At 55.7% G+C, this 57,671-nt stretch carries 53 protein-coding genes and 1 tRNA gene (1 of these 54 running past the window's edge); 31 read left to right on the forward strand and 23 right to left on the reverse strand.

Going from position 1 to position 57,671, the window contains the following annotated elements; translation table 11 throughout:
* Nucleotides 1-168 precede the first annotated feature (168 nt).
* The 9 genes from HQL76_04805 (at nucleotide 169) to HQL76_04845 (ending at nucleotide 7,339) form a co-directional block, all read left to right on the forward strand.
* The gene (locus HQL76_04805) at nucleotides 169-1,032 is read left to right on the forward strand and encodes a YkgJ family cysteine cluster protein (GenBank protein MBF0108474.1); all 864 of its coding nucleotides are present in this window, start codon (nucleotides 169-171) and stop codon (nucleotides 1,030-1,032) included.
* Nucleotides 1,033-1,156: 124 nt separating this feature from the next.
* The gene (locus HQL76_04810) at nucleotides 1,157-1,591 is read left to right on the forward strand and encodes an NUDIX domain-containing protein (GenBank protein MBF0108475.1); all 435 of its coding nucleotides are present in this window, start codon (nucleotides 1,157-1,159) and stop codon (nucleotides 1,589-1,591) included.
* 583 nt (nucleotides 1,592-2,174) lie between these two features.
* Nucleotides 2,175-2,756, forward strand: a complete 582-nt coding sequence (locus tag HQL76_04815) for a DUF302 domain-containing protein (GenBank protein MBF0108476.1) — start codon at nucleotides 2,175-2,177, stop codon at nucleotides 2,754-2,756.
* A gap of 96 nt (nucleotides 2,757-2,852) precedes the next feature.
* The gene (locus HQL76_04820; protein MBF0108477.1) at nucleotides 2,853-3,485 is read left to right on the forward strand and encodes a cytochrome C; all 633 of its coding nucleotides are present in this window, start codon (nucleotides 2,853-2,855) and stop codon (nucleotides 3,483-3,485) included.
* Between the two features lie 23 nt (nucleotides 3,486-3,508).
* The gene (locus HQL76_04825) at nucleotides 3,509-4,795 is read left to right on the forward strand and encodes an FAD-dependent oxidoreductase (protein ID MBF0108478.1); all 1,287 of its coding nucleotides are present in this window, start codon (nucleotides 3,509-3,511) and stop codon (nucleotides 4,793-4,795) included.
* 290 nt (nucleotides 4,796-5,085) lie between these two features.
* On the forward strand, nucleotides 5,086-5,766 hold the full coding sequence (locus HQL76_04830) for a NapC/NirT family cytochrome c (GenBank protein MBF0108479.1): 681 nt from the start codon (nucleotides 5,086-5,088) through the stop codon (nucleotides 5,764-5,766).
* A gap of 159 nt (nucleotides 5,767-5,925) precedes the next feature.
* Nucleotides 5,926-6,402 carry a thiosulfate oxidation carrier protein SoxY gene (locus tag HQL76_04835; protein MBF0108480.1) on the forward strand — a complete coding sequence of 159 codons (477 nt, stop codon included), beginning with the start codon at nucleotides 5,926-5,928 and terminating at the stop codon, nucleotides 6,400-6,402.
* Nucleotides 6,403-6,458: 56 nt separating this feature from the next.
* Entirely contained in the window at nucleotides 6,459-6,791 is a 333-nt protein-coding gene (gene soxZ / locus HQL76_04840; GenBank protein MBF0108481.1) for a thiosulfate oxidation carrier complex protein SoxZ, read from the forward strand.
* 263 nt (nucleotides 6,792-7,054) lie between these two features.
* Nucleotides 7,055-7,339 (forward strand): integration host factor subunit alpha, encoded by a 285-nt coding sequence (locus HQL76_04845; GenBank protein MBF0108482.1) that lies wholly within the window; start codon nucleotides 7,055-7,057, stop codon nucleotides 7,337-7,339.
* A 219-nt stretch (nucleotides 7,340-7,558) separates the two neighbouring features.
* On the opposite strand, the gene HQL76_04850 is transcribed toward HQL76_04845, so the two are convergent.
* The 3 genes from HQL76_04850 to HQL76_04860 all read right to left on the reverse strand — a co-directional run bounded on the left by HQL76_04850 (nucleotide 7,559) and on the right by HQL76_04860 (nucleotide 11,667).
* Nucleotides 7,559-9,655, reverse strand: coding sequence for a tetratricopeptide repeat protein (locus HQL76_04850; GenBank protein ID MBF0108483.1), 2,097 nt, complete (start codon nucleotides 9,653-9,655; stop codon nucleotides 7,559-7,561).
* The gene (locus tag HQL76_04855) at nucleotides 9,652-11,487 is read right to left on the reverse strand and encodes a tetratricopeptide repeat protein (protein ID MBF0108484.1); all 1,836 of its coding nucleotides are present in this window, start codon (nucleotides 11,485-11,487) and stop codon (nucleotides 9,652-9,654) included. The genes HQL76_04850 and HQL76_04855 overlap by 4 nt, the downstream gene beginning before the upstream one ends.
* A 103-nt stretch (nucleotides 11,488-11,590) precedes the next feature.
* Nucleotides 11,591-11,667: transfer RNA gene (locus HQL76_04860), tRNA-Pro, on the reverse strand.
* A 227-nt stretch (nucleotides 11,668-11,894) separates the two neighbouring features.
* Between HQL76_04860 and HQL76_04865 the strand changes: the two genes are divergently transcribed.
* The gene (locus HQL76_04865; GenBank protein ID MBF0108485.1) at nucleotides 11,895-12,131 is read left to right on the forward strand and encodes a hypothetical protein; all 237 of its coding nucleotides are present in this window, start codon (nucleotides 11,895-11,897) and stop codon (nucleotides 12,129-12,131) included.
* 115 nt (nucleotides 12,132-12,246) lie between these two features.
* Here HQL76_04865 and HQL76_04870 read toward each other — a convergent pair whose 3' ends face one another.
* The 5 genes from HQL76_04870 to HQL76_04890 all read right to left on the reverse strand — a co-directional run bounded on the left by HQL76_04870 (nucleotide 12,247) and on the right by HQL76_04890 (nucleotide 16,395).
* Nucleotides 12,247-12,609 (reverse strand): hypothetical protein, encoded by a 363-nt coding sequence (locus HQL76_04870; protein MBF0108486.1) that lies wholly within the window; start codon nucleotides 12,607-12,609, stop codon nucleotides 12,247-12,249.
* A gap of 115 nt (nucleotides 12,610-12,724) precedes the next feature.
* Nucleotides 12,725-13,195, reverse strand: a complete 471-nt coding sequence (locus tag HQL76_04875) for an NUDIX domain-containing protein (protein ID MBF0108487.1) — start codon at nucleotides 13,193-13,195, stop codon at nucleotides 12,725-12,727.
* A gap of 5 nt (nucleotides 13,196-13,200) precedes the next feature.
* Nucleotides 13,201-14,397: a L,D-transpeptidase family protein gene (locus HQL76_04880; GenBank protein ID MBF0108488.1), complete on the reverse strand. Its 1,197-nt coding sequence runs from the start codon at nucleotides 14,395-14,397 to the stop codon at nucleotides 13,201-13,203.
* Nucleotides 14,398-14,410: 13 nt separating this feature from the next.
* A complete protein-coding gene (locus HQL76_04885; GenBank protein MBF0108489.1) occupies nucleotides 14,411-15,493 on the reverse strand; it encodes a tetratricopeptide repeat protein in 1,083 nt (360 codons plus the stop codon).
* Nucleotides 15,494-15,573: 80 nt separating this feature from the next.
* The gene (locus tag HQL76_04890; protein MBF0108490.1) at nucleotides 15,574-16,395 is read right to left on the reverse strand and encodes a VacJ family lipoprotein; all 822 of its coding nucleotides are present in this window, start codon (nucleotides 16,393-16,395) and stop codon (nucleotides 15,574-15,576) included.
* Nucleotides 16,396-16,872: 477 nt separating this feature from the next.
* Between HQL76_04890 and HQL76_04895 the strand changes: the two genes are divergently transcribed.
* From HQL76_04895 to HQL76_04915, 5 genes are all read left to right on the forward strand, one after another.
* Nucleotides 16,873-17,580, forward strand: coding sequence for an ABC transporter permease (locus HQL76_04895; protein ID MBF0108491.1), 708 nt, complete (start codon nucleotides 16,873-16,875; stop codon nucleotides 17,578-17,580).
* Nucleotides 17,581-17,868: 288 nt separating this feature from the next.
* The gene (locus HQL76_04900) at nucleotides 17,869-18,606 is read left to right on the forward strand and encodes an ATP-binding cassette domain-containing protein (GenBank protein MBF0108492.1); all 738 of its coding nucleotides are present in this window, start codon (nucleotides 17,869-17,871) and stop codon (nucleotides 18,604-18,606) included.
* A 52-nt stretch (nucleotides 18,607-18,658) separates the two neighbouring features.
* Nucleotides 18,659-19,105, forward strand: coding sequence for an outer membrane lipid asymmetry maintenance protein MlaD (gene mlaD / locus HQL76_04905; GenBank protein MBF0108493.1), 447 nt, complete (start codon nucleotides 18,659-18,661; stop codon nucleotides 19,103-19,105).
* 74 nt (nucleotides 19,106-19,179) lie between these two features.
* Nucleotides 19,180-19,821: an ABC transporter substrate-binding protein gene (locus HQL76_04910; GenBank protein MBF0108494.1), complete on the forward strand. Its 642-nt coding sequence runs from the start codon at nucleotides 19,180-19,182 to the stop codon at nucleotides 19,819-19,821.
* A 36-nt stretch (nucleotides 19,822-19,857) separates the two neighbouring features.
* Nucleotides 19,858-20,679 (forward strand): DUF922 domain-containing protein, encoded by an 822-nt coding sequence (locus tag HQL76_04915; GenBank protein ID MBF0108495.1) that lies wholly within the window; start codon nucleotides 19,858-19,860, stop codon nucleotides 20,677-20,679.
* Between the two features lie 3 nt (nucleotides 20,680-20,682).
* On the opposite strand, the gene HQL76_04920 is transcribed toward HQL76_04915, so the two are convergent.
* The 7 genes from HQL76_04920 to flhA all read right to left on the reverse strand — a co-directional run bounded on the left by HQL76_04920 (nucleotide 20,683) and on the right by flhA (nucleotide 27,888).
* Nucleotides 20,683-20,976, reverse strand: a complete 294-nt coding sequence (locus HQL76_04920; GenBank protein ID MBF0108496.1) for an EscU/YscU/HrcU family type III secretion system export apparatus switch protein — start codon at nucleotides 20,974-20,976, stop codon at nucleotides 20,683-20,685.
* Nucleotides 20,977-20,983: 7 nt separating this feature from the next.
* The gene (locus tag HQL76_04925) at nucleotides 20,984-22,126 is read right to left on the reverse strand and encodes a flagellar hook-length control protein FliK (protein ID MBF0108497.1); all 1,143 of its coding nucleotides are present in this window, start codon (nucleotides 22,124-22,126) and stop codon (nucleotides 20,984-20,986) included.
* Between the two features lie 189 nt (nucleotides 22,127-22,315).
* Nucleotides 22,316-22,795, reverse strand: a complete 480-nt coding sequence (locus HQL76_04930) for a hypothetical protein (protein MBF0108498.1) — start codon at nucleotides 22,793-22,795, stop codon at nucleotides 22,316-22,318.
* A gap of 2 nt (nucleotides 22,796-22,797) precedes the next feature.
* Nucleotides 22,798-23,553 carry a FliA/WhiG family RNA polymerase sigma factor gene (locus HQL76_04935; GenBank protein ID MBF0108499.1) on the reverse strand — a complete coding sequence of 252 codons (756 nt, stop codon included), beginning with the start codon at nucleotides 23,551-23,553 and terminating at the stop codon, nucleotides 22,798-22,800.
* Between the two features lie 40 nt (nucleotides 23,554-23,593).
* Nucleotides 23,594-24,520: a MinD/ParA family protein gene (locus HQL76_04940; protein MBF0108500.1), complete on the reverse strand. Its 927-nt coding sequence runs from the start codon at nucleotides 24,518-24,520 to the stop codon at nucleotides 23,594-23,596.
* A 78-nt stretch (nucleotides 24,521-24,598) separates the two neighbouring features.
* Nucleotides 24,599-25,822, reverse strand: a complete 1,224-nt coding sequence (gene flhF, locus HQL76_04945; GenBank protein MBF0108501.1) for a flagellar biosynthesis protein FlhF — start codon at nucleotides 25,820-25,822, stop codon at nucleotides 24,599-24,601.
* A gap of 35 nt (nucleotides 25,823-25,857) precedes the next feature.
* Entirely contained in the window at nucleotides 25,858-27,888 is a 2,031-nt protein-coding gene (gene flhA, locus HQL76_04950) for a flagellar biosynthesis protein FlhA (GenBank protein MBF0108502.1), read from the reverse strand.
* A 492-nt stretch (nucleotides 27,889-28,380) separates the two neighbouring features.
* Between flhA and HQL76_04955 the strand changes: the two genes are divergently transcribed.
* From HQL76_04955 to HQL76_04965, 3 genes are read left to right on the forward strand one after another with little or no spacing between them, the layout of a single operon-like run.
* Entirely contained in the window at nucleotides 28,381-31,932 is a 3,552-nt protein-coding gene (locus HQL76_04955) for a response regulator (GenBank protein MBF0108503.1), read from the forward strand.
* On the forward strand, nucleotides 31,922-33,262 hold the full coding sequence (locus HQL76_04960) for a response regulator (GenBank protein MBF0108504.1): 1,341 nt from the start codon (nucleotides 31,922-31,924) through the stop codon (nucleotides 33,260-33,262). Before HQL76_04955 ends, HQL76_04960 begins: the two co-directional genes overlap by 11 nt.
* 3 nt (nucleotides 33,263-33,265) lie before the next feature.
* A complete protein-coding gene (locus tag HQL76_04965; GenBank protein MBF0108505.1) occupies nucleotides 33,266-34,132 on the forward strand; it encodes a hypothetical protein in 867 nt (288 codons plus the stop codon).
* A 50-nt stretch (nucleotides 34,133-34,182) separates the two neighbouring features.
* Here HQL76_04965 and HQL76_04970 read toward each other — a convergent pair whose 3' ends face one another.
* Nucleotides 34,183-34,998, reverse strand: coding sequence for a chemotaxis protein CheW (locus HQL76_04970; protein MBF0108506.1), 816 nt, complete (start codon nucleotides 34,996-34,998; stop codon nucleotides 34,183-34,185).
* A 198-nt stretch (nucleotides 34,999-35,196) separates the two neighbouring features.
* Between HQL76_04970 and HQL76_04975 the strand changes: the two genes are divergently transcribed.
* The 4 genes from HQL76_04975 to HQL76_04990 all read left to right on the forward strand — a co-directional run bounded on the left by HQL76_04975 (nucleotide 35,197) and on the right by HQL76_04990 (nucleotide 37,708).
* Complete coding sequence (locus HQL76_04975) at nucleotides 35,197-35,592, forward strand: nucleotidyltransferase substrate binding protein (GenBank protein ID MBF0108507.1); 396 nt, start codon at nucleotides 35,197-35,199, stop codon at nucleotides 35,590-35,592.
* Nucleotides 35,582-35,920 (forward strand): nucleotidyltransferase domain-containing protein, encoded by a 339-nt coding sequence (locus tag HQL76_04980; protein MBF0108508.1) that lies wholly within the window; start codon nucleotides 35,582-35,584, stop codon nucleotides 35,918-35,920. The genes HQL76_04975 and HQL76_04980 overlap by 11 nt, the downstream gene beginning before the upstream one ends.
* A 28-nt stretch (nucleotides 35,921-35,948) precedes the next feature.
* Nucleotides 35,949-36,254, forward strand: coding sequence for a hypothetical protein (locus HQL76_04985; GenBank protein MBF0108509.1), 306 nt, complete (start codon nucleotides 35,949-35,951; stop codon nucleotides 36,252-36,254).
* A gap of 221 nt (nucleotides 36,255-36,475) precedes the next feature.
* On the forward strand, nucleotides 36,476-37,708 hold the full coding sequence (locus HQL76_04990) for an FHA domain-containing protein (GenBank protein ID MBF0108510.1): 1,233 nt from the start codon (nucleotides 36,476-36,478) through the stop codon (nucleotides 37,706-37,708).
* A gap of 45 nt (nucleotides 37,709-37,753) precedes the next feature.
* On the opposite strand, the gene HQL76_04995 is transcribed toward HQL76_04990, so the two are convergent.
* Together HQL76_04995 and HQL76_05000 are read right to left on the reverse strand one after the other, a co-directional pair.
* On the reverse strand, nucleotides 37,754-38,788 hold the full coding sequence (locus HQL76_04995; GenBank protein MBF0108511.1) for a S49 family peptidase: 1,035 nt from the start codon (nucleotides 38,786-38,788) through the stop codon (nucleotides 37,754-37,756).
* Nucleotides 38,789-38,834: 46 nt separating this feature from the next.
* A complete protein-coding gene (locus tag HQL76_05000) occupies nucleotides 38,835-39,347 on the reverse strand; it encodes a MerR family transcriptional regulator (protein MBF0108512.1) in 513 nt (170 codons plus the stop codon).
* Between the two features lie 675 nt (nucleotides 39,348-40,022).
* Here HQL76_05000 and HQL76_05005 point away from each other — a divergent pair.
* From HQL76_05005 to HQL76_05025, 5 genes are all read left to right on the forward strand, one after another.
* A complete protein-coding gene (locus HQL76_05005) occupies nucleotides 40,023-42,848 on the forward strand; it encodes a response regulator (GenBank protein MBF0108513.1) in 2,826 nt (941 codons plus the stop codon).
* Nucleotides 42,845-46,084: an ABC transporter substrate-binding protein gene (locus tag HQL76_05010; GenBank protein ID MBF0108514.1), complete on the forward strand. Its 3,240-nt coding sequence runs from the start codon at nucleotides 42,845-42,847 to the stop codon at nucleotides 46,082-46,084. The genes HQL76_05005 and HQL76_05010 overlap by 4 nt, the downstream gene beginning before the upstream one ends.
* A 32-nt stretch (nucleotides 46,085-46,116) precedes the next feature.
* Nucleotides 46,117-46,611 carry a response regulator gene (locus tag HQL76_05015; protein MBF0108515.1) on the forward strand — a complete coding sequence of 165 codons (495 nt, stop codon included), beginning with the start codon at nucleotides 46,117-46,119 and terminating at the stop codon, nucleotides 46,609-46,611.
* 623 nt (nucleotides 46,612-47,234) lie between these two features.
* Complete coding sequence (locus HQL76_05020) at nucleotides 47,235-47,507, forward strand: BrnT family toxin (protein ID MBF0108516.1); 273 nt, start codon at nucleotides 47,235-47,237, stop codon at nucleotides 47,505-47,507.
* Nucleotides 47,470-47,751 carry a BrnA antitoxin family protein gene (locus tag HQL76_05025; GenBank protein ID MBF0108517.1) on the forward strand — a complete coding sequence of 94 codons (282 nt, stop codon included), beginning with the start codon at nucleotides 47,470-47,472 and terminating at the stop codon, nucleotides 47,749-47,751. The genes HQL76_05020 and HQL76_05025 overlap by 38 nt, the downstream gene beginning before the upstream one ends.
* Nucleotides 47,752-47,934: 183 nt before the next feature.
* Here HQL76_05025 and HQL76_05030 read toward each other — a convergent pair whose 3' ends face one another.
* The 4 genes from HQL76_05030 to HQL76_05045 form a co-directional block, all read right to left on the reverse strand.
* Nucleotides 47,935-48,513 (reverse strand): DUF1640 domain-containing protein, encoded by a 579-nt coding sequence (locus HQL76_05030; GenBank protein ID MBF0108518.1) that lies wholly within the window; start codon nucleotides 48,511-48,513, stop codon nucleotides 47,935-47,937.
* Nucleotides 48,514-48,686: 173 nt separating this feature from the next.
* Nucleotides 48,687-51,149: an AsmA family protein gene (locus HQL76_05035; GenBank protein MBF0108519.1), complete on the reverse strand. Its 2,463-nt coding sequence runs from the start codon at nucleotides 51,147-51,149 to the stop codon at nucleotides 48,687-48,689.
* Nucleotides 51,146-52,090, reverse strand: coding sequence for an NAD-dependent epimerase/dehydratase family protein (locus HQL76_05040; GenBank protein ID MBF0108520.1), 945 nt, complete (start codon nucleotides 52,088-52,090; stop codon nucleotides 51,146-51,148). Before HQL76_05040 ends, HQL76_05035 begins: the two co-directional genes overlap by 4 nt.
* Nucleotides 52,091-52,179: 89 nt before the next feature.
* Nucleotides 52,180-52,488: a (2Fe-2S) ferredoxin domain-containing protein gene (locus tag HQL76_05045; protein ID MBF0108521.1), complete on the reverse strand. Its 309-nt coding sequence runs from the start codon at nucleotides 52,486-52,488 to the stop codon at nucleotides 52,180-52,182.
* Nucleotides 52,489-53,005: 517 nt separating this feature from the next.
* On the opposite strand from HQL76_05045, the gene HQL76_05050 reads away from it, so the two are divergent.
* The 4 genes from HQL76_05050 (at nucleotide 53,006) to rph (ending at nucleotide 56,665) form a co-directional block, all read left to right on the forward strand.
* The gene (locus tag HQL76_05050) at nucleotides 53,006-53,341 is read left to right on the forward strand and encodes a TusE/DsrC/DsvC family sulfur relay protein (GenBank protein MBF0108522.1); all 336 of its coding nucleotides are present in this window, start codon (nucleotides 53,006-53,008) and stop codon (nucleotides 53,339-53,341) included.
* Nucleotides 53,342-53,516: 175 nt separating this feature from the next.
* Nucleotides 53,517-54,233 (forward strand): respiratory nitrate reductase subunit gamma, encoded by a 717-nt coding sequence (locus tag HQL76_05055; protein MBF0108523.1) that lies wholly within the window; start codon nucleotides 53,517-53,519, stop codon nucleotides 54,231-54,233.
* Between the two features lie 54 nt (nucleotides 54,234-54,287).
* A complete protein-coding gene (locus tag HQL76_05060) occupies nucleotides 54,288-55,790 on the forward strand; it encodes a (Fe-S)-binding protein (protein MBF0108524.1) in 1,503 nt (500 codons plus the stop codon).
* A gap of 134 nt (nucleotides 55,791-55,924) precedes the next feature.
* Nucleotides 55,925-56,665, forward strand: a complete 741-nt coding sequence (gene rph / locus HQL76_05065; protein ID MBF0108525.1) for a ribonuclease PH — start codon at nucleotides 55,925-55,927, stop codon at nucleotides 56,663-56,665.
* 213 nt (nucleotides 56,666-56,878) lie between these two features.
* On the opposite strand, the gene hemW is transcribed toward rph, so the two are convergent.
* Nucleotides 56,879-57,671: the 3' portion of a radical SAM family heme chaperone HemW gene (gene hemW, locus HQL76_05070; GenBank protein ID MBF0108526.1), read on the reverse strand. The gene runs 431 nt beyond the window's last position; 793 of the gene's 1,224 nt are visible here — the last part of the coding sequence; its start codon lies off the right edge, out of view — the gene reads right to left on this strand; it ends in the stop codon at nucleotides 56,879-56,881.

The following is a 57,671-nucleotide window of genomic DNA, read 5'->3' on the forward strand; positions in this document are numbered from 1 at the left end:
CGGGTCCATTTATTGAAAGAAAAACACGCGCCCTTTCACCCGAAGCAAGATTCCCGCAAAAGACGCTCCGAGGCTTCGCCCCGGACCCCACCAGGGGCTTTGCCCCTGGACCCCACCAGGGGGATAATCCCCCTGGACCCGTATTATTCTTTTTGGAGCCACACTTTCGTGTCCAATGACCAAACCGCCCGCGACAAAGCCCTGGCCCTGGACGAAGAGTTCCGCGACATCCCCCAGGAAGTACGCAACGTCCTGCATCCGGTACGGATGACAGGCGCGGAACACTTTCAATTCCGTTGCCATCCCGGCATCGATTGTTTCAATGCCTGTTGTCGCAATATTGAAATCATCCTGACCCCCTATGATCTGATCCGGATCCGCCGCCGTTTGGGGCTTGATGTGGAAAGTTTTCTCTTTCAATACGCCACCCCGTTCACCCTGACCAAGGGACAGTTGCCAGTACCCTTGATCCGGATGGATCCCAAGACCGGGCAATGCCCCTTCAATGGACCGGAAGGATGCAACATCTACAGCGACCGTCCCGTCGCCTGCCGTTACTACCCCATCGGCATGGCGCTGATGCACAAACAGGAGACAACAAACGAGGATGAGTTTTTCTTTCTCATCAAGGAAGAGTTCTGTCACGGTCATCGTGAATCCAGGGATTGGACCATCCAGGAATGGCGGGCGGATCAGGGATCGGATGGTTATGACATCCAAAACCGGGGATGGATGGAATTCATCCTCAAACGGCGTTCCGCGGGTGATGGCGTTGCCACAGCCTTGCAACTTTCGGAATTCTTCTATATGGCCAGCACCAACCCGGATGCCTTTCGCCGGTTCGTGTTCGATTCCAGTTTTCTCAAACGGTTTGAAGTGGATCCCGAAACGGAACGGTCGATCCGGGAAGACGACCTGGCCCTGACCGATTTTGCCTTTTCCTGGCTCAAGAGTGTTCTTTTCGGCGACGATGCGGTCAAGGTCAAACCCGATGCCATACAAGAACTCAAGAAAAAGAAAAACAAACCGTAAACTGGCTCAACATGGAGTTGCCCTCGAAAGTCATGTACCGTGTCACCGAAACAACAGGAACACAGGAACGAGGAACGTTTGTCCCAGAAGGTTTTGTTTTCTTGATGCCGCCAGAGTTTTTCCCATGCTGATCCGTCCCAGTGGTCTCTTCATCGACGGTCACCGGATATTGACCCTGCGTTATGCCTACCATGGTCACGACCGTTTTAATCTTCCCGGCGGCGGACAGGAGGGAAAGGAAACCGTGATCGATACCCTCCATCGTGAGTTTCTGGAAGAACTCGGAGTCAACATTGGGGTGGGAGACCTGCTGTTTACCTGCGAAACCCTGGTTCAGGAACGCCACCTGCTGCACCTTGTCTTTCAAATCACCCGCATCTCCGGAATCCCCCATTGCATCCCCACCGCCACCAGCGCCCACGATGTAGCTTGGCTTCCCATCCAGGAGCTGTCCCGCGATACCCTTTATCCCGCCATTGGACCTGAGATCAGGTCATCCCTTCTCCCCGAAAAACGTCATCCGGTCCATTTGGGACGACTGGTCCAATCCTGGTTCTGATTCCGCTTCCTGCACATCGAATCCTGCCTCCCTCATGCCAGGAATCGGGTAAAATCCGACTTCAATCCCCTCTTTCCCGGCTTCATTTTTCTTCATAAAAAAATACGATAACAAATCAATAAAATTTTCATTTTGCTTTTTTTTCCGCCATCATTCAATTAACGCAATCCAGAATTGTAAAATCCACGTTAAAGCCGTGCCACGTCCAAACCATCACAAACGGATGCGATTTTCTTAACATTTTGTAATTTCGTGTAAAAAACTGACCCATCCCTGGAAACGCCATGCCTTGGGGAAGGAATGGATTTGAAATGAAGAAAAATACATGAGAAATAATGAGAAGAGATCATCAGCATATGATCGACTTCTTAAATTTATAGTGTCAAATATAGGATTGACTTATCCCCGGTTCATCATCTATTCATCAAACACTATAGGATCCAGATGGGAAATAGTGAGCGGACTTCATTGACTTGAAATGATTTTATGAAAGTGACCGCCAGTACCGTCACCACGGTGGAAAGAAGGAAGACGGGACAGGGGTCGTAACCGAATCGGCGCACCATGCACTCTGGAGGAAACCATGGCGGTAATCAGAAACATTTTTGCGATGTTGGGTTTGGTGACCTTGTTGGGAGGGGCCTACGCCTTTGTCCGCATCGCCCCGATCATGGCCGAATTCGACCCTGGGTACATGGAAATCTATCAGGATTTTGCCACCAAGCTGTTGACCACGAAAGATCCGGGCGAAGCGATGATGTGGACGGTTCCCGTCGAGGATCCGGCGCTGAAGGTGGAAGATGTCAAGGAATCGCTCAAGAGTCTGGCTGTCCAGAATAATTTTCTCTTTGTCGGTGAATCGCTTTTCTACAAGCAGGTGGAAGCGGTCACGGGACAACCGTATCGGCATATCTCCTTCTTGAGTTTTTGCGATGCCAAGGTGGGCAAGATGATGGCTGATTACAGGAACGCCTATACAGGTTTCATGCCGTGCCGCATCTCGGTCGTCGAAGACAAGAATGGCAAACTTTGGCTTTATTCCATGAACCTGGACATGATGATCCATGGCGGAAAAAAGCTGCCGGATGAATTGAGAAACGAGGCTTTGCGGGTTCGCAACGTCATTTGGAAGATGCTGCATGGAGCGGCAAAGGGTGAATTTTAATCAGGCTTTCAGGGTGGGGAGCGGAGGAGGATCTGTTTTCTCTCCGTGGGGATCATCGACAATCGGGTTTCATCAAAGGTGTCATTGGAGGAAATTATGCATCGAAAAAAAGTCCACATGCTGGCACTGGTCAGCGGGATCATGGCGGGAGGTTTTCTGATGGGGACGACCGCTTCGGCTGCCGAAGGGGGCGCGACCGCCGCCATGTTGGCCAATACCTGTGCCGGATGCCATGGCACGGATGGAATCTCCGGGGGCCCATCGATGCCGACCATCGCCGGATTTCCCGCGAATCATCTTAAAACCCTCATGGGTGAGTTCAAGGATGGGACCCGTCCTTCGACGATCATGGGACGTCTGGCCAAGGGTTATTCCACCGAGGAAATCGCCCTGATTGCCGACTTTTTCTCCAAGAAGAAATGGGCAAGCGCACAAAGCCACGCCAATTCCAAACACGCAACCGCCATCGACCCCGCCCTGGCCGCCAAGGGTGAAAAGGTGACCGCCGATGCCAAATGCGACAAGTGTCATGAAGACGCCGGCGCCTTCCAGGACGAAGATACCCCCCGGGTCGCCGGACAATGGCTCGATTACCTGATCATCAAGATGCAGGATTACAAGAATCCGGCGATGAAGGTTCCGCAAGAGAAAAAGATGGAAACGGCCATGGAGAAACTTTCCCTGGAAGATCTGATCGCCGTTTCCCACTTTTACGCCTCCAAGAAGTAACCGGTCGAGAGGAGAGGATTGTCATGTCGATGTTGAATCGTAGAACCTTCGTCAAACTGTCCGGCGCCGCGGCCCTGGTAGGGCTCTCCGGCACGACGGTCTCCCGTACCGGATTTGCCGCCGACAAGGGACGGGTGGTGGTCATCGGTGGCGGCTATGGTGGTTCCATTGTCGCCAAGTATATTCGCATGGCCGACCCCGCCATCGAGGTTACCCTGATCGAACGGAACCCCAACTATTATTCCTGCCCGCTCTCCAACTGGGTCGTCGCCGGTTTCCGCGACATCGAGGTCCAGAAATGGGGCTACGAGGGATTGAAAAACCATGGGGTCAAAGTGGTCCATGAAGAGGCCACCGAAATCGATCCCGCCACCAAGACGGTCACCACCAAGGGGGGAACGAAGTTCAAGTATGATCGCCTGGTCGTCAGCCCTGGAGTCGGTTTCAAGCCGGTCGAGGGCTATGATGCCGAAGCGCTCGAAAAAATGCCCCATGCCTGGAATGCGGGTCCACAGACCGTCCTCCTCAACAAGCAGTTGTCGGCGATGCGCGATGGCGATCCCTTCATCATGATCGCCCCCCCCGACCCGTTCCGCTGCCCCCCCGGACCCTACGAACGGGCCAGCCTCGTTGCCCACTTCCTGATGAAGAACAAACCCAAATCAAAGGTGCTCATCCTTGATCCCAAGGACAAGTTTTCCAAGATGGGTCTGTTCACGGCAGGGTGGACCAAGTTGTACGGCTACGGCACCGACAAGAGCAAGATCGAACTGGTTCCCGGCGGCGAAGGGGGCAAGGTGACCCGGGTCGATGCCAAAACCATGACCGTCTATACCGAAATGTCGGAATTCAAATCGAGTTGCATCAACGTCATTCCGCCACAGAAAGCCAATGCCATCGCCGAAGCGGCCAAATTGACCGATGAATCGGGCTGGTGTCCCATCAACTTCGATACGTTCGAATCGAAACTGCACAAGGACATCCACGTCATCGGTGACGCGAGCGCCGCCACCGGACTGCCCAAGTCGGGCTATGCCGCCAACTCCGAAGCCAAGGTCTGCGCCGCCGCCATCGTCGCCCTCCTCAACGGACAGAAACCGGGCGAACCTTCCTTTGTCAATACCTGCTACAGCATGCTGAGCCCGACCTACGGAATCTCGGTCGCGGCTGTGTACAAATTGCAGGAAGGAAAAATCAAGGAGGTGGGTGGAGGTCTGTCCGCCGCCGATGCGTCCGATGCCGTCCGGCAGCAGGAAGCCCTCTACAATGAAAGCTGGTATCAGAGCATCATGGCCGATACCTTTTCCTGATGCTTCCCCGGTTGCATGGATCGGGAAACATCCGCTGATCGACGGGCGGGGTCGTGTTCATGCCCCGCCCTTTTTTTTCCAAAGTTCCGTCGATTCACCGCAAAACCATCCACAGGTTCACCGATGACCTCCGCGTTTACCTTTTTTTGCCGTCAATCGCCTTCGGTTCCAAAGAGTTTGTCCTTGCCATTGGCCTGGGGCATTGTGTACGCTCACGGCGATTGAGGAAATATTTCAGGATCATTCGATTGAACCAATTCGCGACTTTTTTCCACGAGGATTAACAAACCATGGGATTGATCAAAAATCTTTGGGCACTGCTGAGCCGTCCCCATCAAAAAATTGCCTTGGGTCTCCTTCTGGGCGTCGGTTTCCTGGGAGGAGTCGTTTTTTTCCTGGTTTTTCATTTCACCATGAATGCCACCAACAGCATGGATATCTGCATTTCGTGCCATGAGATGGACGGGGTCTACGAGGAATACAAGGAAAGCAAGCACTACACGAGCCGGTCGGGGGTTCGCGCCACCTGTTCCGACTGCCATGTCCCCAATGGCAAAACCTTTGGCGACTACATCGACAAATTTCTCGCCAAACTGACCATCGGTTCCAAGGATATTTATCATCATCTGATCGGTACCTATCCCACCCGCGAGGCCTTCGAGAAAGATCGCTGGCATCTGGCGCAGAATGTGTTGGCGAACATGAGGGAACGGGATTCCAAGGAATGCCGCCACTGTCACTCGTTTGACGCCATGGACATGGAGGAACAGGAAAAATCGGCGGCGCGCAAGCACAAGAGGGTCATGGAAAGCGCCGACAAGACCTGTGTCGATTGCCATTCCGGCATTGTACACAAGGAACCCAAGGAACCTGAAAAGGAAAAACCAACGGAAAAAACCCCGGACAAACCGGAGGTCAAATCCGAAACCTCTCCGGCACAGGCCGCCGATTCCGGCTCGGGATCCAAATGATGCCGAACGCTGCCGTGGCATGTCTGGAGGTGGTTGTTTCGATCGGTCCTTAAGGTTTGGAGTACTTCTTCAAATCCCAAACTCATTTGGATGATGGACGGACGGATCGCGATCATACCGACGATGCGATTGATTCTTAACTCTTTTGGAGAGCCGAGCATGGAAAACAAGGATATTCTGGCGATGAACCGCAGGGGATTTTTCCGGTCCGTTGGCGCGGCAGGGGTTGCCGCGGCCATGGGCGGGACCTTGGCGGGTCTTCCGAAAAATGCCTCAGCCAATATCGACGCCCTGATCGCGGAACAGGTTGGCCCGGGGACCGTTACCATGGACAAGGTTGTTGTCGATACCCCGGACAAAGCGGAAAACGGCGCCATGGTACGGGTTCCCATTGTCGTCAACCACCCCATGGAAGCCAACAACTACATCGAAAAAGTGTTTGTCTTCGTCGATGACAATCCCAAACCGTTTGTCGCCAGCTACGCCTTCATTCCCGAAAGCGGTCAGGTCAACGTCGAATTTCGGCTGAAAATGGCCAAGACCTCCACCCTTCGCGTCGTTGCCAAAAGCAATACCGGTTCTCTCTACGGCTTTGCCAAAAAGGTCGAGGTCGCCGAGGGGGGCTGCGCCGGTTGACCGGCACATGAATCCATCCTGACCATCGAATTCACTACCGTATTGGAGGACCCATCATGACCATCGGCAGCCCAAAAGTTCGCGTACCCAAGGACCCCGTGAAAAAAGGGGATCTGGTGATCATCAAGACCATGATCCAACATCCCATGGAAAGCGGCTTGCGCAAGGACAAGGATTCAGGCGAAGTCATTCCGGCGCACCACATCGTCAGCGTCAAAGCGGTCTACGGCGGAAAGACCGTCCTGGATGCCGTCTGGACCGGCGCCGTCTCCAAGAACCCCTATTTGGGCTTTCATCTGAAAGCCGACAAGACCGGTCCGGTCGAAGTCATTTGGAAGGATGACAAGGGGCAGGAATTCAAGGCATCCGAAACCATCACCGTCGCCTGATCACAAGCACGGTAAAAAGAGAAGCTCTTGGCGCCATGAATCACATCCATGGTCGCCAAAACCTTCAAACAGATGCCGGGGGAGAACTCTCCCCCGGTCCCGCGCAAAAGTCACACCTCGCAATAACGGTCATGCGCGACCCGCCTCGTGATGGTCGATCGTCTCCCCTTCTCGTCCAATCCATAAAAGTATTGCATAAATGTTTGTCGTTGCTGTAAGATGCGCAATCGTTTCAACGCTTTCAACCTGATCCAGGTCATCACATGTCTCTCACAAAACTCGACTTGGCCAATGCCGTATACCGCAACCTTGGTCTGTCCCGTTCGGACGCCGCCATCATGGTCGATGAAGTCTTCGAATTGATCCGACACCAACTGGAATCAGGTGAGACCGTCAAACTTCCGGGATTTGGCAATTTTCAGGTACGACAAAAAAACGCACGACGGGGCAGAAATCCAAAGTCGGGGGAAGAGGTCGAAATTTCGGCGCGCAAGGTCGTCACTTTCAAACCATCCGCCATTCTTCGCAAGAGGGTCAACAACGCTTGATCCTGTCCAGGACTTGTTTCATGGACGGCATTTTTTTTTGCGCGGAAGATGCGCAAAAAAAAATCCCAAGGATGACATAAGATTGATTTTCCACGCGCCATTTTACCCGAAGCGAATTTCTGCGGTTTTTGCGAAAATTTGCTTCGGGTGAAATGGCGCGTGAAAAAAAAATCAAAACCCTGGGGGCAATCCCCAAGACCCCTTTTTTCTTTCAATAATTCAACAATTGCGCACGGAAGGTACCTCGGCTTCTCCGACAACTTTGGCCAATTGCAACGCCACCCTCTGAACCACCGATCCCCAATCAGCAAAATCGACCTGCCGAAACAAACGCAACGTCGGATACCAGGGACTGTCCTCCCGTTCCTGAAGCCAGCGCCAGTCGGCAACCTTGGGCAGGAGTACCCAGGCCGGTCGCCCCAACGCTCCCGTCAAATGCGCTACCGCCGTATCGACCGTAATGACCAGATCCAGGGATGCGATGACCGCGGCGGTATCGAAAAAATCGGACAAATCGGCACTGAAATCGATCCCATGGACACACCCGGAAAAAACAACCCGTTCCCGCTCGGTCAAACCCAGTTGCAAATTGACAAATCGGCATCCCTCGACCTCGAACAACCGTGACATCGTCTCCACCCCCATGGAACGATTACGGTCGTTGGAATGTCCCGGATTGCCACGCCAGACCAGGCCCACCGTCAATCCGGGCCAGGGCCCCAGACGTTGACGACACGCCGCAACCCGATCCGGATCCGCCACGACATAAGGAACCGTCGCCGGAATGGTGTCGTGGCGGGTCTGAAACAACAGGGGAAGACTGAGAATGGGGAGCCGATGATCACATTCCGGAATCAAATCGGGATCATCGGACAAAAAATCGATTCCAGGGACGGTCGCAAACAGCCGGGTCAGGGGACCGGGACAAAAAACCACGACCGTCGCTCCCAATTCCCGCACCATGAGCGCGTAGCGGATAAACTGGATGCTGTCGCCCATCCCCTGCTCGCAATGAATGAGAATGCGCCGTCCCCTGACCATTGCCAGATCGAGAAGCGGCGCCGCATGGCCGGCGATGCGGTAGGCCTGCATTTTCAAACGCCACTCACACAGTTGCCATCCACGTTCGAAATGACCGATGGCCAATCGTGCCATCCCTTCATTATAGTAGGCATCCGGATAATCGGGAGCCATCTCCTGAACCTTCATGAACAGGTCGATGGCTTGCAACAGGTGGTTCCGCTTGTAGTGCGCCACCCCCAGATTGTTCCAGGCTTCGTAATAATCGGGTTTCAGGGCAAGGGCCTGTTCATAACAGGCAGCCGATTCTTCCATGCGATTTTGATTTTGCCGGGCAACCCCCAGATTGTTCCAGGCCAGGACATGCCCGGGGGCATGTTCGATGGCCCGTTGAAACATCCGGACTGCCTCTTCGGTCTCGCCGCGGTCCAACAGGGCGACTCCCAGGTTGGTCAGGGCTTCATGATGATCGGGATCGAGTTCCAAGGCGCGACGATAGTTCGACATGGATTCGTCGAGTCGCCCCAATTCCTGAAGAACCGCCCCCAGGCTGTGGCAGGCAACGACATGATCGGCATCGATATCCAGGGCGCGACGAAACATCAGGGCCGCGTCTTCCTTCTGCCCGTCGTCCGACATCGCCCGTCCAAGGTTGACCAGGGCATCGACATAATCAGGCTTGATCCGAATCGCCTCGGCAAATCGTTCCATCCCCTCCGCCACCAGCCCCTGATGCACCAGAGCGCGCCCCAGATTATTGAGCGCCTCGGGAAATTGGGGAAGAAGATCAAGCGCCTGGCGATAATGATCGATCGCCTCATCCCGGCGCCCAAGTTCCTGAAGGGCGTTCCCGGCATTATTGAGAATCTGGGGCACGGGTCCAAGCAGGGCCAGCGCCTTCTGGAAATGGTCAAGAGCCTGCCGATAATTTCCCTGATCCTGAAGTGCCGCGCCCAGATTATTGTGCGCATTGGCGTACTCCGGCCTCAGAGCCAACGCCTTGAGATAGCTTGAGACCGCCTCATCGACCCGTCCCAATCCCTTGAGGGCGTTACCCAGGTTATTATGCACCTCCGGGCTTTGTTCCCCCACGTCGATGGCACGACGAATGAGAAAGGCGGCATCGTCCAGGCGGCCTTTGTGCAGGGCGACGACCCCCAACAAATGCAACGCTTCCCGATCGTTTGGATCGCCCCCAAGGAGTTGCAGGCAACCATGTCCCGCCTCATCCAGGCGACCCGCCCGAAAATGATCAAGCGCCTGATCCAGAATACGGGGTGACACGCCAGGACTCATGAACGGGCATCCGCAAAACAGGGTTGTTCGGAAGAAACGGGGGAATGAATCGGACGGGCAATCCATTCATGAAGGCATCCCTTGACCCGCGCCAGTACGCCCGCCCAATCTCCCGGCGTCGCTTGGCGAAACAGACGCATCGTCGGATACCAGGGACTCGTTTCCGTATCCAGAAGCCAACGCCAATCCGCCACTGCCGGCAACAGAAGCCATACCGGCCTGCCCATGGCCCCTGCCAGATGGGCAACGGCGGTATCCACCGCGATGACCACGTCCAAATGGGCAACCGCCAGGGCGGTATCGGCAAAATCATGCAGCCGACCTCCCAGATCGAGAAAATTGTCTCCGGCGACCATAAAAAGTTTCAGTTCGTCGGCGGTCGCGTCCTTCTGAAGTCCAATGAAAGAGCACCCTTCCAGATCAAGAAGCGTCGAAAAGAAACCCGGTGGCATGGAACGGTAACGATCCAGCAGATGCTTCGGATTGCCGCGCCAGACAAGGCCGATACGCAGCCTCTTTCGGAAAGGAAGGAAAAGTTCCCGGAACGCCGCCATTCCAGACGCATCCGCCGCCAGATAGGGGACGAAGGAAAGGGTATGCGGACGGATTCCAAAGAGGCAGGGAAGGCTCAACAAGGGAAGGTGCAGGTCATATTCCGCCATGGCCGGGGTCTCATCCACCACCAGGCAGTCAATCCCCGGCGCTGTGGAAAAAAGACGGGCCAAAGCGCCAGGACAGACCAGCGTCACCCGCATCGCCGCCTGTGCCAAAAACGTGACAAGGCGGATGAATTGAATGTTATCGCCAAACCCCTGCTCACAGTAGACCAGAACGCGCCCCCCCGGAACCAGGGAAAGCGCCCACGCTGGACGAAAAAACAGATGGTTGCGGTACCTGGCCATTCCCAGGCGCGATTCATAACCACGCCATCCCCGCTCGAAGTCGCCCCGGGTCAACCAGATCAACCCTTCATTATACCGGGCGTCGGCAAAATCGGGATTGATCCGGCACGCCAGTTGAAACCATTCCAGGGCCTCGTCGAGACGCCCCAGTTCCTGACACGCCAGGCCCAGATTGTTGGCCGCCGCGAAATAATCGGGTTTGAGGCGCAAAGCGTGGCGAAACTGTTCCATGGCGTCAAGAATCTGGCCTTCCTTGTGCCATGCAACCCCAAGATTGTTCACGGCCAGGGGGTATTCGGGACACTGTTGGAGCGCCAGTCGAAACTGCCGGGCCGCTTCGGCAAACGCGCCCCGCTCCAGCAACGCACTGCCGTAATTATTGTGCCCCTGACACACGTCGGGATGAACCCGAAGGGCATGGCGAAACTTTGCCTCCGCCAGGTCCCATTCCCCAAGGCGTTGCAGAACCATTCCCAGACAGGTCAGGGCATCGGAATGATCGGGAACCACGGCAAGCGCCCGTTCCAGATGGATGCGCGCCTCCGCCGTTCGTCCCAGGGAAAGCAACAAACGCCCCAGCGAGACCAGGGCAGGAATCCAGTCGGAATCGTAATCGAGCGCCCGGAGGAAAAATCGGATGGACTCGTCCGGTTCACCTGCATCGGCCAACCCCTGGGCCAGAATCGTCAGGGACACGACATGATCGGGCCGGATGCGCAGGGCCTCCAGGAGATATTGAAACCCCTCTTCGCTCCGTCCCTGGACCAGCAGGACCTGCCCCCATGCGGCCAGGGTATCGGGAGAACGTGGTTGTCCCGACAGCGCCAGACGAAAACATTCGATCGCCTGATCCATGTGTCCCTGATGGAAACGGGACCACCCCTGTTCGAGGAGTTCGCGTGTCGCGTCAGCGTCGCCGCACGGATTCATGACGCGCCCTTTTCTCTTTCACTATTTTTTCCGAAACCGGAACAAAAAAAGCGGCCTGGAAAAATTTTCCCCTGGCCGCCGTTCTTTTCATCCCCGGATTCGATGGTCGGGGCGAGAAGATTCGAACTTCCGACCCCTAGCACCCCATGCTAGTGCGCTACCAGGCTGCGCCACGCCCCGACATCGGCCCGAAGCGTAACCGAATCGTATCCGTTTGTCCAGAACTACCAGTCGTTTTGACAAGAAATCAGGCAAATCTTTTTATACGGAAACAGGCATGACGATTGCATGTTGAATTGTCGAGCGGCGCCGACAGCATCATGACAAACAACGCCGCCCCATCTTCGGAAAAAGGATCCCGGAACACACACCACGATTCCGGAATCGGACAGGAAGGAAAAAACACCATGGATATCGCCAGTGCCGCCAGCTACCTGATCGATCGCGCCGTTAAAATGGCCGCCGGTCTGCATCAACAACCCCGCGACAATACCGCCAAGCCGGCCAGCATCCGTACCGTGCGTGAAAAGGGATCGGACCGCTTGAACGAACCGACCCCCACATTTCGTTCCTCCTCGGCCTATCGGGTCTCGATTTCCAATGCGGGGCTGCAAAAGATGCAATTGAACAGCACGGCGGTATAAACCAGGTGACCGCTCGGCGACGCGCCATAGGGCAATTTTTTCCCATGGACCTGCGCTGTCCCCTTTTGCCACTGGGATACCGGCCCGAGGGATGGAAATCGCCCGTCATGCCCCATCAGATGAATGATCGGTCCTGGTCACCAGAAGGGGCGGAAGGTGGCGCCTTCGGGGTTGAACTTTCCCGATCCATCTCTTTCCGCACCCGATCCATCCACTGATCCAGGAGCCTTTTCGACTCATCGAGCATGTCGCGCGCCTTTTTTCCGACCTCGGGCGCGTTGTCCTCGTAGGCCCGCTTTCCGGCCCGGTTCAGGGCCTCCATCGCTTCGAGAAACAACGCTTTCGCTTCATCCAATGCCTCCTGTGTCGTCCCACCCTTTGGATCCTTGGGCGGGGCTTCGTCGGCTTGGGCAAGGTGGATCTGGATCGACAGGCAGGCGAACAATATCGTGGAAAAAACCTTCCTGAATAATTTCATAACTTAAAATCCATTCTCAGGTTGGAACAACATTTTTCACGGCCTGAAGGCATTTGATATTCCGAATGAGCCACAGTGTTTCACGACAAACTTTGCCGCGCCCGGATGAAGCCTTCTACACATTCCATCCCAGAAACACAACCTGTTCGCGCATGCAAGGATAGGCCAGGGCCTCTTCCATCACCATCTTCCGGTAGTCCGCTTCGTCAGCCCATTGCAGATCCAGAAATTCCCGGGTCAGACACGCCGGTTCGCCCTGCCAATGATCGCTCGAATAGAGGAAACTGATATGCGGATGTTCCAGATGCAACATGGGTTGCACCTGGATTCGTTCCCAGGAGAGCAGTTGCATGCCCGTCTCCTCCAGAACCTCGCGACACAGGGCCACCTCGGGCTCCTCCCCGTGATCCATATACCCCCCCGGAAAAGACCACTTTCCCCAACGATGATCGCGATAGGCCAGTTTCCCAAGCAGAATCCGCGGTCCATCCCGGTCCACTTTTCGATCGACCAGAATCACATGGGCCGAAACGGTGGCCAAAAGACGTCGTGTTTTCCCGGACGCGGGATCCTGGTTCACGGACATGATCGTCATCCATTGGGTTCGAAAACAATTTTCCAGTCGGTCCCCTTCTCGGGACGCCAATATTGGGTCATCGGCACCCCATGCCGCGCCGAATCCGAGGTTTGCCATTCGCCCCAGATCACCACCATCATCGACTCGTCGCCAGGATACCCCATCAAACCCGGATCCAGCAAATCGACCCGCCCGTCGAGCAAAAGATTCCAGGCCGCTCCATCATCCATCCGCGGCGTCCCCCGATAGCTGGATGAATAGTGCCGCAAGATTCCTTCCCCCTTTTTCTGGATCCAGTCGTCGCGCCAGCGATTGACCCGTTGCAGCATCTGCTCGCGACGCTGCCACCATGCCTTTGGCTCCAACCATTCGATACGCTCGGTCAGGATCACCGGGTTGTCCACAAGCAACGATTTTCCCAGGTCACTGAAGTCAGGATTGGTCAATACCACACAACCATCGCTCGCACGCGGAGGCCGACTGTAGGTATCCGTGGGAGAACCATGCAACCATATGCCACTGCCCGTCCGCTGATGAAGCTGGTCCCAGGCATTGGGGTAATCCAGAGGAAACGCGCCCACACCATAGAACGGCGGCAAAGTGTCGTCTCCCATCCGACCGGTGACATGATAGAATCCGATCGGAGTTTTCTTGTCCCCCTCCAACGTTTTGCCGCTCCCCTCCTTGCCAATGGCGATATAATAGTCCGCCACCTTTTCCGGAATGCTTTGCCAATTGCGGAACAGATACAGTCGGGAACGGGAGAAATCGACAATGACAACGTGAGAATAGCGGGCCGGAATGCGGAGAACTTCCCCAGGTAGGGCGTTCGTGGCGGGACGCCGTTCGCTGTCCCATCGAACCCGGGCCTCCGCGAGAAGATCGGCCAGTTCCTTGTCCCGGTCCACCACCCCGGCGCCGAATCGGTCAACCCCTCCCGCACGGCGCAACAGCAGGTCCCCCAGAACCACATTGGCCAGGCGAAAATCGGGACGCATGGTCAGCAGGCGGCGGATCGTGGACTCCGCCTCGTCAAGACGGTTGCGCCCGATCAGCTCGAGACCTTGAATCAGGAGCCGTTCAAGAGGGTTTCCATCGGTCGTCCGATCATCGGACACCCGACCACTGCGCCTGGAAACATCCATTGCATCCGTCGCGGCCAGCCCAGGAACATTGAAGAAAACCACGACGCAAACCGACAGCGACGCCATCCAATGCCAAAAGCTATCCCCCGGAACTTTCCCGCACGATTTTCCAGCGGCCATTTTCCAAAACCATGGAAAGGGTTTTCCTGACCGTGTCCTTGTAACTGGGGGACCGATAGTCCTGTTTGAACGTCGCCTGCGCACGACCCGGATTGAGAATGGTAACCTTGAGATCGGAAATGTCGATCGAAATCGACCCGCCCGACTGGCCGATGACCTGACTGCGCCGTGCCTCCCAGACGGCACGACTGGTGAACGGGGCCGGAACCTGAAACCGGACCGCATAGGCATCCAGATAACCGCGGGTATTCTTCTCGGACCAATCCCTGGCCCATTGTTCGATACTGCGCCCGATCTCCCCCTTGATCTGGACTGCGGGGTCTTCGGGTTGGGCCGGGGGGGCCGGGGGGGCCGGAGGGTCGGGGGCGGCAGCGGGAGATTCAGGGACGACCATGGCGGACGGAATCTCCGGAGAAGCAGGGGAAGAATCCTGTTTCACATCGGCGGAGACTTCATTTCCCTGTTGGGCAAACAGTTTGCGGATCAGATCGAGTTTCGTCTGCGCCGCACGATTCTGGGCATCGAGGGACAAGGCCTTGCTGTAGGCCTGGGAGGCCATCTTGGAGTAGATGTCGCCCAGGTTTTCATGGGCCGTGGCATAGCTCGGATGGGTCCGGATCGCCTTTTTCAACGATTCGCTCGCCTCTTCATACATTCCCTTTTCGGCATAGAGGACCGCCAGATTGTTGTACGGTTCGGGCAGATTGGGATGATCGGCGGAAAGGCTCTTGAAAACGGCGATGGCCTCATCGGGCCGCTTTTGTTCGGTCAGGATCAACCCTTTGAGAAACCGTCCCTGGGCGTCCTTGGGATTCTTCCGCAGATACCCTTCCAGCCGATTCATCGCCTCGGGAAACCGCTTCTGATCCGCCAAGGCGTAGATGTCATCGATTTCGGCAGCCGCCAAAGCGGTCCAGGATCCCAACCACAACAAAAAACCAAGGAGAAAAAATACGGTACGCATCATGAAAAGAAATCCGGTATCCAATGGCCGTGACCTTGGTCCATGGCAGACCAGCATCGCCTGCACTCGACCCCGCATCGACTCCAACAATCCCGAAAAAACCGGTTTCCCACCGTGACATCGACCACACCCCGCACCGGAGAAACCTTGACTCTTTTTCACTGGCGCAGCGCCTTGCGCCGCGTTTGCAGATAGGCGTCCCGCACCGCCACATAGGGGTCCAGGGCCGCCTTCTTGAGATCTTCGTATTCCCCAAGCCTGAGCGAGGTTTCGTTCAGATGTCGATAGCCCTGAATGCCACCACGGACCCAGATTTCGCTCGGAACGTACCCCAACGGATTGAGAAAGGCATCACCAGCCAGACCCACGGTATCGCGCAGGTTGGAAGGGCCGATCAAAGGCCAGTTGATGTAGACGCCATCGCCAATTCCATAGGTCCCCAGCGTCTGCCCGGTATCCTCGTCACCCGATTTAAGTTGAAACATCTGGTCGGCTGCATCGTGAAATCCCAGTACCCCGACGGTGGAATTGATCAGAAAACGGAACAACTCCCGCCCCGCCACATCACTCTTCCGTTGCAACAGGGCGTTGACGAAATGGGTCGGCATCGCCAAATTGTGGAAGAAATTACGTACCGCCGCACGAACAACCTCCGGCGCCACGGCGGCATAGACATGGGCCAGAGGCTTGATCACCACCGTGTAGACCATGTCGTTGATCACGAACATCGCCCGGTTGAACGGTTCCAGTGGATCGGAGATGGTTTCCTGGGATTCCTGGAATTCCATGTCATCGACCGTGTCCATGGAATCCCCCGTCCCCATCCCTGGACCGGCCCCTCCGGCCTGGACCGCCATCGCGGAGGAGCCAACGGAAGCCCCCATCGTCGCCGCAGTCCCCGGATCGGCGCCACCCGTCGCCAGTGATTCCGACGCCAAAAACAACGCAAGAAAAAAGATTATCGGGAAACGTAACGACATCGCGATCCTCTTTATTGTATCGGGTCCCAGGGGAACCCACGGTTCATCCGCCTTCCGTCCCGCGGACGATCGGGCCTGGGAAACGAAAAGCCGCCACCGGAAAGGCTCATTCAGGCGCCTTGTCAACCACACGATGATGAGCGATAATCCGACTGAATGCAATGATCGCGATGGACATCGTCGCAAAGGCGCCCCTGCCGGATATCGGCGCCGCAAAAACCATGTCGATGCCCGTCACGACCGGTCCGGGTCGCCATGACACTCCGGCGGAATCGATTTCACCGACGGACTTGCGTTGGCCTTCGAAACCAAGGTCGATTCATCAATGAAAATCCACTCTCGACATAAAAACAAATCGTGGTAGGAAAATTGTCAAGTTTATCGACCGATCCTTCAGGAATTCGCCCCGGGCGCCTCCTCGTCCTCCTCCAGGAACTGGGACGAGGGACCCTCGACTTCACCCTCGAAACAGGACGGATGTTTCTTTTTTTCCTGCGCACCCTTGCCGTCATCCCCGCCCCCCCGTGGCGCTGGCGCGACCTGCTCGTACAGATTCACTTCATCGGCGTCCGCTCCCTGTTCGTGATCGGACTGACCGCCATATTCGCCGGCATGGTTCTGGCGCTCCAGGGATTTTACACCTTGAGCCGCTTCGGTTCGGAAGCGCTCCTGGGACCCGCCGTGGCCCTGTCGATGATCCGGGAACTGGGGCCGGTCCTTTCCGGTCTCATGATCACCGGACGCGCCGGTTCGGCCATGGCGGCGGAACTGGGAATCATGCGCATCCGCGAACAGATCGATGCCCTGGAAGTGATGGGAATCCCCCCCATCCATTTTCTGGCGGTCCCCCGTTTCCTGGCAGGGCTCGTCGTTCTGCCACTCCTGACGGTCATCTTCGATGTCGTCGGCATTTTCGGCGGCTACCTGGTATCCGTGCAACTTCTGGGCCTGAGCGCCGGTACCTATTTTGGGGGAATCGAATCGGCAGTATCCATGCACGACATCCACACCGGTCTCATCAAGTCCCTCTGTTTCGGCCTGATCATCGCGTGCGTCTGTTCCTTCAAGGGATTTTTCGCCCGCCGAGGGGCCGAAGGGGTCAGTCATGCCACGACCTCGGCCGTCGTCCAAAGTTCCGTTCTGATCCTCGTCAGCGATTATTTCATCACCGCCATCATGCTCTAGGATCGTCCAGTGACCGCCCCGTCCCGTCATCAACCCACCTTTGGCCTCGGCCCCAAACCACTAGGGCAACGGCTCCTGGCCGCCGGCTGCATCACCCCGAAGCAACTCGATGAAGCCCTGGCCGCCCAATCCGCGATTGATCCCGGCGACATCAATCACCTTATCGGACGCACCCTGGTCGCATTGGGACACCTTTCCCCCGCGAGACTCCGTTCCTGCCTGACGGAACTCTTCGCCGAGGAATGCCGTGAATACCGTGCCAATCCCCACGTTCCTCCCATCATTTCCATGAAGGGGGTCGAAAAACGACTTGATGGCCGTGCGGTTCTCGATGGCATCGACATCGATATTCCCAAAAACCACGTTACCGCCATTCTCGGCATCAGCGGCGGCGGCAAAAGCGTCACCCTCAAACATTTCGTCGGCCTGATGCGTCCGGACCGCGGTACCGTCACCATCGACGGCAAAAACATCGAAGCGATGGCCCCACGTGACCTGCAAAACATCCGTCGCCGCATCAGCCTGTTGTTCCAGGGGGGCGCACTGTTCGATTCCCTCGACGTATTCGACAACATCGCTTTTCCTCTTCGGGAAACCTCCACGATGTCCGAAGCGGAAATTCAGGGAAGGGTCACCCGGGCCCTCGAAGCGGTCAACCTGGCGGGAATGGAACGAAAATTTCCCGACGAACTCAGTGGCGGCATGAACAAACGGGTTGCCCTCGCGCGTGCGCTGATCACGCAACCCGAAATCATCCTCCTCGACGAACCGACCGCGGGCCTCGACCCGATCATCGAAAATGCCATTCACCACCTCGTTTGCGATACCTTCATGCGCACCAGAACGACGATGGTCCTCATTTCCCACGCCATTCCCGCCATCTTCAAATGGTGTCATCATGCGATTGTCCTTCATCAGGGCAAGGTTCGCGCTTCGGGCCCGACACTGGCCATTCAGGAATCCGACGATCCGATCATCCGCCAGTTCATCCATGGCGATGTCGATGGTCCAGTCACCGTCCTGTAACCGCCATGGTACCAATCTCGACCAACGTTCAACCAAGAAAGGATCCTCCATCATGAAAGAGGGCAAACTGGAACTGTCCGTTGGCGTGTTTGTCCTGATTGGATTACTCTGTCTGGGATGGCTTTCGATCAAACTGGCACGCATGGAACTGGTGGGCGGCAATCATGTCCCGATCTGGGCCAAGTTTTCCTCGGTGTCTGGCCTCAAATCGGGAGCCACCATCGAAATTGCCGGCGTTTCCGTTGGCCGGGTCGATCAAATCATCCTGGATACGGAGGACTATGAGGCCAAGGTTCGGCTCCTCATCCAACCCGAGGTCCCGATCCAGGACGATGCCATCGCTTCCATCCGCACCAAAGGATTGATCGGTGACCGTTATGTCAGCATCAGTCCCGGTGGGTCGAACACTCTGCTCAAGGAAAACGATACCCTCGTGCAAACCGAACCGGCAATCAATTTTGAAGAGTTGATCAGCCAGTTCGTTCATGGCAGCATCTGATGGTACCATCCAAAAGACCGACATCCACCCATGGATCCCATCATCTCAACACAAAATTCGGAGACCTCCACACAATGAGGCGTCATCATCGTTTCATGGGCCTTTCCGCCCTTCTCCTCCTCTTCTTCCTTGCCTTTTCTGTGTCGGCCTCCCCGACGACCCCTTCCGCCGCCATGACACGTCTGGAACAAACCGTTCGCCGCGCCTTGGCCATCCTTCAGGACCCCACCTACATCGGCGCGGAACAACGGGACAACAAACGCAGGATGCTTCAGGAGATCATCTATCCCGCCTTCGATTTTCAACGGATGGCCCAGGGGGCAGTCGGCGTTCCCTGGAAAAAATTCACCCCCCAGCAACAAGAACGGTTTGCCCTGGCCTTTCGCACCATGCTGGAAAACACCTATTTCAACATGATCGAACGCTACAGCGGCGAGGAGGTCACCTTCACCAACGAAGTCCCCCTCTCCAATCAGGTTCTGAGGATCGACAGCATCGTCGCCGCCAAGGGGCAGAAATATGACATGTCCTATCGAATGTATCCCAAAGGGGATGAATGGTTGGTCTTCGACATCATCATCGAAGGGGTCAGCGTCATATCCAATTATCGTTCCCAATTCAAACAACTGCTGCAATCCGCCAATCCCGACATCGAGGGATTGCTGACGAAGATACAGGAAAAAAACAAGGAAAACAGCAAGGAAACAAAATTTTGACCCCCTGGGACCACACCATCGCCCGGCCAGCCGATCATGTGTTTTCGAACGTCCCGGACTTTATCAGGACTCCCGATCCACCACCCCGGACTCGATGTCCCATCATCGGATTGGGGTGGACTGGCGCTGGCGGCCCACGCCTCATCCCCTGGGCCGCTGTTCGCGACATCGGTCCGGCATCTTTTCACCTTTCTGGTGTTCACTTTTCTTGTCGGAGGTTGCTCCCTTTTCGAAGATCAAGGAAAACCGATCGACGCGGACGATCCCCGTCTGCATGACATCGAACACGTCAAACCGATTCTGCCGGCAAAGTTGAACCGGCATGTTCACATCAAAAACATCTCCTACCCGATCCAAGGTCGTTCCGTGGCGGGATTGAACGAGGCCATGCAACGGGGGTCCCCCTGCAAGGCCTCGATTCTTCATCACGAATCGGAACAATCGATCGCCTGCACCCAATCCCGATTTTCACTGGTTCTCAATGATGCCTCGCCAGAACATGTGACCGGTTTGTGCCGCTCGGAAAGTTTTCAGGTGCGGTTGCGAATCACCCTGACCCTGCCCGAATGGACCAATCCCGAAGAAGGGGCGCACGGGATGGTGGATGCCTGGGCGTTTTTTCATCGGGCATTGACGCGCCATGAAGAAGGGCATGCCCACATCGCCATTCGCGAATTCATCGAATTTGAACAGGCGGTCGATGACGCCTTTGCAGAGCTGCCCGAGAACGCCTGTGCCGACAAGCAACGAATCTTTGTCAGGCTCTGGAAGATTTTCTTCGACAAGATTGTCGCCCGTAACCGGGAATACGACCGCAGGACGGCACATGGAGTCAATAATGGGACCTCTTTTTATTGAAGATCATCGAACGTCGAGTTTTTTATTGATGCGATAAACATACGCCAGGACCTCGGCCACGGCGCGGTAGAGTTGCGGTGGAATGGTCTGCCCCACGGGAATCTTTCCCAGTACTGCCACCAGGTCGGGGTCCTCCATGAGGGTCACTCCGGCATCCTCCGCCTTTTTCATGATGATTTCGGCAATGCGTCCCCGTCCCGAGGCGGTCACCCTTGGAGAAGAATCCTTGCCACGCTGGTAACGCAATGCCACTGCCTGCCTGCGGCTCAAGGGATTGTCGTTTTTCTCTTCCGCCATCGATCCGTCACACCTCGACTGAAAACCCATCCCCCAATTCAAGGATGGCCTGCCGTTCTTCCTGAAGCATTGCCCGGGTCATGAGCGACAAATCCAGGGACCGAAGGGGAAGTTCCGCCGCGATCAGAGCCTGCCGCAATTGGCGGATCTCTTCGCGCAGGACGGAAAGCGATTCTTCCTCCTCCGCCTTCAAGGCGATCCGTAACGTATTTTCGGCCAGGGAAAGATGGGCCTGAATCGCCCCCAGGCGCGTCAGGTTCAGAGTGACCAGAACCGAGGTCTCCTCTTTTTCCCCCCCCTCCCCACCCGATCCGCCTTTCCGACGGCGACGCCAGATCAATTCTCCCAGGCCCCGGTCATCCAGCCAGAACACGCGGTACCCGAGGAACGGATCACCATCCGGACCCGGCGTGGTCCGGGGCAGAATCTCCTGCATGGCCAAAAGATCGCCCAGGCGGGTCAATGTCTGCCGCGCCGCGGCGAGTTCCTGTTCACCCGGTCCCCGTCCCGTCACCGGGTCGGCAACAGGTTGCAAATCCAGGGCGGCCTGGCGCAATTGCCGCACCATTTCGGAAACCTCTTTCCCCCCGCGAAGCAACTGCATCAATTCGCCCAGGTCCCCTTTGCCCAGGGCCTCGAAGGAAAAATTGGGCAATACCCGCTGCATGAGGGCTGCCAGGCTCTCCCCCTTGCCCGTCGCGAACAGGGAATGCGGCGTTCCGCCCTGACGCAAAGTTGCAAACAAGGATGAAAGTGCCGTTCCCTCCCGGGTCACGGCGCCCGTCGCATCCAAACCGGAAAGATGCATCAACCGCGCAAACAGGTCGGGAAGACGCATCAGACTTTGTTCCATGTCCGAAGCCATCCGTTGCGCCATTCCCGAGTCGCTCCCCAGGAGTCGAAGCGTCACCTGGGGTTGCAACTGCACCACCTCCAGACGAACCTGCTCCCCCGCCTTGAGCGCCTGCCCCCCAGAAAAGAAAAAACCACTGCCATCGGTCAGTCGCAGCACCCCTTCACCACGACCATTGATCTCACTGATGCGTCCCGCCACGACTGCCCCCTGGGTCAGCGACGAAGATGGGAGCGCGGTCCCCGGCGCATCGACCGGCTTGTTGACGGATTGAACCCAATTTCCGGAGATGAACATTGCCTTGCCCCAATCGTCTGGATGAAAGGACGGACTTCCAGTTCCCGGTGCGGCGGTCCATCAGGTGACAATAAATCATTTTCAGAGGTCGGAAAAACAAATCACCAAAAAAAAGAGGGATCCTGGTGCAATCCCCCGGACCCCTCTTTCTTTTTCAATATCCTCCCCGACATCCAGCCTTTGCCCCCTTCAGGAGGGCTTGTTGGCGATCCGCTTCAACAGACTCACCTCTTCCACCGTCAATCCGGTCTCCTGGATGACCCGTTCTTCATCCACATTGTTGGCCAAAAGCAGTCGGGCCTCGCGATAGGTATTGGATTTCGCGGCATCATCGCCATCCCCCCCGGACCGTCCCCCACCCATGCCCATGTTGAGCGTCCCCATGGAACGGTGCAGTTGGTTGATTTCTCCCTGAATGGCATTCAGATCGTCGCGAAACGCTTTGGGCAGTTTGTCCATGGCATCAAGCAGTTCGGTGCCCAACAGTTGCAACCGCCTGTTCAACTCCAACGCCGGATTTTCATCGTTTTCCACGGGTTCCCTGGTGGCCATTTCACGGCCCAGACGGGCGATTTCCTCGCGCAATGCCCGCACCTGTCCAAAAACCAGGGTCAGCCCCAGATACAGGATGAAAAAACAGGCGACGACGATGATGTTCCAGTATGTCATGGCTATTTCTTGCCGAGAACCCGCCGCATTTTGGCCCGCATTCTGAGGGCCGCCTTCGAGTGCAATTGGGAAATACGAGATTCGGTCAACCCCAGGGCCTCGCCAATTTCGCACATGGTCAGTTCTTCATAATAATAAAGGGTCAGGACCAGACGTTCTTTTTCCGGCAGACTTTCGATCGCTTGGCTCATGGCCAGACGCATTTCGCGCAAACCGATCGATTCGAGTGGATCTTCGACATCAGGATCCGCCAAAACCTCAAGAATATCCCATTCATCGTCTTCCAGGGAAGGGCGAATATCTTCAAACGACAGAATCGAGATCCCACGAACCGCGTCGAGTTGCTGATAAAACTCATTGACGCTGATTTGCAGACGCTCCGCCACCTCCGCATCCTCCGCAGGGCGTCCCAGTTCCCCTTCCAGCTGCTGATAGACGGTCTGGATATGGCTGGCCACCTGGCGAACCGCCCGAGGGACCCAATCCATGGCGCGCAGTTCGTCCAGAATCGCCCCCCGAACCCTGAATTCGGCATAGGTCTGGAATTTGATGCCGCGATTGGGATCGAATTTGGCGACGGCATCGATCAATCCCATCACTCCGACCTGAATGAGGTCGTCCAGATCCACCGATTGTGGCAGTTTCATGGAAATGCGACTGGCGACGTATTTGACCATCGGGGCATACTTGATGATCACGTCATCCCGGGACATTCCCTCCCAGGATTCCGAACTTTCCCTGATGCGGCCGGCATCCATCGTGGGCATGGCCATGGGTGGTTTCCTTGCGAGATGAGAATTATTGCCGCCGCCCTTCGTTGAGCAACCGGCGCCAGAAAAAGATCATCCGCCCATCATCCTGGCGCTGACGCTGCCAAAGACGGCTGATGCTTTCGGAAAGTTCCTGAAACGATTGCGAGGCAGGCGCCTCGGGGAAACGTTCCGAAACCTGCTCCCCATTGCGGACCGACTGGGCCAGCAATGGATCGTACGGAATATAACCTGCAAACGTCAGGCCAATATTCAGATGGGTCCCGGCAACCGAGGAGATCCGACGGTAGACATCCCGTGCCTCATTCTGGGTCCGCGCCTGATTGACCACCAGATCGAACTGCGACACCCGGTGGGTGTTGAACATCACCTTCATCAAGGCGTAGGCATCGGCGATGCTTGCCGGGTCGGGCGTGGCCACGACCATGATCCGTTCCACCGCCAGGACAAAAAAACGCACGTTGGCCGAAATTCCAGCCCCGGTATCAACCAACACCACATCGAATTCGGCATTCCAATTGTCGATATGGTCCATCAGGGCCAATTTCTGCCCTTCGGTCAGGGTACTCAACTCCGCCACCCCCGAGGCGGCGGGAAGGACCGTAATGCCGAAGGGACCGGGAACCGCCACCTCGTCCAGGGTCATGTCCCCGAGCAGAACATCCTGTATCGTATGTTTTGGCGACAGGCGCAAGACCACGTCAATATTGGCCAGGCCCATGTCGGCGTCGATGATCAGAACCTTGAAGCCCTGGCGGGCATACTGGATCGCCAAATTGACGGTCAGTAACGTTTTTCCAACACCACCCTTGCCACTGGTCACCGCCAGCGTATGCGGCACCTTGCGCTCGGACGGAGCCCGATCCAGGGCGGAACGCCGCGAAGGTCCTCCCTGGCGCTCCCCCGATTTTTTCTTCCTGGCCAGTTCCTGGAGGGTCGCAACCTGGTTGTCCATTTCTTCCATAGAGTGTTACCTTCACCATTCAGGCGGTTGTTCTTCTTCAATCCTTGATGTTTTTGACGAAGATTGGACTCAATCGTTCATATTCTGTTCCCGGGTAAACCAGGAGGCCAAGGTTTTCGGGGCCATCCAGCCCAGATTTTCCGGAACTCTCTGACCATCGGTGTACATCGTCAATGGCAATCCCGATTTGATCGCCACATTGAGAATTCCGCCATAGGTGACGGTTTCGTCGAGCTTGGTGAAAATCAATCCGGTCGGATTGAGCACCGAAAAACGACGATGGATCGCATGCTGCTCCGATTCGCGTACATTGGCCGACATGCACAAGATCACTTCCCGGTCCTCCCCCATCACCGGCAGCAGGCCAGCGGTGGAATTGACCTGGCGCCGGTTGTACGGGCTCGAACCCACCGTATCGACCAGAACGAAATCGCAGCGGTTGAGTGAATGGAGTCCAGCCTTAACCTCCGACAGAGACCGGGCCACCACCAAACGCACCTGGAGCAGTTTGGCATAGGTTTCCAACTGTGCCACCGCCCCGACGCGGAAGGTATCGAGGGTCACCAAGCCCACCGACCGTTGGCGGTTGAGCATCAGATCGGCAGCAATCTTGGCCAGGGTCGTGGTCTTGCCGACCCCCGTCGGCCCTACCAGGGCCACCACCCGCGCCTTGCCGCTCAAGGGATCGCGAAACTGGAGGCTTCCCTTGAGCGCAGCCTCCATGCTGTTGCCCGATTCCCGGGAGCTGACGATGATCTTGCGAGCGATCGGTTCCTCCACCCCATGCATCAGAAGCCAGCTATAATTACGTTTGCTTTCGGGATCCAACGAGGCCAATTCATCCGATCCCACCGCCACCGACATCGCCGGGACCTGTTTTTCCAGGCTGCGCAACCCCTCCTTGATGGAATGCACGTCCGGTCCCGGGCGTCCCATTCCTTCCGTTCCCCGGACAGCCTCGCGTGCGCCTCCTCCTCCTCCTCCCTGGCCATATCCTCCCGGAAGACGCCCCCTGGAAACGGGCATCTCCACCGGATCATCCACCACCGCCGAAAACCGTCCCGACGTGTTCGGCGCCCGTGACTGCGATCCCGGATCCACACTGCCCCCGCCGCCCCTGGCGGCACTCGGACAGGCCGTCACCTCGATGAAGGTCTCACCCAGGGCCGACCCACCTTTGACCTTTTCCCGGACGCTGCGCGTAGTCAGGATCACCGCATCCTCTCCCAGTGCTTCCTTGACCAGATTCAAGGCTTCACGCATGTCCCGTGCTTTGAAGGTCGAAATATTCATTGTTGTTCCGATGTCGTTGGTTTATTCGATCAAAATCAGGAAACAGAAACTGTCCCCAAGGAATAGATCTGAATGTTGGATGGTATTTCGTTCTGCGACAGAACGACCAGATGGGGAATGGTCGATTCGGTCGCCTGTTTCACAAACGGTCGGGCGCGAGCGCCGGTGATGATGATCGGTTGGACCACCTGGGTCGCCACCTTTTCCACCTGGGCGCGGAGTTGATTCAGAAACAGTCCCGCCGACCGGGGCGCCAGGGAAAGGTAGGAACCATACTCGCCATCGACGATGGCCTCGTTGATCATGTTTTCCGCATCCGCCCCCAGCACCAGGGCTCTCAGGGAGCCGTCATCCTCCAGATAGCGGGTCACCAGGGAACGCGACAGCGATTGCCGTACCAGTTCCACCAACTGTTGCGGCTGTTTGACCACCTTGGCGAAATCGGCCATCGTTTCCAGGACGGTGGTCATGTCGCGGATGGAGACCCGTTCGCGCAACAGTCCTTGAAGGACTTTCTGGATCCCTCCCAGGTTGACCACGTTGGGAATGAGTTCATCGACCAGTTTGGGTTGGGTTTTGGCCACCATGTCGAGGAGGGTCTGCACCTCCTGCCGGTTCAACATTTCATGGGCATGTCCATGGATCATCTCGGTGATGTGGGTGGCCAGGACGGTCGCCGCATCGACCACCGTATAGCCCAGCATTTCCGCCCGTTCGCGATCATGCGCCGTGATCCAGATGGCCGGCAAGCCAAACGCGGGTTCCCGGGTCGGCGCCCCCTCGATCTGCCCGGTCACCGCCCCTCCCTCCATGGCCAGGAAGTGTCCCACCTTCAACTCGCCACGACCCACCTCGACCCCTTTGATGTAGAAGGCATACTCCCCCGGGCGAAACTGCAGATTATCCTTGATGTGGATGGGGGGCACCACGAACCCCATATCGACGGCAAACTGCTTGCGGATCGAACGAATCTTGTCGAGCAGGGTCCCGTGTTGGCTTTCATCGACCAGGGAAATCAGGCCGTAACCGACATCCAGACGCAATAGATCGAGGGCGAGAAATGTTTCGATCGGTTCTTCCTGTTGCGCCTCTTCCTGGGATTGGACCGCCACCTCGCGGCTGACTGCCCGTTCCTTGGCCTCCTTTCTGCGAAACAAGACGTAGGCCCAGATTCCCATGATGATGGCAAGGAAAGAGAAGGGGATCGTCGGCATTCCCGGAACGATGGCGAACAACCCCAGAACCCCGGAACTGAGCAGAATGACCCGAGGATTGGCGGTGATCTGCCCACCGACATGGTCGGCCAGGTTTTGATCGGTCGAGGCGCGGGTCACCAGAAAACCGGCGGCGGTGGAGATCACCAGGGCGGGAATCTGGTTGACCAATCCATCCCCAACCGTGAGGATGGTATAGATATTGGCTGCCTGGGCGGCGGTAAGCCCCTGGCTGACGACACCGATGACGAATCCCCCGACAATGTTGACCAGCGTGATGATGATCCCCGCCACCGCATCGCCACGGACAAATTTGGAGGCACCATCCATGGCCCCGAAGAATTCCGATTCCGCCTCGATTTCGCGGCGCCGGGCCTTGGCCTCCGCTTCGGAGATCAGACCCGAATTAAGATCGGCATCGACTGCCATCTGTTTTCCCGGCATTTTGTCCAGGGTGAACCGGGCCGCCACCTCGGCGATGCGTCCGGCGCCCTTGGTGATGACGACAAAGTTGATGATGACGAGAATGGTGAAGACGATAATACCCACCACCGTATTGCCACCGACGACAAACTGGCCAAACGACCGGATCACCTCGCCCGCTGCTGCCTCGCCCTCCGCTCCGTGCAGCAGGATCAATCGGGTGGTGGCAATATTGAGGGCCAGGCGAAACATCGTCGTGATGAGGAGGATACTGGGAAACGATGAAAAATCGAGGGGTTTATGGATGTAGACCGTCGTCAGAAGTATGACGATTCCCATGGAAATATTGACGGAAAGAAACAGGTCCAACAACATCGGCGGCAACGGGATGATCATGACCATCAGGACGACGATGATCCCCGCCGCCATGACGAGGTCATTGAGCCCTTTCACCCGTCTCAAGGAAAAGGGAATTGCAGCCAAGTTATCCTCCGCTATAATCGTTGGGGTATTCGTCGGTCGCAATCACGGTCCATAACCCGACCCAACCCATGACAATCGGGGACATCCACCCTTCACCGACCGCAAAAAAGAACGGCGTCCCGTGATGATACGAAGGCAAAGCAATAACCATGCCTCATTATCGACAGCAGCGACTGTCCCTGGATCAAGATTGATTCTTCGGCAATCGCCCCCGAGGGAGATGGACTGGTACTCTTGCGAAAAACATGATTCAATCAAAATGGACGCCAGGAGGATGGCGTCCTGTCCTTCGTGGCGCCTGCGATGACGGATTTCGCTTCTCCTCGCGGATCCTGTCGAGAAAAACAAAACCTTGATGATTGTCAACTTCCCAATGCCCACGTTCCCTTGTCGCGAAAAATGTGATCGATGCGTTGGTTCGAACGACGGAAGAATCCCATGATGAATGTCTCCTTCCGGGTTGTGCTCACATCGGGTTTGGGGGTGATGTTTCTTTTTCTGTTGCTCGTCGCCCAACAAGGGCGCCATTTTCTGGAGGTCTCCGCATCAAGAATGCAGGTGATCGTTCAGGAACACATCCCCGTTCAGGAACATCTGCGGCTGCTCGTCCGTATGCTCAACAGTTCGGTGGCGATGTTTCACCAGTACCTGGCCCGCGACAAGGTTTCCGCCCACGGCGTTGTCGTGACCTTGACCTCGCTCGGCATCCAGACGGAAAAACTGGAACGGCATCTGCTGACGTTGGGGTGGCAACCTCCCGAAACAGGTGGTCCGGGCAGCCTGGGAAAACGGGTCCTGCTTTCGTTTCAGCACCATGTCGTCGAAGAAAAGAACGATCCGGCCAACGATACCAGCGTCTTTTTGCGTCAGCGGATCCAGGCCGACCTGGACGAACTGGTCAGGCTGTTCAACAACGAACTCGAAGCGATCCGCCTGGACCATCGGCACGACCCATCCCTGGAACAACGAATCCAGGAAATCCGCGTCCTTCTCAACGATGCCAGAAACGAGGTTCAACGCTATTTCACACGCGATGTCACGACGTTGCGTCATTTTTTCATTCCGCTTGAGCGAATGCGGATCCTCCTGGAAAAAATCGAGGGCACCACCTCCCCCACCGTTGACGCCCAGGTGCGACAATCATCCCTGGCAATCCGCCAAGGGCTGGAAAGGTACAAGACTCTTCTGAAATCGTATGAAGAGGAAATGGCATCGCAACAAAATCATGATCATGATGGCGTTCAGGAACTGCTTGAAAAGGAAATTTTCGATACCTTCGAACGGATCGACGGCAACATCAACGAAATCGCTCAGATGATTGTAAAAATCGCTGGAGTGGAACAAACACGGATCATCCACGACGCCAACCGACACCAACGGATCATGCATGACGTTTCGCTGGCGGGTGGCATGCTTTTTCTCGTTTTTGCCGGGCTTGTCTGGTACATATTGACGGTGCGGGTCCGGACCCTGCATCAGGGAGCGGAACGATTGAGTTCCGGGGATCTGGAATTTCGCATGGCCAGCGGAAACAAAGACGAACTCGGCCAACTCGCCCACCATTTCAATCAAATGGCCGAGACACTGAACAGTCAACGACACCGGCTTCTGGAGGCCAGTCAGGCCAAATCTCAATTTCTGGCCAACATGAGCCATGAGATCCGCACTCCGATGAACGCCATCATCGGGTTGACCGAATTGAGTCTGAAAAAAGAGTTGCATCCCCGGGTGCGCAACCATTTGACCAAGGTGCTTACCGCCGCCAAGTCATTGCTGCGCATCATCAACGATATTCTCGACTTTTCCAAGATCGAGGCGGGCAAACTGGACCTGTTGCCCAAAACCTTCCGCCTGTTCGACCTGTTCGAGGAAATCGGAGATCTGTTCCGGCAACAGGTGGCGGAAAAGAATATCGAACTGGTGCTGTCCCTGGCCTCGCCCCTCATGATCGAGACGGTGGGCGACTCCTACAGGTTGCGGCAGGTGCTGGTCAACCTGGTGGGCAACGCGGTCAAATTCACCCATCGGGGCGAAGTGGTTCTCGAAGCGGAATTGATCGAGAAAACACAGGATTTTGTTTGCGTGGCGTTTTCCGTCCAGGATACGGGAATCGGCATCGATACCTCGCAACAGCAGCGGGTGTTCGAGGCGTTTTCCCAGGTCCAGGGCAGTCCCAGCCGCAATTTTGGCGGAACCGGACTGGGGCTGGCCATCAGTCGGCGTCTGGTTGCGATGATGGGGGGTGAGCTGAGCATGGAAAGCAGGTTCGGGCAGGGATCGCGATTTTTCTTCACCCTGAAACTGGGACTGCCTTCCGAGGCGTCGAACCCCTGTCTGCTTTCGACGGGAACGCTGGAGGGCATGCGCGCCCTGATCGTCGATGACAGCACGTCGGCCCGGGAAATTCTGGAAGAGATGTTGCGGGATTTTCGTTTCGATCCGATGTCGGTCCCTTCGGGCGAGGAGGCACTTCGAGCCATGGACCGGGCGGTCAGCGACGGCGCCCCGTTCGGGTTGATCCTTCTCGACTGGTTGATGCCGGGTCTGGATGGCCTGGAAACCGCTGCCCGCATCATCGATGAAAAACGTTTTTTTCAACAATGGAGCGATGCCTCGGGGAGATGGATCGGCATTCCCAGGATCATTTTCATGAGTGCCTTCGGCAACGAAGCATTTCAGGAGAAAGCGGAGTTTCTCGGCATCCGGGGCTACCTGGAAAAGCCCATCTGCCGATCCGGGCTGTTTGACGCGATCATGACCGTTTTCGGTCTCGATGTGACCCTTTTCTATCGCAACCGGACGCGAAAAGAATCGGAAAAGCAGATCTGGACAACGATGTTCGGCGCGCGCGTGTTGCTGGCGGAGGACAATGAGATCAACCAGATCGTGGCCCGCGAAATTTTGGAAGGGGTCGGTCTGGTTGTGGAAGTTGCCGCGGATGGACGCGCGGTGCTGCGCAAGGTCAAGGAAAAATCCTACGCCGTCGTCCTGATGGACCTGCAAATGCCCTTGATGGACGGCTTCGAGGCGACCCGCCTGTTGCGTGAAAATCCCGCCTGCGCCCAACTGCCCATCATCGCCATGACCGCGCACAACCTTGCCGGAGATCGGGAAAAGTGTCTCGCCGCCGGCATGAACGATCATGTGGGTAAGCCGATCAACACCGAAGAGTTGTTTCAATGTCTGTTGCGCTGGGTTCATCCGCGCCAGGAAGACCGCGACCTTCCCGGACCTTCCGCCGAGCCCGTTGAAAAACGCCCGTCCCTTCCCATGACGCCACCACCCGCGTCTTTTCACCCATTGCCGGGACCCCAGACCACTGCGCCGGGCACAATCCTCCTGCCAGAAACGCTGCCAGAGTTGGACCTCCAGGAGGCATTGGAGCGACTGGGAGATGACGAGGAACTGCTGCTGAAACTCATGGAATTGTTTTTCAAGAAATATTGCGCTGCCTCCCGGTCCGTGGACATGCGTCGCTCCTGGAACCAGGGCGAACCTCCGGAGGCCATGGCCGCCCTGCTCCATTCGATGAAAAGCAGTGCCGGCAACATTGCCGCGACAAACCTGTATGAAGCGGTACGGGATCTGGAACAGGCCTTCAAGGAAGAAAATCTGGGGGAAATCCCGGAATTGTTGGCGTCCTATGAAACAGAGCTCGACAAGGTGAAAAAATCCCTTCGCCCCCTGGTCACAAGCCCCGATGAACCTTGCGAAAACAACGACCCCGGCCCCCAGCGCGATGATGATGCGACCGATGTTCTGGACGCCGGATCGATTGACCAGTTGCTGGGTTCGCTGGAAGTTTTCCTGAGGGAACAGGACATCGAGGCCATCCAGATTGCGCGGTTGCTCCATCGAAAGATTTCCGGCCCCGAGGACCGCAGGGTTTTGGCGACCATGGTGGACCACCTGGAACACTTCGATTTTGTGCATGCCCGGCACGTCCTGATGAACATGCCCGCATTCGGAAACCGTCTCCATGTTCGATAACGCCCTGATCGACCGCCGGAATTCCCTGCCACGCATCCTGATCGTCGATGACAATCCGGCGGATATCAAACTTTTGATTGGCATTTTGTCGGAACTCGGACGCATCCAGGTCGCGACCGATGGCGCGCAGGTTCTCTCCCTGGTGAAAAACCATCCCCCGGATTTGGTATTGCTGGAGGTTCGATTGCCGGGCATGGATGGCTTCGAGGTCTGCCGGTCCCTGAAATCCGAACCGGAAACCCGCATCATTCCCGTTATTTTCATCACTGCCCATGACACGCCCCAGGGACAGGATACCGGTTTGGAGTGCGGGGCCATCGACTATATCGCCAAACCGTTCAATCCCCGCTTCATGCGAATGCGCATCGGCAACCAATTGCGACAGCGCGACGAGGAACGCATGCATCAACGACTTTGCCTGCAACAACAGTTGATTCTGGATGCGATCGGGGAAGGAATCATCGGTTTCGACCACCATTGCCGGATCACTCTGGCCAATCCCGCGGCGACCCGTCTGCTGGGCGCCCCCGAGGCGGACCTGCTGGGTCTGCGGCTTCAGGAAATGACGCAACTTGACCGCATCGATGGCACCCCATTCGAGACGGAGCAATGCGTCTTATGCCATCGAAACGACGATTCCGTCCCGAGCCACCGGGGAGAAGCGCTTTTTCGCAACCGCAACGGCATGCCTTTTCCCGTGGAATATACCACGTCCATGGTTCGGCACGAGGGAAGGCGCCTTGGTTGCGTCGTCGTCCTGCGCGATATTTCCCGGCAACAGGAGATGGAATTGCGCTATCAGCGACGTCTCGCTTCCCGAATCGCCATCAATGCCCTGCTGGAAACCAGCGTGGAACCGATGAGCATGGAACGGCAACTTGATGTGGCCCTGGAGATCATCCTTTCGGTCTCCTGGCTTCCCTCCCTGTACAAGGGGGCCTTTTTTCTCGTGAACCACGTCACCGGACACCTGGAAATGGTGGCCTCCAAGGGCCTGTCCCCCGAGGCGAAGGCCTGTTGCGCCCACCTGGCCCCCGGAGAATGTCTTTGCGGCCAGGCGGGTCAGACCCGGCAACTGGTCTTCGCCGGCGAGGATGAGTGCCGCCATTATTCCGAGGCAGGAGAAGACCTTCACCACGGACACATTTGCGTCCCTCTGACCGACAAGGAGCAACTGATCGGCGTCGTCACAATCCCGGTGAAACCTGGCCACAAACCCGACACCGAGGAATTGGCCTTCCTCACCACACTGTCGAAAACCTTGACCAGCATCATCGGACGACGGCGCCTGGAACAGAAAGTAAACGCGACACAACCTTGGAAAGGATGAATCATGAAACGCCCCCCTTGGCCTGCCATTGGAATGCTCCTGTCGCTGATCGCCACTCCGGTTTGGGCGGAACAGGAACTGACCGCCTCTCCGGTCTCCCAGCCGCCGATCATCGATGGTCGCCCCGACCCGATTTGGAACACGACCACGGAAATCACCACCAGGGACAAGGTGACGGGAACGGATGTTCGCCTCAAGGCCATCCAAACCGGCAATCAGCTGTTCCTCATGGCCATCTACGACGATCCCAAGGAAGAACGCGAACACAAAACCATGATTTGGAATGACACACTGAAAAATTACGAAACCGGGCCTGCCAGAGAAGACACCTTCGTCATCAAATGGAGCATGGAATCCGATCCCATCGATCTCTCCCTGTCGGCGGACCATCCCTACCGATCCGACATCTGGTTTTGGAAAGCCTTTCGGACCGATCATGCCGGTTATGCCGATGATAAAATCGACATCTACAGCATGGATCCCCTTCCCGATCATCAGAAGGTTTTGTCCAAGGAAGGTTATGTTTATTATCTGGTACGCCAGGGGGATCGCGGCCAGGCCGCCTACGAGCCCAGATTAACCGATCGCTTCCAGGGGAAAACGGTTCCGAAGTTCACCCTGAAAACCCCGGATGGCAGTCGTGCGGATGTCAAGGCCAAGGGATATTGGGAAAACGGTCAGTGGTGCATCGAGTTTGGTCGGGCGTTTTATACCGGAAACAACGATGACCTTCTGTTCCAGAAGGGGGGTCGGCATCAGTTCGGGATCTCGATTTACGAAATCGCCGGGCGGCCCGAGGACCCATCGCTGGACAAGCCTCTTTTTGGCAGCGGCGAAGTGGGAGAAACCCTGTTTCTCGTCATCCCCTGACCGAATGCCGATCAAGGTCGCCCGGTCCCCGGATGGCCACGCCGTTTGACTCAGGCAAAGTGTTCCAGGATTCGTGCGACCTCGATCAGGAGGACATCGGTCAATGCGTCACTGTTTTCCGTGCGGTAGCGCCCGATGGCCTGGACCACCCCATCGGCACCGGCGGTGACGTTGGATTGCAATGGATATTCAATCTGGTCGAGATGGCTGAAAAAACGAATGTCGTCCACCGCCATGGCGAACCGGGTCCCGTCGGAAACAAACACCACGACATACTCCCGCATGTACCGCTGCACCAGGTCGCCAATGCCGTTGAACAACTCCAGCAACGATGCCAACAGGCCATTCTCGGTCTTGTTGATCAGCGCGACCGCATCCTGTTTTTTTCCCTCATCGATCAATTTCTTGGCCTGGATGGCAATGCCGTGAATCTCCTTGTGCGGCGCGTCGAAACGGGCCATATAGGTATTCAGGTAACTGTTGTCCGAGGAAAAGGTGTCGTACCATTTCCCGAAGGCGCACAGATGAGGATTGGTCTGGACCGAGAGGGACCTGTCGTGAAACACTTCATCCTTGAGTTTGTTCAACCAGTTGACATGGTCCTGCTTGCGCATTTCCATGGTGGTCACCAGCTCTCGAATCTCCTCCGTCCGCGCCTTCGACCCGAGCAGGACTCTTAGATCGAACAATGGCAGATTGCCCTCGCGAAAGGGAATCACCCCCCGCATCTCCGGAGGACTGTTGGGGACCGGAGTGAACTCCGGCATGTCGATGACCGAAACAATGTCATGGGAAATGACCCCATAGGGAGTCCCCTTGACGGTAAACACCAGATAATCCGAATCCCGAGAAAATGTTCCTGTCACCGTTCCCCCCTGGTTTGGCGCGGTTGTTCCTGAAAGGTTACCCCTTCAATCAGATCTTCACATGAATAAGAATATTCTACATCATGATCTTCAGGAAGTTAAACAAAATCCTAAAGGCTGTCGGCGTTGTTTCTGGCCGGTAAAAACCATATCGCCGTGGAAGATTGAACGCGGCAGGATGATTCAGGAGGACAGACCATGTCGCGCTTGAGCGTTGAGGCGTTGGAACGGGCGGTAACTGCATTGGAAGATGGGCTGCGTGAGTATGCCGAACATCCTGTTCTGACCATGCGGGATGGCGTCATCCAACGGTTTGAAATTGCCATGGACCTCTCGTGGAAACTGCTGCAACGCACTTTGAAGGATATTCTGACGATCAACCCGGGAGCGATCCGAACCAAGGAAGACATGTTCCGTGTTGCCGCGGAGTACGAGTTGCTCACGAATACGGAGCGTTGGCTGGGTCATTACGAAGCCCGAAACCAGACTTCGCACATCTACGATGCCGGTCTGGCAGCGCAGGTATTCGACCGTATTTCCTCGTTCCTGCCGGATGTCCGGGAACTTGTCGCGAGGTTGAAGGATGCCGCTTGATCTCCGATCCGACCACCTGGCCATCGTCCAGGATATCCTGCGGCATCATGCGCCGGACCGGGAGGTGTGGGCCTTCGGTTCCCGGGTCCGGGGAACGGCACGCGCGGCCTCGGATCTGGATCTGTGTATCCGGGGAGATGAACCCATTGGGTTTGAACGGCTGGGGCGGTTGCGGGATGCCTTTTCGGTAAGCGTTCTGCCCTTCAAGGTGGACATGGTGGATTGGGCAACGACATCAGAGGGATTCAGAAGGATTATCGAAATGAACCGGGTGGTGGTGCAATATTCGGAAAGCGGTTTTCGCGCATCAATTTTAGAAATATCGTAACTGCCCAGGTACCCTCTGGGTTCAATTATTGAAAGAAAAAAGGGGTCTGGGGGATTGCCCCCAGGGTTTTGATTTTTCTTTTGATTTTGATTTTGATTTTCCACGCGCCATTTCACCCGAAGCGAATTTCCGCGTGATTTTTGCGGAAATTCGCGTAGGCGCGCACCTTGGTCCTGGTCTTTTCGCGGTTTTTGCGAAAAGACCAGGACACATTGCAAGTTTCCATCCTGCAATGCGTTTGCCCTTCTTCGCAAGAAACGCGAAGAAGGACAGGCCAAGGGGCGCGTCTTACGCGGTTTCTCGCAAAAACCACGCGAGAAACCGCTTCGGGTGAAATGGCGCGTAAAAAACAAAGTCAAAAACAAAATCAAAACCCTGGGGGCAATCCCCCAGACCCCTTTTTTCTTTCAATAATTGAACCCAGAGGGTACCTGGGCAGTTACGGAAAAAAAAGAATCCGGGGGCGTCCCCCCAGGGGGTCGAACCTGGCGTCACGTTCTTCCGACCAGTCCCGGATCCATTCCGAGGGACTGATGCGGAGGATTCATTCAATACATGGCAAACATGGTCTGTTTTGACATGGATGGTTTCGTGTATCATGATTCATGCATCAATCATGGATGCAACTCCATCGGCGGTCCCAAGACAATCATGCCCCAGGATGTACCTTTCATACAACGTTTTCTCAGAAATTCCGGGCGACTGGAGTTTGCGGCGTTGGAAGCCCTTGCCGGGAACCACGATGAACAGCAATTCATTCGCCAATTGCAGGTTCCGGTCCTCATGGGTAACGAGGTGATCCCTGGGACGTTGACGAGCCGACCGAACGAGGTCGTGATGCGGTTCCAGGCGGATGAACCCGACCTTCGTCAACGTCCCGTCCCGATTCGTCCTTCCCTGATGCACCTGATCTTTCCCTTCATCAAACGCAAGGATTCGGATCGGGAGGATTTTTTTTCGATCGGTCGGGACGAAGGGAATGATTTTGTCCTCCCCGACTATACCATCGCCCCCATTCAGGCGGGAATTCGGCGGACAGGGGCCAATCGGTATCTGTTGCGTGGCGCTGCCACCGTCAATCCGACCCTTCTCAATGGCCGCGTCAATGATCGCGGCGAAATGTTTCTCCATGACGAAGACCGTCTGACGTTCGGTCGTTATGAATTTCTTTTTTTGACGCCAAGTGCGCTTTATTGCCGTTTCCGTGGGGTGGAACTGAAACCGAGGATCATGCAGTTTCTCGACGCATTGGGAAAGGCGGATCACGATGCGCTCAAGGATTATGCCATCCGCCATGGTCAGGACCTGTTCGTGCAGTTGATCATGAATCCCAGTTTTGTCGGGTCGGGCTTGTTCCGGGGATATTCCCTGGACCGGTCCCTGGAGGATACCGAGACGACAATGGCGTTTCTTCCCGACCTGACGTTTGGTCCTGAACCCAAGCAGTTGAAAATGCTGGAACGGGCCATCTATCCCCTGGTGATGCCGGAGATCGATGGGGAATCTTGCCCGGCCATCCGGATCGGACGGGCCGAGGCCAACGACATCATCATGCCCGAGGGATCCATCTCCAATCGCCATGCCTGCATCGACATCCTGGGGCCTGGACAGTATCACCTGAGCGATCTGGATTCGACCAACGGCACCTTCGTCGATGGCAAGGCCATCCCTGCCAGGGGGATCGATCTGAAGGACGGCCAACGGGTCAAGATGGGACGATTTGAGTTCATGTTTCTTTTCCCCGGATCGCTTTATTGTCGCATGGCTCCGGAGAATGTTCGCCGATGATCTGGAGGACTGATGCCATCGGCGATGCCATCGGGGGGCGGACTTTTATCGAGGAGCTGGTTGACCCGAGAAAGAGGTCAAGGCCTGGAACATGGTCTGGGCCAGGGTTTCGGTGAAACTGCGTCCGATTCGATCGACCCAGTGGTCCCTTGAGGTGAAATCGACTGTTTTTTCGACCTTGATCACCTCACGGGCAATCGATTGGGCCGATCCGAGTTCATCGACAAGACCCAGTTCGACCGCCTCGTCCGCGGTCCAGTAGAGTCCCTGGAATAAATCTTTTTTCCAAGGTTTCAGTCGATCGCCGCGACCGTCCTTGACCGCCTGGACGAACTGGCTGTGAATCCGGTCGAGGATCCCCTTGGCATGCGTGACCTCTTCTTCCTGCATTGGCCGGAACGGATTGAGAAATGCCTTGTTTTTGCCCGCGGTCAGATTGCGGTCCTCGACACCGATTTTTTCCAGGACCTTTTCCAGCCCGAAATTGAAGAGCACAACGCCGATGGAACCGACGAGGGAGGCTTTGTCGGCATAGATGCCGTCGGCGGCGGCGGCGACGTAATAGCCGCCCGAGAGGCAGGCGTCTTCCACGGCGGCATAGAGTGGGATTGTGGTGTATTTCTTGCGCAACCGTTTGATTTCATCGTAAATCAAACCTGCCTGAACGGGAGAGCCTCCCGGGGAGTTGATCCGGAGGATGACGCCCCGGGTATCGGGATCCTTGAAGGCGGCGTTCAATCCCTTGATGATGTTGTGGGCCCCGGCGGGGGCGCCGCTGGCGATGGGACCTGTCAGTTCGACGATGGCGGTGTGTCCTTTGTTTTTATCCAACGACTTCAGGGAGACATCGTCCCAGTGGCCATCGAGTCCGACGACGGCGAGAAACACCAGATAGCCGACGATGAACAGTCGAAAGAACAGTCTCCAGCGCCGTCCCCGCCGTTGTTCGGCGATGAATTGGGTGAACATCTCCTCGATGACCCGCCGCTCCGAGGCCCGTTCCAATTGCAGATGTTCCAGCAGGGTGTCGCTGGAGGCGGCTTTTCCCTGGTCGAAGGGGTCGGAAAGTTCTGGTTCCATTTTGTCCATTCAGGAGCGGCCTGTCGCATGCGTGTTGGGATGGTTTTCAGGTTTGAGGCGAGAATCCGATCCCTTCCTTGGGTTTGATTTCCACCACGTTTTTGAGGGTGGCGGCCTTGAAACGCAACCGGTAGACCTTACAATTCCGGCATTGCTGTCCTGTTTCCTCGCACAGGTTGTTCTGGTTGGCCCAGCAGGGGGCCTGGTGATCGGTGATGGCGGGACAGTTGGTCCGGGAACGATAGTCGCAGGGACGGATTTCCCAGCAGGGAATGAGCGACATCAAGGCGCGAATGCCGGCGATGCTGAGACTCGACTTGATCATCCGGCGCAATTCGACGAACCAGCGGATGTCCTCCTTGGAAAAATAACGGGTTCCCGCCTTGTTCTTGTAGGCAATGAACAGCCCTTCACGTTCGTACATGTGTATGGTGCGCAAGGAGATGCCAAGCAGCCTGGCTGCTTCTCCGATCTTGATCATTTCCTCCGGGCCGCCCGAACCGGCGTCATCGGCCCGAGGGGGGAAATCGTGAGTGTCATCGTCCGATGGTTTGGACATCGCGTGTTGCCAACCTCGCAGGGAAAGGATTGTTCCTTCTCGGGAACGAAAACACGGCATGATCAGGGGATGTTAGGATTTTCGGGAAAGATTTGTCAATCCTTCAAGTGGCGCCCGTTTCCATGATCGTAACTATTCAGATCCCTTTCTCGATTCGGGATTATTGAAAGAAAAAAGGGGTCTGGGGGATTGCCCACAGGGTTTTGGTTTTGGTTTTGATTTTGTTTTTCCACGCGCCCTTTCACCCGAAGCAAGATTCCCGCGTGGTTTTTGCGGGAATCTTATGGCTGGGCGGGTTTATTGTTTGGACGATGTTGTTTATTGCTGATAGTATATTACGGCGGGCGAATATATGTAACCGTTCAGATTCCGTTCTTCCCGCGTTCGTTTTGGATGATGTTTGTTGAAGGGGGTATGAACGGTTACGAATATATGGTCAGTAGTATACAGTAATATGACCATATCAAAAAGAAAAATAATTGTCGATAAATGAAATTTTCCAAGGGGGTGGACTGTTTTTTCTTGCGGTCACAATGAAAATGAGTATACATCCATCTTCGTGATTTTTCATGGGTGTCATCGAATTGCGGTGGCGCCTGTGGAATGGAAGGTGATGAATCTGGAATCATTTTTTCTGAATGAACATTGATGAGCGACTCCGCAAGATCTTGGGCCTTGGTTATGATTCTCGTCCTGACGGGTCTGTCCGTAGGCGGGATCGTGATCGGTGTGCTTTATTTCACGACCTTCAAGGAACAGACGGCGACTCTGACGCGCGTGGTCAGGGGCCAGGCGCATCTGGTCGAACGCCTGGCCAATGAGCGTGGAGTGGACCTGAATCAAGATAATCATTTGGATGAATGCGCTCTTGTGCGGAAGATGCTGGAAATCGTTCAGGGGATCGATCTGGGAGACAGTGGAGAATTTGTTCTGGGACGGAAGAATGGTGATCAGGTCGAGTTTCTCTTTCCCTCGTCCCAACTTGACAACACCATTCCACCACCGGTTGATTTTGGCAATTTTCTGGCGGTTCCGATGCAGAATGCCTTGATGGGCTTGTCCGGGGTCGGCATCGAAACCGACTACCGTGGTGAAAAGGTTTTGGCTGCTTATCAACCGGTTGGGGTATTTGGCTGGGGGTTGGTGGCCAAGAAGGATGTCAAGGAGCTGCGGGCGCCGTTTGTCCATGCCGCTTCCGTGGCCGGATCCGTCGGAATGGTGATCATTGTCCTGGGGGTCGTTTTGTTTCGGTGGATCGGTCAACCGGTTCTGAGACGGCTTGAGGATTCCGAGAAAAAATATCGCGATCTGTTCGAATTTGCCAACGATGGCATTCTCTTGATCGATCTGGGAAAACTGGTCGTTCAGGATGTCAACTGGTTGGCGGCCAGACAATTGGGGTATGCCCGGGAGGAATTGTTGGGGCTTGATGTTCGGGAAATCTCCGTCTCCGATCCGACCGAGGAAGCGGAGGATTGTTTCCTTCGACTCATGCAGGCGGATGGCCTGGTATGCAACCATCTGTTTCGCTGCAAGGATGGCAGTCGTATTTTTGTCGAGATCAGCGCCAGAAGATTGAGCCTGGGGGGCGTTCAGGGGGTTCAATGGTTGGTCCGGGACATCACCGAGCGCAAAAAAATCGAGCATGAATTGCTCAGGCATCGAGAAAATCTGGAAGAAATGGTCCAACAAAGAACGGATGAATTGCGCAAGGCCAGGGATGCCGCTGAAGAGGGCGCCCGGACCAGGGAAAGTTTCCTGATCAACATGAGCCACGAAATCCGTACCCCCATGAATGGGGTGCTGGGCATGGCCGACCTGATTCTCAAGACATCCCTGAGTCAGCAGCAGCGCCATTATGTCGAGACCATCCATCGTTCTGGCCGCACGCTTCTTAGAATCATCAATGATATTCTTGACTTTTCAAAAATCCAGGCGGGTCGTCTGACCTTGGAGAGGCTTCAGTTCGATCTGGATGTGGTGATCCTGGATATCCGGAACCTGTTTTTGCAGCGGGCACGTAGCCGGGGTCTGACGTTTGAACTGCGTGTCGTCGAAGGAGTTCCCTCGCGTCTTGTCGGGGATCCCTATCGACTCAACCAGGTCTTGTTCAACCTGGTCGGAAACGCCATTAAATTTACCGAACGGGGGACTGTTGTATTGTCGGTGGATCTTTTGGAACTGCATGAGGAAAATGTTCTGTTGCGCTTTCATGTCCAGGATAGCGGCATTGGCATTTCCGAGGAATTTCAACGGAACATGTTTCAGGCGTTCTCCCAGGAGGACACTTCCGTTGCACGCCGCTTTGGCGGGACAGGATTGGGTTTGGCCATTACCCAGCGGTTGCTGTGTTTGATGGGGAGCCGTCTGGAGGTGGAGAGTGTTGTGGGGCAGGGGGCGAAATTCTGGTTCGAGGTTCGTTTCGACAGACCACAACCTGGGGATCAGGAGGGAATGGGCGTCTGGCAACAGGCGCGGCAGTCGGTCATCGATGCAAATACGATGTTTACGGGAAACATCCTTCTGGTTGAAGACAATCTGGTCAATCAGGAGGTGGCGGCAGCCACCTTGGAATCGTTCGGGTGCCGGGTGACCGTCGCCGGAGACGGCAGGCATGCGTTGCACCTTTTGTGCGAATCGGACTGTTCTTTCGACATCGTGTTCATGGACTGTGAAATGCCCGTTCTCGATGGCATTGAAACGGCCATGCGTGTTCGGTCCTGGGAACGGCAGAATGGAAAACCAGGGGTTCCTATCATTGCCCTGACGGCGCATGTTCTGAAGGAAAGCCGTCATCGCTGTCTCGATGCGGGAATGAATGATTTTCTCCGTAAACCCTTCAGCCCGTCTGACGTGGGTGAGATGTTGCATCGTTGGCTCCCTCCAGAACGGGCGGTAATTCATGAGAAAAAGGAATCCGATCCTCTGGCCCTCTTTTTCCTTGATCAGGCAACCTCTCTGGACGCCACGCCATCGGATCATGGGGGGGGGATGATGGCATCCGATCCCCTGGTCGCCTTTTCCCTCGATCAGGCAACCGATCCAGATGCGACGTCGGCGGAACACGGTGGGATGAAAGACGGTGGGATGGAAGAGATTTTCGCCATGCCGGTTCTGGATCGGGAAACCTTGGGACACATCGACGAATTGTCCAGCAAAAGGGGCAATGACCTTTTGGAAAAAATGGTCGGTCATTTCACCCAGCGAACGCCACTTCTGCTGGCCGAACTCAATGCAGCCATCGAGCGTGGTGATGGCGAAGGGGTTCGGGTGGCGGCGCATACCCTGAAATCCTCGGGTCTGGTCATGGGAACCCAGCGTTTGGCCGGGCTGGGCCGGGCCATGGAGAATGGCTGCAAGGATATGGATCGGGCACGGATCCTTGTTCGACAGGCATTTGTTGTCTACGAAGAATCCTTTCAGGCTCTGAACGAACTTCTTCATGGGCCGTCCCGGGCGATGGAAAACCGTGGCGCTCCGGCAAGGACACGGGACTCATGAAGGATTCGATCCGACTGGGACTGATGGCTCCCCTGACGGGGCTGGTACGGATGTACGGTCGGGAAATTTCGTTGGCGGGGCGGATTGCCGTTGAGGTTGTGAATGAAAACGGTGGCGTGTTGGGCCGCCCGTTGCAATTGGTGATCGAGGATGATGGCAGTCTTCCGGACAGTGCTTTGGTGGCCGCGGAGAAACTGGTCCGGTTGCACGGGTGTTCGGCCATGATCGGCAATCTGCTTTCCAATTCGAGAATCGCGGTTGCGTATCGGGTGGCGGAGGCGCAGAGAATTCCACTTCTTAACTTTTCTTTTTACGAAGGGAGCATTCTCAGTCGATATTTTTTTCATTTTGCCGCCCTGCCCAATCAGCAGATTGAAAAAATGATTCCTTTCATGAAGGAAAAATATGGTCCAAGGATGTTCTTTGCCGGAAACAATTATGAATGGCCTCGTGGATCCATCGATGCGGCCAAGAAAACAGTGTCTGCGGTGGGGGGGGAGGTCGTCGGAGAGGAATATCTGGCGATCGGAGTCACTCGGGAGGACATCGAGTGTTTGTTGGAGGCCGTGGCGCGATCGGGGGCGGATGTCTTTGTCCCCTATTTTGCCGGTTCGGACCAGTTGTCGCTGCTGAAGCGGTTTTCCGAAAGGGGTCTGAAACGTCGGATGGCAGTGGTCATGGGACATTTCGACGAAGTTCTGGCCAGCCTTCTGCCTGCGGAGGTCAGAGACGGGTACTATTCGAGCAATACCTATTTCATGTCGCTTCAGACCGGGGAAAACCGTCGCTACCTTGAAAGGTTGTCCGCTCAGCCTGGCATCGACGGGTTGTGGCCGCATGGCAATGGGGTCCTGACCAATTTTGGCGAAGGGGTGTATCTTTGCGTCAAGGCATTTGCCCAGGCGGTCACGCAGGCGGGCTCATCCGATTCCGAGGCGATCATCGATGCCCTGGAGACCTTGACCGTGACGGGTCCCCAGGGGGAGGTCCGCATGGATCCGACCACGCATCATGCCACGGTCAACACTTTTCTTTCCCGTTGTGACGCGGAGGGACGATTTGCGATCATCGCTGATTTTGGTGCGATCCATCCGATCATTCCGTCGCGCTACAATCATCTCAGGATTCATTCCCAGGCTTCCCGCGAAGAGGATATCCGGCTTCAGGCAAGGATGCTTGAGCAGATGTCCGAGGGGGTGTGCCTGATTCGGGCGGTGGACGGCGTGATTGTTTATACGAACGCCGGATTTGAACGTTTGTTTGCCTATGAAAGTGGCGAGGCCGTCGGCCTTGGGATTGAGCGGACCTGCGGCGGTTCCGACAGGGAGACAAAGAGAATCCATGACGAAATCAGGGACCATGTCTTCCGCAAGGGGACCTGGAAGGGGGAGATTCACTCCGCGAAAAAGGATGGGACGTTATTCTGGTGTTCGGTGTCCATTACCACCCTGACCCACGCCGAGCATGGCGAGGCATGGATCACCGTCTTCAAGGACATCACGGAGCGCAAGGAAAACGAAAGGGAACTGGGTTTGTATCGGGAAAACCTGGAACGGATGGTCAGGATCCGAACCGAGGAACTGCAAAAGGCGCTCGAATCTTCCGAGGCAGGGGCGCGGACCAAGGAACGATTTCTGATCAACATGAGCCATGAAATCCGCACGCCCATGAATGGGGTGCTGGGGATGGCCAGCCTCATGTTACGAACCCCGATGACGCCAAGGCAACGCCACTATGCCGAAACCATCCACCGTTCCGGACGTGTTTTGTTGCGCGTCATCAACGATATTCTCGACTTTTCCAAGATTGAGGCCGGGCAGCTCAGCCTGGAGATATTGCGGTTCGATCTGAATGTGTTGATTTCCGACGTGGCGAGCATGTTTTCGCAACGGGCCAGGAGCAAGGGGTTGGACTTCAACTTTAACATGGATGAAGGTATTCCGGTTCGCCTGCTGGGGGATCCCCATCGTTTGAGCCAGGTATTATTCAACCTTCTGGGCAACGCGATCAAGTTTACCGAAAAAGGATCCGTCACCTTGTGGGTGGATGCCGATGAGGAACGAGAGGTCGATGTTCTGATGCGGTTCAAGATTGCCGATACGGGGATCGGAATTTCCGCGGAATTTCAGCGGAACATGTTTCAATCCTTTTCTCAGGAGGATTCTTCGATTTCCCGAAGGTTTGGCGGAACAGGACTTGGATTGGCCATTACCCGGCAGTTGGTGCGGCTCATGGGGGGGAATCTGGAGGTGGAAAGTGTCCAGGGGCGGGGAACGTCGTTCGGGTTCACGATTCGTTTTGGCAAACAGAGGCAGGAGTTCGTGGAGGAAACTTCCGATTGGCAGCGAACCTCCAAGGCCTCATTCGACGAAGGAGGTTCCTTCGATGCGGATGTTTTGCTGGTGGAGGACAATGTGGTCAACCAGGAGGTGGCGGTGGCGATCCTGGAGCAGCTTGGTTGCCGGGTGACTGTGGTTGGCAATGGTCAACAGGCATTGAATCTTTTGTGTGGTGGCGTTACACCGTTTCATGCCGTGTTCATGGATTGTGAAATGCCCATTCTCGATGGCATGGAAGCGACCCGGCGTCTTCGTCTCTGGGAGAAGGAGCAGGGAGGTCATGTGCCTGTCATTGCCTTGACCGCGCATGCCTTGCCGGAGAGTCGGCGGCAGTGTCTGATTGCGGGGATGGATGATTTTTTGCGCAAGCCGTTCAGTCATGGAGATGTCGCGGTCGTTCTCGACCGTTTGTTGCCGCTGGAATGTGTTCTCCGATCGGGAGAGGAGGAGATTGGCCGGGGGAGAGCGGTACTGGAGGATCCGGTGGATTGGTTTTTGGGCAGAACGGCTTCGGAAAATTCCCTGGAGCGGGAAGAATGGGCCATTCCGATCCTGGATTGGGAAGCCGTGCAGCGCATTCGCGATCTGGATCGCAAGAATGGCGGCGAATTGATGGAAAAGATGATCCGGCATTATCTGGAACGGACCCCGCTGGTGCTGAAGGAACTGGGACAGGCTCTGGAACAGGGTGATTCGGGTGGCGTGCGGTTCGCAGCCCATACTTTGAAGTCCTCCAGTCTGGTCATGGGGGCGGCGCGGTTGGCCAAATTGGGACGCATCATGGAGGAGGAACATGCCGATTTGTTTCGGGTTCGGCAACATTTTCAATTTTGTGCCCAGTTTCTCGACGAGGTCGCACTGGCATTGGGCCATTTGCGGCAAGACGGCAATGAATGATGGGTTGCGGACCATGAACTCCGGAGAGATTCATGAATGATGATTACAATGAATATGATAAACCTTTGATATTGGTCGTCGATGACGAATTTCTGCAACGATTGCCCATGTGCGAGGCCCTGTCACAAGGTGGTTTTCGTGTGCTGGAGGCGGAGGATGGGGTTGATGCGTGGGCATTGATCCGCGAGGAATCACCCGATCTGGTGATTTCGGATGTCATCATGCCGCGGATGGATGGGTTCGAACTGTGTCAAATGATCCGCGGCGCGGAAAAATTGCAGCATCTTCCGATTGTGTTGGCCACTTCATTGGATGATCTGTCGTCCATCGAACATGCCTACCGTCTTGGGGCGACCGATTTTATCACCAAGCCCATCAACTGGAGTTTGTTGGGGCATCGTATACGTTCAGACTTCCTGATCCCTCGTTCTTTCCAGTTGGCACTTTTCCGACGAATATTACACCAATTCGTAAATCAATTTATCTCCCGTCTCAGGGTGGCAGAACTGGATCTGGTTCAGTTCTGACAGAAGCGCATGGATCGCCCGATCATGCGCGGGGGTGGCCATGCGGTGAATTCGGATCGTAAGCGTTTTGGCGCATGTGTCTGGAACAATGTCGGCGGACGAGACAAAAAGTGCCCGAATCAATGCGCGAGCCTCTTCCTCCTTGTTTAGATGTGGGCGCAGGATTGCTACCAATGCTGTTTCAGCCCGATAGGCGATCATTTTTACCGTATCGGACAGCATTTTGTTCAGTGGCAAGAACTGTGTTGGACAATCCTCCAGTGGCAACATGTCGAGGGATACCTTTCGCGTAACCGTTCAGACCCCCGCTCCCTCCGGGAGAGGGTCGGGGTGAGGGGAACAGAAACTCCATCATTCAAAGGGCTGTGGTGATCCTTGAAGAACCATTCCAATTGCTTGATTTCGTGACGAGATCTTTCTATGGAATTACCGTTGATCAAAGCGCCGGTTCCCTCACCCCTGCCCCTCTCCCAGAGGGAGAGGGGAAAAAATCCAGGGGGGGTCTGAACGGTTACTCCTGGTCTGTGAACATTTCTCAATCCAGCCGCTCCATTCAACACAAAAAAAATCGCTTGAGAATTGATTCATTGACAGGAACTACAAAAAGTAGTTACAATAACAGCATGAACATTTGCTGGGATGAAACCAAACGACGGACCAACCTGGTCAAACATCGGATGGATTTCCGGGACGCTGAGGCAGCCCTTTCTGGTCCAACGGTTACGGTCGAAGATGTTGGCCCTTACGATGAACAACGGTTCCTTACGTTAGGACTTCTTCGCAGTCAGGTTGTTGTGGTAGCCCATGCAGAACGAGGTGATCAGACCCGGATAATTTCTATGCGAAAGGCGTTAAAATATGAGAGGGAAACCTATTTCTCCTATTTCCGAAACTGATTGGGATGCCTTGGATGGGTTGACAGACGACCAAATAGATGTAAGCGACATTCCTCCCATCTCTCCAGAAATGTTTGCCAATGCTTTGGTAAGACGGGGGATCGCTACCCCAGCCACGAAACGGCAGATTACGTTACGCCTTGATGCCGATATACTGGAATGGTTCAGGGCAAGGGGACGTGGGTATCAAACCCAGATCAATTCCATCCTCCGTGCTTACAAGGATGCGCACAAAGCAAGTTAAGAGCTTTCAATTCCTTGACGTATGCATGCGTGTCGAAGGTGAGGGCGGTCATGTCCAGATCTCCAGCAAAATTGATGACAAAATCAGCTTACGAGGCATGTTTGGCGGACTGCTTTTCCGCCATTCCCTTGTTTCACGCCTTTTCTGGTCCTGGGGAGATTCCCGGGAGCTTTCCACGGAAATCTAAAGCAACTTCACCAGCGCCGCCACGACACCGACGGCAACGACCATCAGGCTTCCGAGCTTGATCACCATGCGTTGTTCCAGTTCCTTGAGCCGAACTTCAACCTTCGTGTCCAGTTCCTTGATGTCGCGCTTCAATTCCGCTCGGACCGACTCGATCTTGGCATCCAGTTCCTTGATGTCGCGCTTCAATTCCGTTCGGACCGACTCGATCTTGGCATTGAGTTCCATTCGGACCGACTCGACCTTGGCATTGAGTTCCGTTCGGACCGACTCGATCTTGACATCCAATTCCTTGATGTCGCGCCTCAGTTCCGTTCGGACCGACTCGATCTTGACATCCAATTCCTTGATGTCGCGCTTCAGTTCCGCTCGGACCGACTCGATCTTGACATCCAGTTCCTTGATGTCGCGCCGCAAGCCGGCATCGACCTCGGCCAAATCTCTCTTGGTAGCCAGTCGGTCCTCGATCAGGGTGACGAGGGCCTCGGCCTGGATGGCTGCCTGCCGCTCATCGACCCCGGAATCCTTCAGTTTCTTGACATAAGTATAGGTATCAAACGCAGTCGTCTGGGGCATCGGTCTTTCCTTTTGGAAGTTCCTGTTCACTTTTTCCCTCCCGCAAGCATACGACACAGGGAAAATTTTTGACAGCAAGGATGTTCATGACGTCGGACATGGAGTTTTGCAGCCTCTGCAAAACACCAACGGCGGCGACGGCCATGGCGGGCATATGGAGAAGAAAAGTTGCGTCAATCCCAGGGGAACAGCCCACGTTTGAAGCGGCTCATGGGATGCCGATTGCGCGGTCCCGATTCGGCCATGGGAACGAAGGGAGGGGCGTCGATGAAGGGGTTCGGAGCAGGAAGCGGCGCTCCGTTATTATTTTGATTTTGTCGCGCCGCCAGGATCTTCCGTGTCAGCTGTGGTTCGCCAATCTGCGGTTTTTTCGACAAGGACAGAGGTCCGACGATCGAGATCGGCAGCACCGCTCCCTCCAGTCGATCCCAATAGGGGACATCCATTCCCTTCAAGGCCGCCTGGGCATCGGCCTGGAAGGTATAATCCACCGTCAACGCCAACAGGTCTACCTCTCCCTTGCCCTTGATGACCGAAGAGTTGGACACGGCCAGAAGGTCACTGTTGAGCAACCGACCCTGACCGACCCGGGCCGTTGCGGTCAGTTCGGAAAAAGAGGTCACCGGATCGTCCACGCCCTCCCGAACCGGGGCAGCCTGAATTGGACGTCCCTCGATGCCCGCCACCAGATCGCGGATCGACCGGGTCAGATCAAGTCCATGAAAGGCGCCGTTTTTCATTCCGAGCCAATAGGACCCCTTGAGATTTTTCCGCGAAGAAACGGAATCGTTGCCCGATGTTTCCACCCGACCTGAAAGATCCATGATCCCCGACAACCAGTCCACGCCGGCGATGGTCTTGAAGAAAGGTTGAATTTGAATTCCCTTCATTTCCTTTTCCACCAACATCCGTGTTTCATCCCCACGACCGTCGATCTGGACCTTCTGTTTCCAATTTCCGTCATAGAGGCCGAACTGAAAGGGTTCCAGGTTCAGAAGGCGATCTTCCAAGGCCATGCCGAGGGTGAAGTTTTCCACTTCGGCTCCGGAAAGGCGCACTTTTTTCCCTTCAAGGATTCCTTTCAGGCGCAAGTCGTCGGGCAGGCGTTGCAACAATCCCGACAAGGCGATTTCCGGAATCAGGAGAACGGCCAGAGGTTTGTTTTCCGGCAGTTTATTTCCGGGAGCCATCGGATCCCAGTACCGATCGACATCGACGTGATTCATGGAAAGCTGGAAATCGACGGCGTCATGCGTTCCTCGTGACCAGTTCAGGCGTCCCTCCATCTGGGTATCATCGAGGTCGAGATGCAAAGGCTCCAGGACGATTCCCTGTCTGTCGGCCTTGAAGCTGCCATGAAACTTTCCCTTGGCAAAAAGGTCCTGCGAAAAGACCCGGGGCAGCTTCTGGCCCAGGGAGAGGAACAGTGCTTTTGGATCGAAGAGTTCCGATGCCAAGGACCCGCTCAGGGTGACATCATCCCATCCATTTCGTAATCCCCGAAGGTCCAGGTCTCCTGCCAACCGGATGTCCGCGGGCCCCTGAAGGCTCATCCGGGAAAGATTCAGGACCCCCTCCTTTTCCCGCCAGGTCACCGCCGAACGAAGGGAAAGATTCAATCCCGCCGGAGGAAGCTCATCGGTATGGACCGTGCTGGTCAAACGAACATTGTCCATGGTTCCAGTGGCGGAATCGACCTCCCACAATGCCGTTCCCTTGACGACCGTCTTCATGTCCCTGAGCGAACCGTCGGTGAACCATCCCGTGAGGACCAATTCAAGATCCTTTGCTTCCACGCGGCGCTTCCCGAAATCCAGGTCGATTCCGGCGGTGAAACGAAGTTCGGACTCACGCAGGAAAATTTTTTCCGAATGGCTTGTCACCACGAGGTGGACGTTGGCCATCTCAAGGGTGTCGCCATCTTCGTGAACCTGGTAGTCCAGGAGCACCCGTCCCCATGCGTCAATCGGGCTGCGTTTCCAGTTGCCACTGACCTCGATCCCCGTGCCGCCACCATCCAGGGGATGGCTCAGGATGGAAACATTTTCCAGAAGATGGTCGATGTCGCGATGTCGATCCCGCCAGTGGATTCTGGCCCCTTCCACCTGAAGTTTTCCCATGGAGATGGCCGCGAGTCCGGAAAGCGCGGTCCGTATATCCGAGTCCGGTTCTCCATCGGAACCGTGTCCGGAGGCCAGTTCACGCAACCGCCCCCAGGAGGTTTTTCCCACGATGCTCCCCAGATCGGGCCAACGGGTGATGCCATCCGCTCCCCGCTCCAGAGTGATCCGAAGGTCTTCCAAAGCCAGTTCCACCACATCGAGCCGTCCGAGCAGCAAACCCGTCCCCCGGACGACGAGGATGGCCGATTCGAAAGCTGCCTCCGGACCGGAGGCGGTCCCTTCGGCGGCCTGGAAGCGTGAAGGACCGAGATGGATTTCGACATTGGGAAAGAAAGAGAAGGTCAAATTCCCTTCGATGACCATTGGCCGTCCCGTTTTTTCCCGGATGAGCCGGGCGATCTGTTCCTTGATGAATTGCGAATCGAGAAAAGAAGGCAGTGCGGCATGGAGAACAATGACCACGACCGCGGTCAGTGACAAACCGATGACGATGGTCGCCTGTTTTCGATTCATGGACACTGTTCCGATGAGAGGAAGGCCAGGAGTTCACCGAGGCCGGGAGCCATGTCATGACTGGCCACCAATTCCAGTTCCCGGGCGGCCATGGCCGGATCGCCCAGGGAGTGTCGAATATCGCCGGGTCTGGGAGGAGCGAAACGCATCGGCACCGGGTATCCCACGACGCGAAACATGAGTTGCACCAGTTGGTTCAAGGAGGTTTGGCGGCCTGTGCATACATTGTATATCAGGGGATTGTCGCCCCCCCGTTCCATTCCTGCAAGCAAAAAATGAATGACGTCCCGAACATGAACGAAATCACGGGTCTGCTCGCCGTCGCCGAAAATGGTGATCGGTTGTCGTTGCAGTATTTTTCCGGCGAAGATGGAAATCACCCCCGAGTAGGGCGAGCGGGGGTCCTGCCGGCGACCGAAGACATTGAAAAAGCGAAATCCGACAGTGGGAACGCCGTGAACCCGGGTTGCGACTCTGGCGTGAAGTTCCGTTCCGAGTTTGTCGGCGCCGTAGGCCGTCAGGGGACGGGTGGTTGCGTGTTCGCCCAATGGAAGTTCGGTAGTGTCGCCATAGACCGCCGCGGAGGAAGCGTAGACGACCGGAATGGGGTTTTTACCCCGGCCAGCGGTGCGTGCCGCCTCGAAAATGGCGATCGACCCGGTTTGATTGACCCGGTGGGTCGTCAGCCATTCTTCATTGGAACGGGCTACCGAGGCGATGGCGGCCAGATGCCAGCAACCATCGGTTCCTTCCACGGCCTGGCGTACACGGACGGTATCGCTCACATCACCGACCATCAGTTCCACGCCATCGGGAAGATTTTCACGGCGCCCCGTGGAAAGGTCGTCCAGGACCCGCACCTGGTCGCCTCGGGCAACCAGGGCGTCGGCCAAATGAGAACCAATGAATCCGCAACCACCAGTGATCAGGTATTTCGCCATGTCATCGAAACTTTAAAGTGTCCCGGTCTTTCCCAAACCGCGAAAAGACCGGGATCGGTGGCAGGTGGTGTTGCCAAAATGCGACCGGTTCAGGCCAGACGCAGACGTTCCACGGGTTTTCCCTTGTCCAGATGCTCGTCGAAAATGACGGGCACGTCCTCGGGTTTCACCCGGCCATACCACACCGCGTCGGGATAGACGACAACGGTAGGGCCCTTGTCGCACGGTCCCATGCAGAAGGTGCCGGTGACCTGGACTTTTTCGAAAAGTCCCCGTTTTTCGACTTCTCCCGCCAGCGCCTCGAAAACGCTGCCCGCTCCCGCTTGGCTGCACGATCCACGTGGATGTCCCGCCGGTCTTTGATTCATGCATACGAAAACATGGTGCTTTGGTTTCATGTTCCTGAACTCCTGAACGAATGTTTGGAAGGTGAACAGGGCGTAGCCAGGCCGCCATCCCGCGTTCCAGCGGCGTTCCTGGCGGTCTTGCGGCGACCCGGACCGGATGCCGGAGGACCCGTCCGTGGCGTGTTCATGAAAGCCGGTTCGATTCCATGGCATCGCGATCGTGCCCCGGATTCTGGTGACATACGCGGCGAATGTCAATTCATCCTTGCTTCCCCCAGGGGTAAAACCATCTGAAAATGGCTTGTCCGACTTTTCTCCGTCCGGAAGAACCATCCTTGAACCTTTCATCCGCATCGGTTTAAGATTGATCCCGGTCTCATGCCCCTTGATCCATCGTGTGGAAGATTGATTCCTTGTCGTTCAAGTGAATCATGATATACTGATAATGCCCAGGCCTGATTGGCTTGAAGACGTGGCATTTCACGACCGGATTCCAGGACTGAATGCTTCCGGGTCCTTTTCCTTTTTTGGATTGAAAAAAACCTCTCAATAACAGGAGTTGTCCATCATGCCAAGCTTTGAACTCAATGGCCGTACCTACGAAACCGATGAGGACGGATATCTGGTCAATCTTTCCGACTGGAATGAAGAGGTCGCTGCCTATGTCGCCAAGCAGGAAAACGTTGACATGTCTGAAAATCATTGGGAGGTCGTCAATTTTCTTCGGGAATACTATGAAGAATACAAGATTGCACCGATGATCCGCATTCTTACCAAGGCCATCGGCAAGAAACTTGGCAAGGAAAAGGGAAACACCAAATACCTTTACGATCTTTATCCGGGCGGACCCGCCAAGCAGGCGTGCAAGATCGCGGGCCTTCCCAAGCCGACCGGTTGCGTCTGAGGCTTTCCCCCTCCAGGGCTTCTCCTTGCATGTTTCGCTGGTCCATTTTCCTCAAGGAGGAGCCCTGGTTGGAGCCAGGGTGTGCCGTGTCACCTGGAGTCTGTCGTGGTGCTTCGATGCAGTTAAGCGATTTTATTGGCGCCATGACCTTCAACCCCAAAGATGGACAAGCCGGATGCTGACCTTCCTTGCCTACACCGTTGCGGGGATTTTTTCCGTGGGTTTCGTGTGGAAAATCTTCGTCTACGCCCGATCTCCCGCGCCACTTCTCATTCCCACAACCCCTGCGCCGGTGACACGAGGCGGGGTGGCATGGCGTCTTTTTCGGGAGATTGCCTTTTTTGAAAGCCTGTTCAAGGCGGACAAGCTGCTTTGGATTGTGGGGTATGCTTTTCATGTCGCACTGGCCCTTGTTCTCGTCCGGCACATCCGCTACTTCGTCGATCCGTTGCCGGAAATCTTTGCCCATTACCAGATCGTTGGCATCCTGGCGGGAATGGCCATGGTGGGGGCGCTTTTCGTTCTGTGGGGGCGGCGTTTTCTCATCGATCGGGTGCGGCACATTTCTTCTCCTGCCGACCATCTGATCCTCTTGCTGCTTCTGGGAATCGGTGCCTCCGGTTTGTTGATGGACTTCGTGCTGCGGCCCGACATCATCGCGATCAAGAATGCCATGTCTATGATGTGGCGTTCTCCGGCGGTTGCCTTGTCGATGGCCGGTCCGGGTGATGTCGTGTTTCTTTTCCATCTGATCCTGGTCGCGGCGCTTCTGGTGATCTTTCCTTTCAGCAAGCTGATGCATTTGGGGGGCATCTTTTTCAGCCCGACCCGCAATCAGGTGGACAATCCAAGGGAACAGCGTCACATCAACCCATGGTATGTCGAAAAGTGATGTTTCAAGCGTCTTAAACGTCCCTGTTGTCGTCACAATCCCGAGGATGCACCGATGGCCGAAGCGCATGATGTACCCAAACTCCTGGATGACATCGAAACCCCTCCCTTGAAACCGGGAAGCATGGGTCACCTTGCCCCCTATCCGGCTGTCGAAAAGCACATGAAGCCTCTTGGGTTTCCGGAAGCCAGGGTCCCGGAATGGGAAAAACGGGGTGTGGAAAAACTTGGAGAGATGCTGAAAAAATACCGTTCTCTTCAGGTTTATCTGGACATTTGCGTCAAGTGTGGCGCCTGTACCGATAAATGTCACTATTATCTCGGGACCGGCGATCCCAACAACATGCCGGTCCAGCGTGCCGAATTGATGCGCGCTGTCTATCGCCGTTATTTCACTCCGGCGGGAAAAATGTTTCCAGGCCTTGTCAAGGCGCGGGATTTCGACGAGGAAACCCTCAAACTGTGGTTCACCTATTATCATCAGTGTTCGCAGTGTCGGCGTTGTTCGGTCTTTTGTCCGTATGGCATCGATACGGCGGAAATCACGATGGCGGCCCGGGAAATCATGGATGCCATCGGGGTGGGACACAAATATTCCACTGAAATCGTTGCCAAGGTGCATGACATCGGCAATAACCTGGGGATTCCAAAACCGGCGCTTTCGGGGACCCTTCAGTTTCTTGAAGATGACATGTTGGAAAATACCGGGCATGAGATCAAGCTGCCCCTCGATCAGGAGGGCGCGGAGGTTTTGCTGGTGGCCCCCTCCGCCGACTTTTTCAGTGAACCGCACATTCAGTCGCTCATGGGCTATGCCAAGGTGTTTCATCAGGCGGGAATCTCCTACACCATCAGTTCCTACGCCTCGGAAGCGGCCAATTTTGGCATGTTCATCGGCAGTTACGAGCAAAAGAAAAAAATTTCCAAACGGATTGCCGAGCAGGCCCGGGCCTTGAAGGTCAAGCGGATCGTGGTTGGAGAATGTGGTCATGCCTGGCGTGTCGCCTACAGTTTCTGGAACACCCTCAACGGGCCGTTCGACTTTTTGGACAGTCGCTATCCGGTGCCGCAGCACATTTGCGAGTTCACCCATGATCTGGTCCAGCGTGGCGCCTTGAAGTTTGACAAGGAAGCCAACGATGGATATGTGGTCACCATGCATGATTCCTGCAATGTGGCGCGGGCCTCGCGCATGGGCAACGTCCCCGGAGGTCAGTTTACCATCCCGCGTGATCTGATTCGCGCCTCTTGCAATCATTTTGTCGATATGGACGAGGATACCATCCACGAGAAAACCTTGTGTTGTGGTGGCGGTGGTGGACTTTTGACCGATGAACTGATGGATTTGCGCATCCAGGGGGCGCAACCGCGTGTGACTGCCCTGAAGAAGGTCATGGATGAACACAAGGTCAATTTCCTGGCGCTGATCTGTGCCATCTGCAAGGCCCAGTTCAACAAGATTCTCCCTGCCTATGGCATTTCCATGGATACGGTTGGAGGGGTGCATCAACTCGTCAGCAACGCCATCCGCCTGGGGGTCAATAAAGGAATCGTCTGAGCCAGGTCCTGGAGCTTGGAATTCCGGAGTTCGATCTTTCTTCTCCTTCCAGAATCCTGGACTGGAGGAGGAAGATCGAACTCCGTCCTGCCCGGTGTTTGTGGTTTTCCCTCCTTTTTTGAAGGATTTTTCCCATGTCACGGCGTAACCAACGTGAGCCGGATCGACTCAGGCCGGTCACCATCACCCGTTCTTATGTCGATCATGCCGAAGGATCCTGTTTGATTACCTGTGGCGGCACGCGCGTTTTGTGTACTGTCTCGATCGAGGAACGGCTTCCTTTCTGGATGCGTGATCAAAATCGTGGTTGGATCACGGCGGAATATGGCATGTTGCCTCGTTCGACCCATACGCGCAGTCCGCGTGAGGCCACTCGCGGCAAACAATCGGGGCGTACCCTTGAAATTCAGCGTTTGATCGGACGTTCGCTGCGTTCGGTGGTTCAGCTTGAAAAATTGGGGAAAAGGACGCTTTGGATCGATTGTGATGTGATTCAGGCGGACGGGGGGACCCGTACCGCATCGATCACCGGGGCGTTCATCGCTTTGACGGATGCCTGCCGTCGTCTCCACCAGGGGGGAATCATTGCCGAGTTTCCCATTGCCGACCATGTGGCTGCGGTCAGTTGTGGCATGGTTCACAACATTCCCATGTTGGATCTGGATTACGAGGAGGACTCTCAATGCCAGACCGACATGAATTTCGTCATGACCGGCGATGGTCGTTTTGTCGAAATCCAGGGTACTGCCGAAGGCAATCCGTTCACCCGGGAACAATTCAATGCCTTGCGAACGCTTGCGGAACAGGGGATCAACGAGTTGGTCCAATTGCAAAAGAACGCCCTTTCTCTTTCTCCCCAGGTTCATGATTATTGAAAGAAAAAAGGGGTCTTAAGGGATTGCCCCCAGGGTTTTGATTCTTCTTTTGAATTTTCTTTTGATTTTGTTTTTCACGCGCCATTTCACCCGAATGGCGCGTAAAAACAAAGTCAAAACCCTGGGGGCAATCCCTTAAGACCCCTTTTTTCTTTCAATAATTTTGAACACGAAGAAGGATTTGAATCGTTACATTTTCCGAAGGGTTCAGATTCAGATCAGCCGGACCAGGCAGTCGTCGAGAAAATCAAGGCCCCTGGCGGTCAGGCGAATGATGGAATCATCCAGTTCGAGGAAACCTTCTTCGACAAGAAAATCGACCTCCTCCTTTTTTGTTTCCGCCAGATCCTTTCCCGCGATGCGATGATAGAGCCTTCTCGAAATGCCGGAGGACAGCCGTAAACCCATGAGAAGACAAAGACCCGCCTCTTCTTCCGGGGGTGAATATTCGATCCAGGCATGAGGGGAACGTCCCGCTCGGGTCGCCCTGAGATAGGCCTCCAGAGGCCAATGGTTGACGCAACGGATGACATGATCTCCGGCCAGGGTGATCCTGCCATGCGCGGCGGGTCCGGCCCCCAGGTAGTCTCCGGAACGCCAGATTTCCAGATTGTGCCGGCAGTAGCGACGATTGCGGGCATGGTTGGAGATTTCATAGCGTTCCCAACCCCTTGATCCAAGAATTTGCAGGGTTTCCAGATAAAGATCCGCCGCCGTTTCCGCATCGGGCAATACCCATCGACCATCCTGTAATTTTCGATCCAAAAATGTTCCCGGTTCGACCGAGAGGGCATAACAGGAAAGATGTTCCGGTTCCAGGTTCATGGCGCAATCGAGTTCGTCGCGCCAAAGATCCAGGGTATGTCCTGGAGAACCATGAATCAAATCAAGGTTGATGTTGTCGAACCCCGCGCGTCGTGCCGCGGCGAAGGTCGTGCGTGCCTGATGGACGGAATGTGGTCGGCCCAGCACGTCAAGACGGTGGTCGTCGAACGCCTGGACGCCC

It is taken from the genome of Magnetococcales bacterium (assembly GCA_015228815.1).
GTDB lineage: Bacteria > Pseudomonadota > Magnetococcia > Magnetococcales > UBA8363 > UBA8363.

Coding starts and splice junctions, on each gene's coding strand:
- HQL76_04870 (MBF0108486.1), bottom strand. CDS start 12,609: ATGAAATTATTCAGGAAGGTTTTTTCCACGATATTGTTCGCCTGCCTG.
- soxZ (MBF0108481.1), top strand. CDS start 6,459: ATGACCATCGGCAGCCCAAAAGTTCGCGTACCCAAGGACCCCGTGAAA.
- HQL76_04825 (MBF0108478.1), top strand. CDS start 3,509: ATGTCGATGTTGAATCGTAGAACCTTCGTCAAACTGTCCGGCGCCGCG.
- HQL76_05060 (MBF0108524.1), top strand. CDS start 54,288: ATGGCCGAAGCGCATGATGTACCCAAACTCCTGGATGACATCGAAACC.
- HQL76_04975 (MBF0108507.1), top strand. CDS start 35,197: ATGTCGCGCTTGAGCGTTGAGGCGTTGGAACGGGCGGTAACTGCATTG.
- HQL76_04965 (MBF0108505.1), top strand. CDS start 33,266: ATGAAACGCCCCCCTTGGCCTGCCATTGGAATGCTCCTGTCGCTGATC.
- HQL76_04830 (MBF0108479.1), top strand. CDS start 5,086: ATGGGATTGATCAAAAATCTTTGGGCACTGCTGAGCCGTCCCCATCAA.
- HQL76_04960 (MBF0108504.1), top strand. CDS start 31,922: ATGTTCGATAACGCCCTGATCGACCGCCGGAATTCCCTGCCACGCATC.
- HQL76_05010 (MBF0108514.1), top strand. CDS start 42,845: ATGAAGGATTCGATCCGACTGGGACTGATGGCTCCCCTGACGGGGCTG.
- HQL76_04915 (MBF0108495.1), top strand. CDS start 19,858: ATGTGTTTTCGAACGTCCCGGACTTTATCAGGACTCCCGATCCACCAC.
- HQL76_04880 (MBF0108488.1), bottom strand. CDS start 14,397: ATGGCGTCGCTGTCGGTTTGCGTCGTGGTTTTCTTCAATGTTCCTGGG.
- flhA (MBF0108502.1), bottom strand. CDS start 27,888: ATGGCGGCGGGGATCATCGTCGTCCTGATGGTCATGATCATCCCGTTG.
- HQL76_04910 (MBF0108494.1), top strand. CDS start 19,180: ATGAGGCGTCATCATCGTTTCATGGGCCTTTCCGCCCTTCTCCTCCTC.
- HQL76_05055 (MBF0108523.1), top strand. CDS start 53,517: ATGCTGACCTTCCTTGCCTACACCGTTGCGGGGATTTTTTCCGTGGGT.
- HQL76_04835 (MBF0108480.1), top strand. CDS start 5,926: ATGGAAAACAAGGATATTCTGGCGATGAACCGCAGGGGATTTTTCCGG.
- HQL76_05020 (MBF0108516.1), top strand. CDS start 47,235: ATGAACATTTGCTGGGATGAAACCAAACGACGGACCAACCTGGTCAAA.
- HQL76_04990 (MBF0108510.1), top strand. CDS start 36,476: ATGGCAAACATGGTCTGTTTTGACATGGATGGTTTCGTGTATCATGAT.
- HQL76_04815 (MBF0108476.1), top strand. CDS start 2,175: ATGGCGGTAATCAGAAACATTTTTGCGATGTTGGGTTTGGTGACCTTG.
- HQL76_04920 (MBF0108496.1), bottom strand. CDS start 20,976: ATGGCGGAAGAGAAAAACGACAATCCCTTGAGCCGCAGGCAGGCAGTG.
- HQL76_04845 (MBF0108482.1), top strand. CDS start 7,055: ATGTCTCTCACAAAACTCGACTTGGCCAATGCCGTATACCGCAACCTT.
- HQL76_04935 (MBF0108499.1), bottom strand. CDS start 23,553: ATGGATGCCGGCCGCATCAGGGAAAGTTCGGAATCCTGGGAGGGAATG.
- HQL76_05030 (MBF0108518.1), bottom strand. CDS start 48,513: ATGCCCCAGACGACTGCGTTTGATACCTATACTTATGTCAAGAAACTG.
- flhF (MBF0108501.1), bottom strand. CDS start 25,822: ATGAATATTTCGACCTTCAAAGCACGGGACATGCGTGAAGCCTTGAAT.
- HQL76_04885 (MBF0108489.1), bottom strand. CDS start 15,493: ATGCGGGGTCGAGTGCAGGCGATGCTGGTCTGCCATGGACCAAGGTCA.
- HQL76_04995 (MBF0108511.1), bottom strand. CDS start 38,788: ATGGAACCAGAACTTTCCGACCCCTTCGACCAGGGAAAAGCCGCCTCC.
- rph (MBF0108525.1), top strand. CDS start 55,925: ATGTCACGGCGTAACCAACGTGAGCCGGATCGACTCAGGCCGGTCACC.
- HQL76_05045 (MBF0108521.1), bottom strand. CDS start 52,488: ATGAAACCAAAGCACCATGTTTTCGTATGCATGAATCAAAGACCGGCG.
- HQL76_04955 (MBF0108503.1), top strand. CDS start 28,381: ATGATGAATGTCTCCTTCCGGGTTGTGCTCACATCGGGTTTGGGGGTG.
- HQL76_04820 (MBF0108477.1), top strand. CDS start 2,853: ATGCATCGAAAAAAAGTCCACATGCTGGCACTGGTCAGCGGGATCATG.
- HQL76_04890 (MBF0108490.1), bottom strand. CDS start 16,395: ATGTCGTTACGTTTCCCGATAATCTTTTTTCTTGCGTTGTTTTTGGCG.
- HQL76_04875 (MBF0108487.1), bottom strand. CDS start 13,195: ATGTCCGTGAACCAGGATCCCGCGTCCGGGAAAACACGACGTCTTTTG.
- HQL76_04865 (MBF0108485.1), top strand. CDS start 11,895: ATGGATATCGCCAGTGCCGCCAGCTACCTGATCGATCGCGCCGTTAAA.
- HQL76_04930 (MBF0108498.1), bottom strand. CDS start 22,795: ATGACATACTGGAACATCATCGTCGTCGCCTGTTTTTTCATCCTGTAT.
- HQL76_04850 (MBF0108483.1), bottom strand. CDS start 9,655: ATGAGTCCTGGCGTGTCACCCCGTATTCTGGATCAGGCGCTTGATCAT.
- HQL76_04940 (MBF0108500.1), bottom strand. CDS start 24,520: ATGGACAACCAGGTTGCGACCCTCCAGGAACTGGCCAGGAAGAAAAAA.
- HQL76_04925 (MBF0108497.1), bottom strand. CDS start 22,126: ATGTTCATCTCCGGAAATTGGGTTCAATCCGTCAACAAGCCGGTCGAT.
- HQL76_05035 (MBF0108519.1), bottom strand. CDS start 51,149: ATGAATCGAAAACAGGCGACCATCGTCATCGGTTTGTCACTGACCGCG.
- HQL76_05025 (MBF0108517.1), top strand. CDS start 47,470: ATGAGAGGGAAACCTATTTCTCCTATTTCCGAAACTGATTGGGATGCC.
- HQL76_04895 (MBF0108491.1), top strand. CDS start 16,873: ATGTTTCTTTTTTTCCTGCGCACCCTTGCCGTCATCCCCGCCCCCCCG.
- HQL76_05050 (MBF0108522.1), top strand. CDS start 53,006: ATGCCAAGCTTTGAACTCAATGGCCGTACCTACGAAACCGATGAGGAC.
- HQL76_04980 (MBF0108508.1), top strand. CDS start 35,582: ATGCCGCTTGATCTCCGATCCGACCACCTGGCCATCGTCCAGGATATC.
- mlaD (MBF0108493.1), top strand. CDS start 18,659: ATGAAAGAGGGCAAACTGGAACTGTCCGTTGGCGTGTTTGTCCTGATT.
- HQL76_05000 (MBF0108512.1), bottom strand. CDS start 39,347: ATGTCCAAACCATCGGACGATGACACTCACGATTTCCCCCCTCGGGCC.
- HQL76_05015 (MBF0108515.1), top strand. CDS start 46,117: ATGAATGATGATTACAATGAATATGATAAACCTTTGATATTGGTCGTC.
- HQL76_04900 (MBF0108492.1), top strand. CDS start 17,869: ATGAAGGGGGTCGAAAAACGACTTGATGGCCGTGCGGTTCTCGATGGC.
- HQL76_05040 (MBF0108520.1), bottom strand. CDS start 52,090: ATGGCGAAATACCTGATCACTGGTGGTTGCGGATTCATTGGTTCTCAT.
- HQL76_04855 (MBF0108484.1), bottom strand. CDS start 11,487: ATGAATCCGTGCGGCGACGCTGACGCGACACGCGAACTCCTCGAACAG.
- HQL76_04810 (MBF0108475.1), top strand. CDS start 1,157: ATGCTGATCCGTCCCAGTGGTCTCTTCATCGACGGTCACCGGATATTG.